The sequence below is a fragment of the Pandoraea sp. B-6 genome (genome assembly GCF_000282835.1).
Taxonomy (GTDB): Bacteria; Pseudomonadota; Gammaproteobacteria; order Burkholderiales; family Burkholderiaceae; genus Pandoraea; species Pandoraea cepalis.
Window position 1 is genome coordinate 22,578 of sequence record NZ_KB290560.1, and the last position, 56,470, is coordinate 79,047.

The 56,470-nt window shown below is 60.7% G+C and carries 55 protein-coding genes (1 of these 55 running past the window's edge); 21 read left to right on the forward strand and 34 right to left on the reverse strand.

All coding sequences use genetic code 11. The features are described from left to right. Positions 1–38: 38 nt before the first annotated feature. A complete protein-coding gene (locus tag A985_RS0121785; protein WP_017235497.1) occupies positions 39–863 on the reverse strand; it encodes a taurine ABC transporter ATP-binding protein in 825 nt (274 codons plus the stop codon). Positions 864–942: 79 nt separating this feature from the next. Then, positions 943–2,001: a taurine ABC transporter substrate-binding protein gene (gene tauA, locus A985_RS0121790; RefSeq protein WP_017235498.1), complete on the reverse strand. Its 1,059-nt coding sequence runs from the start codon at positions 1,999–2,001 to the stop codon at positions 943–945. 297 nt (positions 2,002–2,298) lie between these two features. On the opposite strand from tauA, the gene A985_RS0121795 reads away from it, so the two are divergent. After that, positions 2,299–3,834: a PLP-dependent aminotransferase family protein gene (locus tag A985_RS0121795; RefSeq protein ID WP_026132278.1), complete on the forward strand. Its 1,536-nt coding sequence runs from the start codon at positions 2,299–2,301 to the stop codon at positions 3,832–3,834. A gap of 87 nt (positions 3,835–3,921) precedes the next feature. Next, positions 3,922–4,854, forward strand: coding sequence for an aromatic amino acid DMT transporter YddG (yddG, locus tag A985_RS0121800; protein ID WP_017235500.1), 933 nt, complete (start codon positions 3,922–3,924; stop codon positions 4,852–4,854). A gap of 77 nt (positions 4,855–4,931) precedes the next feature. Here yddG and mdcH read toward each other — a convergent pair whose 3' ends face one another. From mdcH to mdcA, 9 genes are all read right to left on the reverse strand, one after another. Beyond that, positions 4,932–5,870: a malonate decarboxylase subunit epsilon gene (mdcH, locus tag A985_RS0121805; RefSeq protein ID WP_017235501.1), complete on the reverse strand. Its 939-nt coding sequence runs from the start codon at positions 5,868–5,870 to the stop codon at positions 4,932–4,934. Further along, on the reverse strand, positions 5,867–6,526 hold the full coding sequence (locus tag A985_RS0121810) for a malonate decarboxylase holo-ACP synthase (RefSeq protein WP_039830665.1): 660 nt from the start codon (positions 6,524–6,526) through the stop codon (positions 5,867–5,869). Before A985_RS0121810 ends, mdcH begins: the two co-directional genes overlap by 4 nt. Next, positions 6,523–7,287 carry a malonate transporter subunit MadM gene (madM, locus tag A985_RS0121815; protein WP_026132280.1) on the reverse strand — a complete coding sequence of 255 codons (765 nt, stop codon included), beginning with the start codon at positions 7,285–7,287 and terminating at the stop codon, positions 6,523–6,525. The genes A985_RS0121810 and madM overlap by 4 nt, the downstream gene beginning before the upstream one ends. A 13-nt stretch (positions 7,288–7,300) precedes the next feature. After that, positions 7,301–7,696 (reverse strand): malonate transporter subunit MadL, encoded by a 396-nt coding sequence (gene madL / locus A985_RS0121820; RefSeq protein ID WP_017235504.1) that lies wholly within the window; start codon positions 7,694–7,696, stop codon positions 7,301–7,303. Positions 7,697–7,875: 179 nt separating this feature from the next. Continuing rightward, the gene (gene mdcE / locus A985_RS0121825) at positions 7,876–8,697 is read right to left on the reverse strand and encodes a biotin-independent malonate decarboxylase subunit gamma (protein ID WP_017235505.1); all 822 of its coding nucleotides are present in this window, start codon (positions 8,695–8,697) and stop codon (positions 7,876–7,878) included. Further along, on the reverse strand, positions 8,694–9,551 hold the full coding sequence (locus tag A985_RS0121830; RefSeq protein ID WP_017235506.1) for a biotin-independent malonate decarboxylase subunit beta: 858 nt from the start codon (positions 9,549–9,551) through the stop codon (positions 8,694–8,696). The genes mdcE and A985_RS0121830 overlap by 4 nt, the downstream gene beginning before the upstream one ends. A gap of 12 nt (positions 9,552–9,563) precedes the next feature. Further along, positions 9,564–9,866: a malonate decarboxylase subunit delta gene (locus A985_RS0121835; RefSeq protein WP_017235507.1), complete on the reverse strand. Its 303-nt coding sequence runs from the start codon at positions 9,864–9,866 to the stop codon at positions 9,564–9,566. 11 nt (positions 9,867–9,877) lie between these two features. After that, the gene (locus A985_RS0121840; RefSeq protein WP_017235508.1) at positions 9,878–10,786 is read right to left on the reverse strand and encodes a triphosphoribosyl-dephospho-CoA synthase; all 909 of its coding nucleotides are present in this window, start codon (positions 10,784–10,786) and stop codon (positions 9,878–9,880) included. Continuing rightward, positions 10,786–12,447 (reverse strand): malonate decarboxylase subunit alpha, encoded by a 1,662-nt coding sequence (gene mdcA, locus A985_RS0121845; protein WP_017235509.1) that lies wholly within the window; start codon positions 12,445–12,447, stop codon positions 10,786–10,788. Before mdcA ends, A985_RS0121840 begins: the two co-directional genes overlap by 1 nt. Before the next feature lie 150 nt (positions 12,448–12,597). Between mdcA and A985_RS0121850 the strand changes: the two genes are divergently transcribed. Continuing rightward, a complete protein-coding gene (locus tag A985_RS0121850) occupies positions 12,598–13,500 on the forward strand; it encodes a LysR substrate-binding domain-containing protein (protein WP_017235510.1) in 903 nt (300 codons plus the stop codon). Positions 13,501–13,686: 186 nt separating this feature from the next. Here the strand turns inward: A985_RS0121850 and A985_RS0121855 are convergent, their stop codons facing one another. Both A985_RS0121855 and A985_RS0121860 read right to left on the reverse strand, forming a co-directional pair. Then, positions 13,687–15,252, reverse strand: a complete 1,566-nt coding sequence (locus A985_RS0121855) for a sulfatase-like hydrolase/transferase (RefSeq protein WP_017235511.1) — start codon at positions 15,250–15,252, stop codon at positions 13,687–13,689. 34 nt (positions 15,253–15,286) lie between these two features. Continuing rightward, positions 15,287–16,627 carry an MFS transporter gene (locus A985_RS0121860; RefSeq protein ID WP_017235512.1) on the reverse strand — a complete coding sequence of 447 codons (1,341 nt, stop codon included), beginning with the start codon at positions 16,625–16,627 and terminating at the stop codon, positions 15,287–15,289. A 189-nt stretch (positions 16,628–16,816) separates the two neighbouring features. On the opposite strand from A985_RS0121860, the gene A985_RS0121865 reads away from it, so the two are divergent. Beyond that, positions 16,817–17,800 carry a LysR substrate-binding domain-containing protein gene (locus tag A985_RS0121865; protein WP_017235513.1) on the forward strand — a complete coding sequence of 328 codons (984 nt, stop codon included), beginning with the start codon at positions 16,817–16,819 and terminating at the stop codon, positions 17,798–17,800. A gap of 319 nt (positions 17,801–18,119) precedes the next feature. Here the strand turns inward: A985_RS0121865 and A985_RS0121870 are convergent, their stop codons facing one another. From A985_RS0121870 to A985_RS0121885, 4 genes are all read right to left on the reverse strand, one after another. Continuing rightward, complete coding sequence (locus A985_RS0121870) at positions 18,120–19,757, reverse strand: AAA family ATPase (protein WP_083902404.1); 1,638 nt, start codon at positions 19,755–19,757, stop codon at positions 18,120–18,122. Positions 19,758–20,103: 346 nt separating this feature from the next. Next, complete coding sequence (locus A985_RS0121875; protein WP_017235515.1) at positions 20,104–20,940, reverse strand: hypothetical protein; 837 nt, start codon at positions 20,938–20,940, stop codon at positions 20,104–20,106. Between the two features lie 408 nt (positions 20,941–21,348). Continuing rightward, the gene (locus tag A985_RS27245) at positions 21,349–22,206 is read right to left on the reverse strand and encodes an HNH endonuclease (protein WP_017235516.1); all 858 of its coding nucleotides are present in this window, start codon (positions 22,204–22,206) and stop codon (positions 21,349–21,351) included. Beyond that, entirely contained in the window at positions 22,207–23,544 is a 1,338-nt protein-coding gene (locus tag A985_RS0121885) for an AAA family ATPase (protein ID WP_017235517.1), read from the reverse strand. A gap of 439 nt (positions 23,545–23,983) precedes the next feature. On the opposite strand from A985_RS0121885, the gene A985_RS0121890 reads away from it, so the two are divergent. Beyond that, a complete protein-coding gene (locus A985_RS0121890; protein ID WP_026132282.1) occupies positions 23,984–24,412 on the forward strand; it encodes a GFA family protein in 429 nt (142 codons plus the stop codon). A gap of 77 nt (positions 24,413–24,489) precedes the next feature. Here the strand turns inward: A985_RS0121890 and A985_RS0121895 are convergent, their stop codons facing one another. After that, positions 24,490–26,202, reverse strand: coding sequence for a SulP family inorganic anion transporter (locus tag A985_RS0121895; protein ID WP_026132283.1), 1,713 nt, complete (start codon positions 26,200–26,202; stop codon positions 24,490–24,492). Positions 26,203–26,488: 286 nt separating this feature from the next. On the opposite strand from A985_RS0121895, the gene A985_RS0121900 reads away from it, so the two are divergent. Together A985_RS0121900 and A985_RS0121905 are read left to right on the forward strand one after the other, a co-directional pair. Beyond that, positions 26,489–27,094: a TetR/AcrR family transcriptional regulator gene (locus A985_RS0121900; protein ID WP_017235520.1), complete on the forward strand. Its 606-nt coding sequence runs from the start codon at positions 26,489–26,491 to the stop codon at positions 27,092–27,094. Positions 27,095–27,270: 176 nt separating this feature from the next. Further along, entirely contained in the window at positions 27,271–28,161 is an 891-nt protein-coding gene (locus A985_RS0121905) for an alpha/beta fold hydrolase (RefSeq protein WP_017235521.1), read from the forward strand. A gap of 117 nt (positions 28,162–28,278) precedes the next feature. Here A985_RS0121905 and A985_RS0121910 read toward each other — a convergent pair whose 3' ends face one another. From A985_RS0121910 to A985_RS0121920, 3 genes are all read right to left on the reverse strand, one after another. Continuing rightward, positions 28,279–28,797, reverse strand: a complete 519-nt coding sequence (locus tag A985_RS0121910) for an SRPBCC domain-containing protein (RefSeq protein WP_017235522.1) — start codon at positions 28,795–28,797, stop codon at positions 28,279–28,281. Further along, positions 28,787–29,131 carry a helix-turn-helix transcriptional regulator gene (locus A985_RS0121915; RefSeq protein ID WP_017235523.1) on the reverse strand — a complete coding sequence of 115 codons (345 nt, stop codon included), beginning with the start codon at positions 29,129–29,131 and terminating at the stop codon, positions 28,787–28,789. Before A985_RS0121915 ends, A985_RS0121910 begins: the two co-directional genes overlap by 11 nt. Positions 29,132–29,703: 572 nt before the next feature. Next, positions 29,704–30,336, reverse strand: a complete 633-nt coding sequence (locus A985_RS0121920; RefSeq protein WP_017235524.1) for a TetR/AcrR family transcriptional regulator — start codon at positions 30,334–30,336, stop codon at positions 29,704–29,706. Positions 30,337–30,484: 148 nt separating this feature from the next. Between A985_RS0121920 and A985_RS0121925 the strand changes: the two genes are divergently transcribed. Both A985_RS0121925 and A985_RS0121930 read left to right on the forward strand, forming a co-directional pair. After that, a complete protein-coding gene (locus A985_RS0121925; protein ID WP_017235525.1) occupies positions 30,485–31,378 on the forward strand; it encodes an NAD(P)/FAD-dependent oxidoreductase in 894 nt (297 codons plus the stop codon). 96 nt (positions 31,379–31,474) lie between these two features. Continuing rightward, complete coding sequence (locus tag A985_RS0121930) at positions 31,475–32,338, forward strand: class I SAM-dependent methyltransferase (protein ID WP_017235526.1); 864 nt, start codon at positions 31,475–31,477, stop codon at positions 32,336–32,338. Between the two features lie 245 nt (positions 32,339–32,583). Here the strand turns inward: A985_RS0121930 and A985_RS0121935 are convergent, their stop codons facing one another. Together A985_RS0121935 and A985_RS27805 are read right to left on the reverse strand one after the other, a co-directional pair. Next, positions 32,584–33,624 (reverse strand): MAE_28990/MAE_18760 family HEPN-like nuclease, encoded by a 1,041-nt coding sequence (locus A985_RS0121935; RefSeq protein WP_017235527.1) that lies wholly within the window; start codon positions 33,622–33,624, stop codon positions 32,584–32,586. A gap of 4 nt (positions 33,625–33,628) precedes the next feature. Next, the gene (locus A985_RS27805; RefSeq protein WP_198288733.1) at positions 33,629–34,825 is read right to left on the reverse strand and encodes a DUF262 domain-containing protein; all 1,197 of its coding nucleotides are present in this window, start codon (positions 34,823–34,825) and stop codon (positions 33,629–33,631) included. 442 nt (positions 34,826–35,267) lie between these two features. Between A985_RS27805 and A985_RS0121950 the strand changes: the two genes are divergently transcribed. Together A985_RS0121950 and A985_RS26610 are read left to right on the forward strand one after the other, a co-directional pair. Further along, the gene (locus tag A985_RS0121950) at positions 35,268–35,870 is read left to right on the forward strand and encodes an O-methyltransferase (RefSeq protein WP_017235530.1); all 603 of its coding nucleotides are present in this window, start codon (positions 35,268–35,270) and stop codon (positions 35,868–35,870) included. Continuing rightward, positions 35,867–36,562 (forward strand): GntR family transcriptional regulator, encoded by a 696-nt coding sequence (locus A985_RS26610; RefSeq protein ID WP_017235531.1) that lies wholly within the window; start codon positions 35,867–35,869, stop codon positions 36,560–36,562. Before A985_RS0121950 ends, A985_RS26610 begins: the two co-directional genes overlap by 4 nt. 145 nt (positions 36,563–36,707) lie before the next feature. Here A985_RS26610 and A985_RS0121960 read toward each other — a convergent pair whose 3' ends face one another. Both A985_RS0121960 and A985_RS0121965 read right to left on the reverse strand, forming a co-directional pair. Continuing rightward, positions 36,708–37,145 carry a GNAT family N-acetyltransferase gene (locus A985_RS0121960; RefSeq protein ID WP_017235532.1) on the reverse strand — a complete coding sequence of 146 codons (438 nt, stop codon included), beginning with the start codon at positions 37,143–37,145 and terminating at the stop codon, positions 36,708–36,710. Positions 37,146–37,197: 52 nt separating this feature from the next. Then, complete coding sequence (locus tag A985_RS0121965; protein WP_017235533.1) at positions 37,198–38,082, reverse strand: LysR family transcriptional regulator; 885 nt, start codon at positions 38,080–38,082, stop codon at positions 37,198–37,200. Positions 38,083–38,218: 136 nt separating this feature from the next. Here A985_RS0121965 and argC point away from each other — a divergent pair, with 136 nt between their 5' ends. Further along, on the forward strand, positions 38,219–39,148 hold the full coding sequence (gene argC, locus A985_RS0121970; protein WP_017235534.1) for an N-acetyl-gamma-glutamyl-phosphate reductase: 930 nt from the start codon (positions 38,219–38,221) through the stop codon (positions 39,146–39,148). Between the two features lie 576 nt (positions 39,149–39,724). On the opposite strand, the gene A985_RS0121975 is transcribed toward argC, so the two are convergent. Together A985_RS0121975 and A985_RS0121980 are read right to left on the reverse strand one after the other, a co-directional pair. Further along, positions 39,725–40,204, reverse strand: a complete 480-nt coding sequence (locus A985_RS0121975; protein WP_026132284.1) for a nuclear transport factor 2 family protein — start codon at positions 40,202–40,204, stop codon at positions 39,725–39,727. 126 nt (positions 40,205–40,330) lie between these two features. Further along, positions 40,331–40,579, reverse strand: a complete 249-nt coding sequence (locus A985_RS0121980; protein WP_017235536.1) for a hypothetical protein — start codon at positions 40,577–40,579, stop codon at positions 40,331–40,333. Positions 40,580–40,759: 180 nt separating this feature from the next. Between A985_RS0121980 and A985_RS0121985 the strand changes: the two genes are divergently transcribed. Continuing rightward, the gene (locus A985_RS0121985) at positions 40,760–41,347 is read left to right on the forward strand and encodes a TetR/AcrR family transcriptional regulator (protein WP_026132285.1); all 588 of its coding nucleotides are present in this window, start codon (positions 40,760–40,762) and stop codon (positions 41,345–41,347) included. A gap of 378 nt (positions 41,348–41,725) precedes the next feature. Here A985_RS0121985 and A985_RS0121995 read toward each other — a convergent pair whose 3' ends face one another. Continuing rightward, complete coding sequence (locus A985_RS0121995) at positions 41,726–42,214, reverse strand: hypothetical protein (protein ID WP_017235539.1); 489 nt, start codon at positions 42,212–42,214, stop codon at positions 41,726–41,728. Positions 42,215–42,576: 362 nt separating this feature from the next. Between A985_RS0121995 and A985_RS0122000 the strand changes: the two genes are divergently transcribed. Next, positions 42,577–43,146 (forward strand): YdeI family protein, encoded by a 570-nt coding sequence (locus A985_RS0122000; protein ID WP_017235540.1) that lies wholly within the window; start codon positions 42,577–42,579, stop codon positions 43,144–43,146. A gap of 166 nt (positions 43,147–43,312) precedes the next feature. Here the strand turns inward: A985_RS0122000 and A985_RS0122005 are convergent, their stop codons facing one another. The 5 genes from A985_RS0122005 to A985_RS0122025 all read right to left on the reverse strand — a co-directional run bounded on the left by A985_RS0122005 (position 43,313) and on the right by A985_RS0122025 (position 48,249). Next, on the reverse strand, positions 43,313–44,686 hold the full coding sequence (locus tag A985_RS0122005; RefSeq protein ID WP_017235541.1) for an MFS transporter: 1,374 nt from the start codon (positions 44,684–44,686) through the stop codon (positions 43,313–43,315). A 206-nt stretch (positions 44,687–44,892) separates the two neighbouring features. Beyond that, positions 44,893–45,513: a pyridoxamine 5'-phosphate oxidase family protein gene (locus A985_RS0122010; protein ID WP_017235542.1), complete on the reverse strand. Its 621-nt coding sequence runs from the start codon at positions 45,511–45,513 to the stop codon at positions 44,893–44,895. Further along, on the reverse strand, positions 45,503–46,894 hold the full coding sequence (locus A985_RS0122015; RefSeq protein ID WP_017235543.1) for an adenylosuccinate synthetase: 1,392 nt from the start codon (positions 46,892–46,894) through the stop codon (positions 45,503–45,505). The genes A985_RS0122010 and A985_RS0122015 overlap by 11 nt, the downstream gene beginning before the upstream one ends. Next, entirely contained in the window at positions 46,891–47,355 is a 465-nt protein-coding gene (locus A985_RS0122020) for a RidA family protein (RefSeq protein ID WP_017235544.1), read from the reverse strand. The genes A985_RS0122015 and A985_RS0122020 overlap by 4 nt, the downstream gene beginning before the upstream one ends. A gap of 120 nt (positions 47,356–47,475) precedes the next feature. Continuing rightward, on the reverse strand, positions 47,476–48,249 hold the full coding sequence (locus tag A985_RS0122025) for a helix-turn-helix domain-containing protein (protein WP_017235545.1): 774 nt from the start codon (positions 48,247–48,249) through the stop codon (positions 47,476–47,478). A 125-nt stretch (positions 48,250–48,374) separates the two neighbouring features. Between A985_RS0122025 and A985_RS0122030 the strand changes: the two genes are divergently transcribed. The 3 genes from A985_RS0122030 to A985_RS26615 all read left to right on the forward strand — a co-directional run bounded on the left by A985_RS0122030 (position 48,375) and on the right by A985_RS26615 (position 51,584). Beyond that, positions 48,375–49,232, forward strand: coding sequence for an alpha/beta hydrolase (locus A985_RS0122030; protein ID WP_017235546.1), 858 nt, complete (start codon positions 48,375–48,377; stop codon positions 49,230–49,232). Positions 49,233–49,432: 200 nt separating this feature from the next. Then, the gene (locus A985_RS0122035; protein ID WP_026132286.1) at positions 49,433–51,028 is read left to right on the forward strand and encodes an MDR family MFS transporter; all 1,596 of its coding nucleotides are present in this window, start codon (positions 49,433–49,435) and stop codon (positions 51,026–51,028) included. A 4-nt stretch (positions 51,029–51,032) separates the two neighbouring features. Further along, on the forward strand, positions 51,033–51,584 hold the full coding sequence (locus A985_RS26615) for a MarR family winged helix-turn-helix transcriptional regulator (protein WP_017235548.1): 552 nt from the start codon (positions 51,033–51,035) through the stop codon (positions 51,582–51,584). A gap of 188 nt (positions 51,585–51,772) precedes the next feature. Here the strand turns inward: A985_RS26615 and A985_RS0122045 are convergent, their stop codons facing one another. Continuing rightward, positions 51,773–53,044, reverse strand: a complete 1,272-nt coding sequence (locus tag A985_RS0122045; protein WP_017235549.1) for an amino acid deaminase — start codon at positions 53,042–53,044, stop codon at positions 51,773–51,775. A 165-nt stretch (positions 53,045–53,209) separates the two neighbouring features. On the opposite strand from A985_RS0122045, the gene A985_RS0122050 reads away from it, so the two are divergent. The 4 genes from A985_RS0122050 to A985_RS0122065 form a co-directional block, all read left to right on the forward strand. After that, on the forward strand, positions 53,210–54,091 hold the full coding sequence (locus tag A985_RS0122050; protein ID WP_017235550.1) for a MurR/RpiR family transcriptional regulator: 882 nt from the start codon (positions 53,210–53,212) through the stop codon (positions 54,089–54,091). 1 nt (position 54,092) lies between these two features. After that, positions 54,093–55,583 carry an amidohydrolase family protein gene (locus tag A985_RS0122055; protein ID WP_017235551.1) on the forward strand — a complete coding sequence of 497 codons (1,491 nt, stop codon included), beginning with the start codon at positions 54,093–54,095 and terminating at the stop codon, positions 55,581–55,583. Positions 55,584–55,622: 39 nt separating this feature from the next. Further along, entirely contained in the window at positions 55,623–56,015 is a 393-nt protein-coding gene (locus A985_RS0122060; protein WP_198288736.1) for a RidA family protein, read from the forward strand. Between the two features lie 157 nt (positions 56,016–56,172). After that, positions 56,173–56,470: the 5' portion of a hypothetical protein gene (locus A985_RS0122065; RefSeq protein WP_157211553.1), read on the forward strand. Its footprint extends 167 nt past the window's final position; 298 of the gene's 465 nt are visible here — the first part of the coding sequence; its start codon is at positions 56,173–56,175; the stop codon falls past the right edge of the window.

Here is a 56,470-nt window from a genome sequence, read left to right on the forward strand (position 1 = left end):
GACGGGTTTGGTCATCATGGTGTTCTCTCCTGCAGCAATCAGGCTGCGACCGCATTGGCATTCGACGTCGCCGTCTGGCCCGCACGTTCGTCGCCGTAGATGATGCTGAGCACGGTCTCGCGCATGGCGATGAAATCCGGGCTCGACTTGATGGTGCGCGCGTCACGGCATTCGAGATAGCGCTGGTTGAAGTCAAGCTCATACGTGTGCGTGATGCGTCCGGGGCGCGGCGACATCACGATCAGGCGACTGGCGAGAAACAGGGCTTCTTCGACGCTGTGCGTGATGAAGAAGATCATCTTGCCGGTCTCGCGCCACACGTCGAGCAGCAGTTCCTGGATGGTTTCACGCGTGAGCGCGTCGAGTGCGGCCATCGGCTCGTCCATGAGCAGCATCGACGGATTGCACGTGAGCGCGCGTGCAATGCCCACCCGCTGCTGCATGCCGCCGGAGAGTTGGTAAATCATGTGATTGTGGAAGTCCTGCAGCCCGACCAGCGCGAGATTGCGCGCGGCAATGGCGCGTCGTTCCGTCTTCGGCACGCCTTGAAGCTTCAGCCCGAACTCGGTGTTCTCCATCACGTTGAGCCACGGCAGCAGCGCGTGCTTCTGGAACACCACGCCGCGATCGGCGCCAGGGCCTTCGATCGGGGCATCGCCGAGCAGCAATTCGCCGGACGTGGGCGCGATGAAGCCAGCCATCAGACTGAGCAGCGTGGTCTTGCCGCAACCCGAGGCGCCGAGCGCCACTACGAAATCGCCGGGTGCGATGGTCAGATCGACGTGAGCGAGCGCCTGCACCTGCTCGCCGGGACGCCGGCCGGGATAGACGACGCTGACGTCGTTGACGATGAGTTGTTCCATGAAGCCCTTCTCCTGTCGATCGAGCGATCGGGGAGGGGCGGTCGCGCCTGAACTTTCGGCGCGACCGCCCCGGTACGGCTTACTTCAGTTTAAGTGCGGCGTCGACGTAGCGCGACGTGACATACGGCGTGTAGTCGGCCTTGACGGCATCGATCTTCTGCTGACCCTTCAGGAACTCGGCCGTGTCCTTGAGGGCCTTGGCGGCGCGGCTGTCCTTGCCACCGCCCAGCCATTCAGCCGATGCCTGCTGCTGGGCCGACGGGAAGGCATAGAGTGAGAGCGCGCCGGGAACGTCTTCCGGCTTGCCGCCGATCATCTTCACGATGGCCTTGACCTGTGGCGAGGTGGCGGTCCAGGCGGCCTGATGATCTCGGTACGCCGCGTCGGCGTCGGCGATCACCTTGACGAACTTCGCCATGAAATCAGCGTTCGCCTCACCCCATTTGCGGTCGACGGCGATGCCGTCAAACGTCGGCTTGCCCTGCTTCGACAGTTCTCCCGAGGTGATCAGCACGTGACCGCTCTTCTTGATCTGCGCGAGCGCCGGATCCCAGACATAGGCCGCATCGATGTCGCCACGCTCCCACGCCGCCACGATCTGGTTCGGCTGCATGTTGAGCACCTTCACCTCGGTCGGCTTGATGCCCCATTGTTGCAAGGCAAACATGGTGTGGTAGTGCGTGGTCGAGACGAACGGCACCCCGATCTTCTTGCCCTTCAGGTCGGCGGGCGACTTGATGTTCGAGGCGTTGCGCACGACCATTGCCTCGGCCTGGTTGATGTCGTCGAGAATCCAGAACAGTTGCAGGTCCAGCCCCTGCGAGACGGCGGCGGCCATTGGGCTGGAGCCGAGCACGCCGATCTTGATGTCGCCCGAGGCGAGGGCCGTGGCGACCTTGGCGCCCGACTCGAACTGACGCCAGTGGATCTTGTAGCCGGTGGCCTTCTCGAATTCGCCGCCGGTAATGGCGACCAGCCACGGATCGACGATTTGCTGGTACGCAATCGTCACCTCTTTTTCCTGCGCCTGCGCCGTCGAGGGCAGCGTAAGCCCGAGCGTCAGCGCAGCGGGGAGTGCAGCTGCCGCCAGTGCCGTGGCGGCGAACACCCGTCGCAGCCGGTTCGGAAGTCCATTCATGGTTCACCTCTAATCGGAAAGTTTTCGGTAGAACACTCGGGTTTGACGCACACGCTGTTAAGAATCGGCGCCAAGTGATTGCATCATTGCCGCCAGCCTTTTTGTTCGTTAGAGCCAGTTGGCCGCATTTGATGATGCCAACTGGTCCAGTGGACCCGAAATCGGCTTGCAAGCCGCATGAATGCTGGAATCGGGCGTGATTTCGCGCGACTGCGGATAAACCCCAACTCGGAATGGATGTCACCGTCACTTGAGTAATAATTGACGTTCTGGAAGGGTGAGTCGAGAGGGGGCACGATGTCGAGCCGGATTTCCGCGGCGATGTGGAACCAGTTGTTTCAGATGTCGGCGCACGCCGGCATGAGTTTGCAGAGCCAGATTCGCCAGATGCTGGTGTCGGCGATTCTCGACGAGCGGCTGATGCGCGGCGCTGCGGTGCCGTCGTCGCGCGAGTTGGCCGAAGGGCTTGGCGTGGCGCGCAACACGGTGGTGCTCGCCTATCAGCAACTGGTCGACGAGGGCTACCTGATTGCGCGGGAGCGGCGCGGGTATTTCGTCAACGGCGATATTCTGGCGCCCCGCGTCGGGTCGCAGGTCACGCCGGCGCGCGATGCGCCGGCGTTGGCGGCTGGCACCATCGCGCCACGGGATCCGGCGACACCGGACTGGGAGGGGCGCTACGTGGTGCGTCCTTCGGGGCAACGCAACATCGTGAAGCCCATCGATTGGCAGAAGTATCAGTACCCCTTTATTTACGGCCAGTTCGATCCGACCATGTTCCCGACGGCGGATTGGCGCGAGTGTTGCCACAAGGCGCTCACCGTCATGGAGATCCGCGACTGGGCACCGGACATGATCGCGCGCGATGACGAGACACTGATCCAGCAGATCCGCACGCGCGTGCTGCCGCGACGCGGCGTGTGGGCCGACGCCGACGAGATCGTGCTCACCAATGGGGCGCAACAGGCGCTGTATCTACTGGCCGATTTGCTGGTCGGGGCGCACACGACGGTGGGGATCGAAGACCCGGGCTACCCGGACGCGCGCAACATCTTCGCGATACGCACGCCAAAGCTCGTGGGCTTGCCCGTGGACGAGTCGGGTCTGCCGGTCGACGATCGCTTGTCGCAGTGCGATTACGTGTACGTCACGCCATCGCACCAGTGCCCCACGACGACCACGATGCCGCTGGCGAATCGCGAGGCGTTGCTGCGTCGGGCGGAAGCCGAAGACTTCGTGGTGATCGAGGACGACTACGAGAGCGAAAACAGCTATTCGGACATTCCGATCCCGGCGCTCAAGAGCCTGGATCGCAGCGACCGTGTGATCTATATCGGGAGCTTGTCCAAGTCGTTCGCCCCTGGGCTGCGCCTGGGGTATATCGTGGCGCCGGCGGCGCTGGTGGCGGAGTTGCGGGCGTTGCGCCGCTTGATGATTCGCCATCCGTCGGCGTTCATTCAACGCTCGTTTTCGATGTTCCTGGCACTGGGCCATCACGACGCCTTGCTGCGTCGTCTGGCGGATACCTATGCGAAGCGCGCCGAGGTGCTGAGCGCGGCGCTTGCCGCGCATATGCCGGAGGTGTCGTTCGTGCAGGTGAAGGGCGGGGCGTCGTGCTGGGTGCAAGGGCCGCCGACGCTGAACGCGAACGTACTGGCGGCGCGGGCGAAGGTGCGCGGCATTCTCATCGAGACGGGCGACATTTTCTTCATGGGCGATACGCCGCCGCTCAACCGGTTCCGGCTGGGCTTTTCGTCGATACGGCTTGAGCACATCGAGTCGGGCATCATTGCGCTGGCCGAGGTCCTGCGCGAGACGATGGCGCAGGGGTAGGTCGCGTGCGGCCGGCAGTCAGCGGGCGTTGCTGGCTTATGATGCGTCGGCAGGCGACATCGTTGAACATGGAGGCAGGCAGGGAGCATGGATAGCAAGTGCAAGAACCGGGCGACGCTCATTGGATTGGCGGCCGTGGTGTTGTGGAGTTCGATCGTCGGACTGATTCGCGGCGTGAGCGAGAGCTTCGGGCCGACTGGCGGCGCGGCGATGATGTACACCGTGGCCTCGGTGTTTCTGCTGTTCTCCGTCGGTTTCCCGCAGCTCAAGACATTCCCGAAGCGATATCTGTATATGGGAAGCCTGCTGTTCGTAGCCTATGAACTTTGCCTGTCACTGTCGATCGGCTACGCGAACAGCGCGCAGCAGGCGATCGAAGTCGGCATGGTCAACTATCTCTGGCCGACGTTCACGCTGATCTCGGCCATCGTCTTCAACAAGCAGCGCGCGAATTTTTGGGTGATTCCGGGGTTCTTCCTGTCGATGCTCGGCATTTGCTGGGTATTGGGCGGCGATCATGGCCTCGACGTCGCCGAGATGGCAGCCAACGTGCTTGCCAACCCGCTGAGTTACGGCCTGGCGTTCGCGGGCGCGGTGATCTGGGCGGCGTATTGCACGGTGACGACGCGCTATGCCGAGGGCAAAAACGGCGTGACGTTCTTCTTCATGCTGGTTGCGGCGGCGCTGTGGGCCAAGTATCTGTTGGCGGGCGGTGGACAGATGCAATTGCGTGTGAGTGGCATCGTCTACCTGGTGCTGGCCGCATGTGCGATGGGCTTCGGCTATGCCGCCTGGAACGTCGGCATTCTGCGCGGCAACGTGACGGTGCTGGCCGGGGCGTCGTATTTCATTCCGGTGTTCTCCGCTGCAATATCGGCGATGTTGCTGCAAGCGCCGCTGTCCTTCGCGTTCTGGCAAGGCGCGGCGATGGTGTGCGGCGGCTCGATACTTTGCTGGACGGCAACGCGATCGCGACGGTCACCCGGCGTGACGTCGAAGGCGGTTGATGTGCGGGAGTGAGACGTCGCCAAGGGCACGTGTCGAACAACGATGCGTGTGCCCCGATGGCTGGGAATGCCAGAGAGCACGGTCCGCGATCAAGCGCGATCCGTACCCCGGTATCGAAGGAGGCGCGTGACGATGGAACTCACCCTTTCATTGGCACTGTCGATGGCGCCGTCATTCCCGAATATCGGCCGCGTCAACCGGGTCAGAACGCCGCCCGTCGGCATTTCCACGGCGAGCCGTGCCCCGCGCTCATATGCGTGACGCGCGGTGTCATGCCAATTCACCTGACGGGCCATGTTCCAGGCGAGATCGTCTGCAATGTCGTCGGGACGAAAAAGCGCCCGCGCCCGGGTGCAACTGACGTAGGTCATCGTTGGCCGTTGGAAGCGCACTTTCGCGGTGGCTTGCGCCAACGTGCTCGCCTGGGCCGTGAGCAACGCGCAATGCGACGGCACCGTCATTGCCAGTCGAGCCGCCTGTGCGGCACCGGCTTTCGTCGCCAGCGCTTGCACACGATCCAGCGCGGCATCGTTGCCCGCCACCACGATCTGTTGCTCGGCATTCAGATTCGCGACGTAAGCGGGCGAGTCGTCGGTGTGAACTGCCTCCACAATGTCAGCCACCGCTGCTGCGGACAATCCGGTAATCACCGTCATGCCATAGCCGCGCGGATAGGCCGTCTCCATCAAGCGGCCTCGCAGGTGCACGAGACCCAGCGCATCCCTGAAATCCAGCGCCCCTGCCGCGACGGCTGCAGTCCAGGCACCGATCGAGTGGCCGGCCACAAGGTGCGGTGTGGCCCCTTGTGCGGCGAGCGCTCTTGTCATGGCGACCCCCGCGATCAGCAGACTCAACTGCACGGCGGTGGTCGAGCGAAGCGAATCTGTACTGCAAAGCGTCATCGGATCGATGCCAGTGGCATCGTGCGCTTCGGCCAACGTTGATTGGACCTCGGGCGTGTCGGGCAATGCGCCCAGCATGCCAGGGCGCTGCCCCCCCTGACCGGGATAGGTGAACAAGATGCTCACGTCGTGTCTCCGACGTCGCCCCACGGATCCGCAACCAGTGTCGGACCTTGGTCGGTTTTCACGAGTATGCGAGGCGGCGAGCGCAGCCATTCGCGAAGCGAGAACCCGCCGCGCCCGGTATCGATCTGGACGTCGATCCTGCAAGTTCTGTCGCGCGCAATCCATGCGAGCGCGTCGCATTGCGCGTCGGATGGCGGAAACGGTAAGCGAATGAGGACATCGAGATCGCTTTGTGGATGCAGGGCCGGCAAGCCGGTGGCCAGCGCAAAGCCGACGCCGCCGGTCGGTCCCCAATGCAATCCCAAGGCATTGAGGGCCGGGGCGAGATCACGAAGTGCTCTGAGGCACTGCAACGGTGTTGTGGGCTCGATCCTGACGACGCGATCGAGCAGCGATTCCGGCGAGACGATGCGGCGCACCGATCGGCGCGGCACGTGCGCCGCGATGCGCTGGTCGCGGGACGTCCCACGCAACCCGACCGGTACGAGGTCGGGTTGCGCGAGCGGCGCCCTGCGCACGACGGCAGGCGTACCGCTTGCCAGTGCGTCAGCCACCCACCCCGGCACCGCCATCCCCTCCGGTAGCGCAACACCGTCACACCAGAGAAGATCGTGGGGCCGTAGCGATGGCCGTTGCGCAGCGCGGTCCAATGTCATTGCACAAGGGCCTTCGTCGCTAGAAACAGGACCGACGGTCCGAGCAGACATCCCAGGCCGGTATGGAACGTCGCGACGAGCGCGCCGTAGGGCACGAGTCGGCGATCCGTTGCAGCGAGTCCCGCCGACACACCGCTGACGGTCCCTGCCAGTCCTCCGAACACCATGGCGGCGCGGGGGTTGTCCAGCGCCAGCAGGCGGGCGGCAAACGGCGTGCCGACCATGACGATGATGGCCTTGATGAGCCCAGCGGCAATCGACAGGGCCATCACGTCGGAACTGGCACCGATCGCGGCGCCCGTCACCGGGCCGACGATGTAGGTCACGGCACCTGCGCCGATGGTGGTCATGCTCACGGCGTCGGTGTAGCCGAACGCATGGGCGAGCGACGCCCCGACGATGAAGGGCAGTACCGTGCCGAGCAGCAGGGACACAACGCCAATCAGACCGGCCTTGCGGGCTTCCGAGACCTGTACCTCGAACGCGGTGGCAACGATCGCGAAGTCGCGCAGCATCGCGCCGCCCATCAGTCCGATACCGCTGAACAGCGAGACGTCCGCAAGTCCTTTTTGTCCGCCCGAGGCGGCGCCGCCCCAATAGGCCAACACAAGGCCGATCATGATGGCGATGGCCGAACCGTGTACGCGCCCGAATGTGAGCCGTCGGGACACCCACATGGAAAGCCCCATGATGATGCCCACGAGGGCGAAGGCGGTGACCAATCCGTTGTGGTGCAATATTTTCTCGAACATGGATAGCATGACTGATCCTCTCTCAAGCGTTCTGTGCCGTCTCGGACAGCGGCGGAAGCGGCTGCGCGTTGCCCGTTCGGTTGATCAGCGCAATGGCGACGCCGCAGACCAGCACGGCACCCACGGCGGCAAGCAGCGCGACGGGACCGCCTCGCAAGGCGGTGACAACGTCTTGCTGAGCGGCCATGGCGACCACGACAGGGATATACATTGCGCCCCAGAAAGAAACACCGGCTTCGGTTGCAGCGGGCATGAGGCCGCGCCGATGCAGATAAAGCCGAGCGAAGATCAATAGCAGCATGGCAATACCGACGCCGCCGACATTGGCTTTCACACCGATGGCCTGGCCGAGCAGGTCGCCAAGGAAGATGCCGGCGAGATGGCAAATCGCGAGCAGGGTCGTACCGTAAATAATCACAAGCTGTCTCCTGGTTGAAGCAATGACGAACTGTCTTTTCTGGTGTTATGGCAAGCGTCGAGTCGTCGGATTCAGGGGTGAAACGGGAATCGGATATCTGGGCCGACAATCGCTCTCCAGGCGCGCGGCGGTGAGTTTTGTGGATGGCCCGGCGCTCTCGCCGGGCGGTCGGGCGCGAACTACCAAAGTGCCTTCAGTCGTTCGCGTACCGTCGATGAGGCCTGTCGGGAAGGCGCGCCGAGTCGGCTGGAAAGACCGCGCGACGGATCTCTCTGGATGTCCGCGAGCGCTTGCGCCAGCACGCGCCGCACTTCACCGACGTCTTCCGGATCGGGCTGTTGGGCGGAACCGACCTTCAGCAGGCGCCACAGCAGCCCAAGCGACGCAAAGTTGGCGATGTCGTACGCCATCGGGGGAACGGCTTCGGCCAGCGCTTCGAGTTCGTCGACCGAACGCTGCGTAATGCGCGCGGCGGCCGCTTTCCCCATCGCGTGAACCATCACGCCCGCGTCGTCGAGCGCGACCAGACGATTCGCCTGATACCCATGCGCGAGAAACGCGCCGGACATCGCTCGCCCGACGATGAGCCCGATCACCGGGTGTCCGGCCACACGCGCCGCGGCATAGGCATCGGCCGCCGCCGCAAGCGCGAGATGAATGCCATAGGCTTCCTCGCGGCGTCCGTAAGCCTGGCTCGCCACGTCGACGATGGCGACGATGGCGGCTTTGCTCTCGCGGTCCCGGTCGCGTGCGATCACGTCCCGCACGGCGCGCGCCAGTTGCCATCCCTCGATCAATCCGACTTCGCCGTGTCGTGCGCGGGGAAAGCGATTGTTCTCGTCCGGAATCACGGCGATGTAGCGAGCGGGGGACTCGGCGAGCGAGGCATCCACGACCTGCAACGTGCTGCCGTAGTCATCGGTCTCGGTGCGGTGCGCAGCGTCGCACGTCAAAGCGTGCATCCACACGGCACCTCGTGAGGAACGGTCGGAACGGCTCATGAGGGGTCTCCTGCGCGGGCGGCGGCGTAAAGCGCGCGCACGTCTTCGGGCGAAGGCTGATTCGTCACATCGACGTGCATCAGCCGCTCAAGGTAGTACTCGATTTGTTCGCTGCGCTGCGGCTTCGGGGTGTCGGCCCGCAGCCATGCGAGCACCTGCGCGCGAATCGCTGCGGTGTCGTCGTCGAGGCAGGCGTCGACAAGGCCTGTCGCCTGGCGCTGTTCCCCGCCCGTCAGACCCCAGATGAACGGTCGATCGCGCGAGTCGTATTCCTCGACACCGGCCTCCTGCTCGATGACGGACGGCCCATTCAACCCAAGCCGTGCTTCGCGTGTGACCAGCAGATAGCTGCACATGCCGGCGGCGATGCTCATGCCGCCAAAGCAGCCGACCACCCCGGCGGAGATGCCGATGACGGGCCCGAACGTTCTGAGTTCGTGGATGGCCGCGTGGATTTCCGCGATGGCGGCGAGGCCGAGATTAGCTTCCTGCAGACGCACGCCGCCCGTCTCGAAGACGATGACCGCGCGTGTCGGTATGCCTCGGCGGTTGTCTTCGACGGCAAGCTCGAGGGCCCCGGCGATTTTCGCGCCGGAGACTTCCCCCATGCTTCCGCCCTGGAAGGCGCCCTCGATGGCGAGAACGACTGCCGGTTGCGAATCGAGCGTGCCACGGGCGACGACCACACCGTCGTCCGCTTGCGCAACGATGCCTTGCCGGGGAAGCCAGGGCGAGGACAATCGTTCGAACGGATCCAGAAGCTCGCGGAACGTGCCGGGGTCGAGCAGGGCGAGGGCGCGACGGCGCGCGTCGCGTTCGATGAAGCTGTCTCGTTGTATCGGAGTATTCGTCATCTCGACGGGCCCTTATTGGGGAGATTCGAGGGCTTCGCGCGCTTGCTCGAGGCGAAGGCGAACGACGGCCGGCGTAGCGCCGAAATCGTTGATTTCCACGTGCAGCGCGGGCCAGGCGTGCGATGCGAAGATTCGCTCGAGCTGCGCGTGCCAGATCGCGGACAGGCCATTGACGGAGGTCGTGAGTTCGACGTGGATCTGCCCCGGCTCGCCCGGAGACAGCAGGACTTCCAGGTCGCCCGACCCGACGACGCCGACGCAGGCTCGGCCCGCACTGGGTGCGCCGCCGGAGAAATGAAATTGAAGCGTTTCCATGGATGTGCTTCCTAAAGACTCAGAAACGGTGATTCGTTAAGCCGCGACGACGACCCCTTTGCGGAAAGCCGGTCGAGGAACAGGGCGGCGGCCAGCATGTCGGCGGCACCGCCTGGCGAGATGTGTCGGGCCAGCATGTCGGATTCGAGTTGTCGAAACTTGCGTCGACCGTCGGCCGTCGACAGGCCGCCGGCCGCGCGAACGGCGCTCGCGCCGGCCTGCATCGCGTGCAGCGCATCGGGGCCACCCCGAGCGAGGACGCACGTGTCGTCGAGCGTGGCCATGACCGCGAGTAGGGCGTCGATACGGGCATGGTCCTCGCGCATGCCTGCCGCGCGGGCTCGCCTGAGTGCGGGCAGCGCGATTTTCGTCACGTGCGGAAAGCCTGCCCATGCCTGACCTCGCGCACCGCCCACGCCATAGTCGAGGCACGCGCACTCGCCTTTATGTCCGGTGGCACATGGCGCAAAGCGGTCGGGCAGGCGCGCGAGCGTTGCGGCGCGACGCGCGACGGCATGGGCGCTCAGTGCGTTGGGCGCTTGCGCTGCGGCCGTGATCAGAAGGCCCAGTGCCCAGATGGCACCGCGGTGGGTGTTCACGCCGCCGGTCGCCGCGAGCATTGCCGTTTCCCCCAGGCGCCCGAGACGGCCGATCTGCTCGCGCAGGCGCATTGGGTTTTCGATCAACACACCGGCCTTGGCCATGGCCTCGAACGTCGGCCGCAAGACATTGGCCGACTGCACCATCAAGCCCCATGTGAGGTCGTGATGTGCGCCGCATCCGCGAACATCGACGAGGCCCGGCTTGGGAGAGAGCGTCACTTCGTCGATCAGCGCGGACTCGACGAGCGTGGCGAGTTTCGTTGCGATCGCGATCGGCTGGGACGGCGACTCGATCCGTCGAATGAGGGTCTTGTCCATTACCAGCTCCGAAAGCGCGCGGGCGGGTCGTAGAGTCCCCCCGACCATTCCACCAGCTCGCCGATGCTCTTCGCGGCGAGCAACTCGCGGCTCGCATCCGTGCGACGAATGTCCAGATCTTCCGGCAAGGCGATGAGGCCGTCGCTGCGCATCTTCGCTGTCTTGGCCGGGTCATGCTTCAGCCCAATCGCGGTGACGCCGGCCACCGCCGAGATCATGGCGCGGCGCTCTTCCAGCGAGCGTGCCTTGTAGAGGTAGGCAATGCCATCTTCAGTGAGCAGGTGGGTCACGTCGTCGCCATAGATCATCACGGGGGCGAGTGGCATGCCGCTTTGTTTGGCGACAGCAACGGCGTCCAGCGTTTCGACGAACGTCGGCTTGCCGCCTTCCTGGAATGTCTCCACCATCTGAACGACTAGTTTCTTGCCGCGTTCGAGCAGGGTGTCCGGCTGCGTCATGTCGAGCCAGGCCGGCGTGGCGTGACGGCGCCCGCGCGGGTCGTGCCCCATGTTCGGTGCGCCACCGAAGCCGGCCAACCGACCACGCGTCACCGTGGACGAGTGTCCGTCGCCGTCGACTTGCAGCGTGGCACCGATAAACAGATCGACCGCGTACTGACCGGCCAGTTGACAGAGCATGCGATTGGAGCGCAGCGAGCCGTCGCGACCGGTGAAGAAAACATCGGGACGCGCAGCCACATAGCGCTCCATGCCAAGCTCGGTGCCGAAGCAATGCACGCTTTCGACCCATCCCGATTCGATGGCGGGGATCAGGGTCGGGTGGGGATTGAGCGTCCAGTTCCGGCAAATCTTGCCTTTGAGCCCGAGGCGCTCGCCGTAGGTCGGCAGAATGAGTTCGATGGCCGCGGTGTTGAAGCCGATGCCGTGGTTGAGCGACTGAACGTTGTGACGCTCGTAGATGCCGCGAATGGCCATCATCGCCATCAGGACGTGCACGGGCTTGACCAGCCGGGGATCGCGCGTGAACAGCGGCTCGATGAAGAACGGCTTGTCGGCCACGACGACGAAATCGACCCACGACGCCGGAATGTCGACGCGCGGCAGGTCGGTCACGTCGTCGACGATCTCGTTGACCTGAACGATCACGATGCCGTCGGAGAATGCCGCGGGTTCCACGAGCGCCGGTGTGTCTTCGGTGCTGGGGCCTGTGTAGATGTTGCCGGCGCGGTCGGCCTTGAAGCCCGCCACGAGGGCGACGTTCGGGATCAAGTCCACGACAAGCCGCGCGTAAAGCTCGATGTAGGTGTGGATCGCGCCGACCTCCAACTGTCCGTCGGCGAGCAACTGACTGATGCGCAGGCTCTGCGGCCCGGCAAAGGAGAAATCCAGCTTCCGGGCGATGCCGACTTCAAAGAGGTCGAGGTGTTCTGCGCGACCCACGCTGGGCATGATCATGTGCAGGTCGTGCACGATGCCCGGATCGACTTGCACCAGTGAGCGCGAGAGGAAATCCGCCTGCTTCTGATTGTTGCCTTCGAGCACCACGCGGTCGCCAGGTGCGATCAGTGCTTGCAGGGCCGCCACGATGTCGCCGGTCTCGATTACCTTGCCATGGGCGATCCTGCGGGCGGCCGCGAGGCGGCGCGCCTTTTCGTCGCGCCGGCGACGCCATTTCGCCGGGATTGTGGGCATCTCTTGCATGTCGGAGGCTCCAGCCATTGAGTCGTCAGTAGCCTCTAAGCTATGCGTCAAAACCTCTCGTTTCAATCAACTTATGTGTTGGTTCATTAGCTTTAGGGTAATAATTGGGAGGTTCGAAGCAAACGTACCTGAACGAAATGAGGCGCGAGCATGGCAATTGACGACGGCATCACCCTGAAGAAGCTGGAAGTGTTTCAGGCGTTCATGGCGCTGGGGAATATGGCCCGGGTATCGGAAGTGCTCGGGCAGAGTACGGTGAGCGTGCACCGTGCGCTCCACTCGCTGGAGGCTGGGCTCCGGTGTCCGTTGTTCAAGAAGGATGGTCGAAAGCTGATTCCGTTGGCGACGGCGTATGTGTTCTCCGAGCATGCGGCGCGGATGCTGAGCGAGTGCGAGACTGGCGTGCAGCGCACGCGCGAGGCGGCCGGATTCACGTCGACGCGACTCAAGATCGGCGGGCTGTACTCGATGACGGTCGGGACGATTCCGCGATTGCTGGTCGGGTTGAAAATGCGCCGACCCGCTTTGGATATCGATCTTACGCTGGGGTCCAATCGCGATCTGATGTCCAAGCTGGACGACGGTCTGTTGGACGCGATTGTCATTGCCCTCGGCGCACCACCGAAGAGTCCGGACCTATTGGTCGTCCCGATGTTCGAGGACGACATTCTCTTCGCGGCGCCGTTGGGCTCGCCGTATGCGAAAGAGACGGCCATCGACCTCAGGGCCGTGCGGCATGAGAAGTTCGTGTCGCTCGGCGACGAATTCGCGACGTATCACGATTTCAAATCGGCCTTTGATCTCGCGGGATTTGCGCCGGACATTGCGATGCAGGTGGGCGATATCTTTTCGCTGATCAATCTCGTGAGCGGCGGCATCGGGTACGCGTTGCTGCCGCGACGCGTTGCGGATTTCAGTCCGAAGGTGCAGTTGATTCCGCTCACGCAACGCTATGCGCGCAGCCAGAATATCGTGTTGGTGCTTCCGCGAAACCGTGAGCGCGATCCGAATCTGCTCGCCCTGAGCGCGGAGTGTCGCATGCTCAGGGCGTAGGTGTCAGGATGCCGCTCGATGTATTGGTGCGGCTGAAGGCATTCGATCATGCCGTACTGGATCAACGATGCGCCGCCGCACACCGCAAGCGCCTCCGGTCGCCGGACGAACCCGATGCGCTCGATGGGCCCTACGAATGCATTCTGTGCGTCTATTGGTCGAGCGACTGTCTGTCGTTTCGGTTGCTCACCACACCCCGTAGAACACCCCGGCCTTCTTGTACTGATGCGTGCCGCGTTCGACGTCGTCGTGCGTCACGGTGGTGCGATTGCGCAGGCCGAGGGACCAGGTCAGCAGGCGCTCGCGCATGGCCTGTCGCACGTTGTCAAACGCCGGGTCGGTACCGAGGTCGACGAATTCGTCGGGATCGTTGCGCAGGTCAAAAAGCTGCGGCGCGAATCCGTCCCAGTGAATGTATTTCCACGCGTCGGTGCGCACCATCCAGCCACGGCATGCGTCGGGGCGGCGGCCCAGGATCTGGCGTGCCTGCCGATAGGCGTAGTCAAGCTCGGAGAAGACGGCATCTCGCCAGGGCGTTTGCGCTGCGTCGTTTCGCGTCAGCGCAAGCAGCGAGCGACCTTCGACGCGGTGATCGGGAACAGGCATGCCGAGCGCGTCCAGCACTGTCGGCACGGTGTCGATGGCCTCGACGAAGCGTGCGTCGCTGTGGCCGCGCGTGGCGTCGGCCTCGGGGGACGGATCGTAGACGATATACGGCACGCGCTGCACGGTGTCGTAGAACAATTCCTTCTCGCCTAGCCAGTGGTCGCCGAGGAAGTCGCCGTGGTCGGCGGTGAAGACGATGAGTGTGTCCTTCCACCGTCCGAGCCTGTCCAGGGTTTCCCACAGTCGTCCGAGATGATCGTCGAGCTGGCTTATCAGACCCTGATAAGCGGGCCGAACCTTGGCGATGACCTCGTCGCGCATGAAATTGGCACATTCCTCCTGCTGGAAGTAGGCGCTCGTCACCGGATGTGGCGCCTCGCGCTCACGCTCGGCGCGCCGCACGGGCAGGCATTGTTCGAGGGTGTATTTGTTGTGGTACGGCGCTGGGGCCATATACGGCCAGTGTGGCTTGACATACGACAGGTGCATCGCCCATGGAGCATCGCCCTGGCGCTCGATGAAACGGATGGCCTGGTCGGTGGTATAGGCCGTTTCGGAGTCGGCTTCGCGCACACGCGCGGGCAGGTGCGCATTGCGCATGTGCCAGCCGCTGACGATGCGGCCCTGTGCATCTTCGGCCGAGATCACAAAGTCCGACCACGGATCGTCGCTTGCGTAGCCTTGTTGGCGAAGGTATTCCGCGTAGCCGCCGGCGGGTTCTGCGTGATGTCCGTCGTAGCGGTCGACCAGCGTGAAATGGCCCTCGCGCAGCAGCGCGCCGAGCGCATTGCCGCCATCCAGATGCAGGCGCTTCAGACCGTGGTTGTCCGGCATCATGTGCGTCTTGCCGACCAGCGCCAGCTTCATGTCGCGCGCGGAAAGATATTCCCCTAACGTGATTTCGTCGATCGACAATGGCACGCGGTTCCACGTCGCGCCGTGACTGGCGACGTATCGCCCTGTGTAGAACGACATTCGCGACGGACCACACACCCCCGACTGTACGAACGCGCGCTCGAACTTCACACCGCGTCGGGCGAGACCGTCGATGTTGGGCGTGGCCAGATACGGATGCCCGTAGCACGACAGGTGGTCCGCCCGCAGTTGGTCACACATCACGAAAAGCACGTTGCGGATCGACGACATCGTAGGTGTCCGAATTGAATTTAAGAGATGACGTTCAGCGCGACGTCGTGCCATTGCTGGTGCCGAATGGCACACCGGTTGTACGGCGTGCCAGGTCGGGCATCGGCCACAACGCGACGAGACCGACAACCATGGCCGTTGTCACGAAGTAGGCCGGCATCATCTTGTCGCCGGTTGCGCTGATGAGCCAGGTGACGAGAAACGGCGAGAAGCCGCCGAACAGCGTGGTGGCCAAGTTGTAGGAAATCGAAAGACCGGTGGCCCGTACCTGTGCGGGGAACAATTCGGCAAGCGCCGTCGACGCCGGGCCCAGTGCGGCTGCCATCAGCACCGCGAACACGACCTCCACCTCAAGCAGTCGCGGCAAGCTCGGCCCAGCGACGAGCCAAAGGAACAGGGGATAGATGGTCAGCACGTACAGCGCCATTGAGGCGCCCATCACCGGTTTGCGCCCGACGTGGTCAGACAGCAGCCCAAACAGCGGAATCAGGATCATGCGCAGCGTGCCGGTGACCATCAGCACGATGAACGGTGCGGACACTGGCAGCTTCAGTTGGGTCACCGCGTAGACTGGCAGGTACACATTCAGCACGTATTGAGCAACAGAGCTCGCCACGACCAGCCCGAATGCGATCCACAGTGCGGCCTGGTGCTCGCGCCAGACCGTCGTGAGTGTCGAGGCGGCCTTGCCGACCGTGGCGGCGCGTGCGCCTTCGTCGGCGTCTTCATACGCCGGCACCACTTCGTGCAGCCGGGTGCGGATGTAGAACCCGACGGGACCGATCAGCATGCCGAACAGGAACGGCACACGCCAACCCCACGCATCGAGTGTGCTCTGGCTCAGCCCGCGCGTGACCAGGGCGCCCATCAGCGCGGCCGTCACGGCAGCGACGAATTGGCCGAAATTTTGCCAGCTTCCGTAGAAGCCGCGCCGGTGAGGCGGCGCGTATTCGATCAGCATCGCCGTGGCACTGCCGAACTCGCCCCCGGCCGACAGGCCCTGCAGCAGTCGCGCCAGCACCACGATGATCGGCGCGGCGATGCCGATCGTCGCGTATCCGGGAGTGAGCGCCATCATGGCCGAGGACACCGTCATCAGCAGGATCACCAGCGACAGCGCAGCCTTGCGCCCGGCACGGTCGGCGTAGATGCCCAGCAGGATGCCGCCGATCGGCCGCATCAGGAACGCGCTGCCGAAGGTTGCCGTGGTCAGCAGCATCGATACGGTCGGGTTCGACGACGGGAAGAACTGCCGCGCGATGATCACCGACAGGAAGCCGAAGACGATGAAGTCGTACCACTCGAATGCGTTACCGATGGTGGCGGCGACGATCGCCCGGCGGTTGGCGCGGGGCAGGGCGGGCGTGGTTGGCATGGCGAAATCCTCCTGGCGGCGGCCGGGCTCCGGGGCGGGCGGCTGCCATGTCTCGTGTTTGTGTTGTTGTGGCCGCCACTAGGGCGCTCAGGGCCGTCCGTGTGGCAAGCCATCACGATTGTGTGGATTTACTTCGTTACCGTCCAATGAGATATTGCCTCCAAATCATAAATTCAAGGTTATGAATCGATGGCTTCCGCAACCTCCGGCGCATCGCCTGGTGCGTCGCTCGAACGTAGTGCGATTGATGGGTATTTTTCGCGCCAGTTGAAACTGCGGCACCTGCAGTTGCTCGTGGCACTCGCCGATCGCCAGACGGTCGGCAAGGTCGCCGAGGCACTGCACGTGACGCAGCCGGCCGTCTCGAAGATGCTCAACGAGATGGAAAAAGGGATCGGTGTGCCGCTGTTCGAGCGTGATGGACGCCGTATCCGGCCCACGACCTACGGCGAGTGCCTGATCCGCCACGCGCGCGAACTATTGCTGCACGCCCAGCGTGCCAGTGAGGAGTTGCACGCGATGACCAGCGGTGTTGGTGGCCGCGTCGAGGTGGGCGTGCTGTCGGTGGCCGCGCCGATCCTGATACCGGCGGCCGTGGCGCTGTTTAAGCAGCGTTCGCCGACGGCTACGGTGTGCCTGCACGAAGGCACGCTGGATCAACTCTTGCCGGCGCTGCGCGTGGGTCAACTCGATATGATCGTTGGGCGACTCGCGCGGGGACTGTCCGCGCCGGAATTCACCAGCGAGCCGTTGTTCGACGACCCGACGGTCATCGTGGTGGCGCGCACGCACCCGCTGGCATCTCGCAAGCGCATCAAGTGGGCCGACTTGGCAGGGTTGGCGTGGATCGTGCCGAGTGCCGGTGCGCCCATGTACCGGCATCTGCTGTCGGTACTGGAGGCGCACGGCGTGGGTACGCCGATCAACACCATCGAGTCGGTGGTGATCGACGCCAACGTGGGCATGCTGCAGTCGTATCCGGTGCTGGGTCTGCTGCCGCGCTCGCTGGCGCGGCATCACGAGGAGGGTGGTGTGCTGAAGATTCTGCCATTGAGCCTCGGTGCCGCGCTCGGCCCGGTCAGCACCACATGGCGCGCCGATGCCGACGACACGCCAGCCACCGCGCTGTTTCGTGCCTGCCTTAGCGAAGCGGCAAAGGTGGCGCGGATTTAAGGTGGCCGTGTGTTGTAGCGACCGTGAGGGAGCTGGAGACGGTCTCGATCCAGATGGTGGATGCAGGTTGCAGGGTTGCATCGACTAGCGGAGAAACCTGAATTTCCCCGCAGCAGTGGTGGGAACGACAGGTTGAATCCTCAGAGAGAATCTGGCGCCCGGGCGTCCGACTGACGGCGTCCACGAATGAGGCTTCCTGGCCGGTAACGGTTGTCAGTCCGTCGGCGGTTTTCGACCCACAGGCGTCATTCGCACAAGCTCGTTGAGTGGCCGTTTGTCGAACTCGCTGCAATCGCAAGCGATCGGATGACTTCGTGCGTTACGCCAACTTTTCAGCGAGATTTCCAAGGCGGGCTTTTAGCGTTGTCCGAAGGTTTGCGTCTGCTCCGATTAGGGTGAGCGCGGCTCTTTCATAATCTGAACGCCCATTGAAATGCAACGCTTTTGCCAGGGCGTGAAGCACCCCTGATTCCCTGATAGGATATCGAGACACGACTGCATCGACGTCTTCAGCAGCAATCAACTGGTTGATACGATCTAATTCCGCCGGATACGGCGACGCAATGGTGACTGCGACTTCGCCGGCGCTTCCATCTACCATCGACTGCCGTTCGGGCAACGCAAGCAGCAACTTGTCCCGCATTTGACGTTCTGCGATCCGGCTGGCAAGGTGTTCGACCGTCCCTTTCATCTTAAGCGCCGCTAAAGCTGCCGCTTTCGCTTCGGCCAGTATCTGGTCCGCGGGCAAGCCGAAAATCTGCGCTTGCTTGGCGGCGAGCGCTTCTAAAGCATCTGCAGAATAGTAAAGGCTTTCAACGGCGAAAATCGGCAATGCGTAGATGCCATTGGATTCTAATTCTGCCACCCGGTCCGCTCCCATTCCGTCGTGGTCAACGAGTCCGAAAGCTTGCGCGCGATGCAGTGACTCCACTGCACGCAACCCTTCTACTGCACGCATGACCTCGCGGCAGCTTTCGCGTGACCGAACTGACACTGACGGGAAAAGAAGGGAATACAAAGGTTGATCCAGGCTTGTCGACGTTCCCTCTATAAACAGGATGTTCCGACGCGAGCCGATTAGGTCAACGCGCAACCATTCAGGAATTTGACCAGGATCGTTCAAGACATCGACTTCCCATGCGGCGATATCCCCCCCTTGCCACGTACTACCGCGAACAAGGATTACCCTCGCTGAGGGCGAACTGCCGGGGAGATCGAGCTCGTGTGTACACACTACAAAGCCACATTCTGGCCGTTCGGAAATGAGGGCCTTAAGCAGAGGGACGACGATGGATGGGTGTAGGTGGAGCTCGGGTTCGTCGATAAGGAAAATGGCGTCATCCGGAGCAGCGACTACCTCAGCGGCGAACACAAGTGCGGCTCGCTCGCCATCAGACATCCGAGCGTAACTATAAGTGGCGCCTGACTGCTTTGCTCGAAGCTCGCCTCCGTCGATCAACATGCTGATGGACAAATTTGCCTGAGCCAAAAGAGCGTTTATGCGGTCGAGTGGCGAGTTGTTGGACTGAAGCCGAGCGACTGCTGCCGAGTTCGCACCATCAATCTTTATCTCGTTCGCTGCGTCAATCTTGTACTGAGTCTCCGCCGCCTGTAGATCGTGAATTGCCTTTTCATTCCTGGAAGTCCCAGAAATCGATCGCCACCGCGTATCAGGTGAGGCATCCCAACTGCGAAGGTTCTGCTCAAGGTTCCGGCGCGACGCGGGTGTCAGAGATAGACTTTCGTTGTCGAAATAACTTGGGCGGGAACCTGGCATGTAAATAACCCCGGGGCCGAACTGCCCGGACAGGCGGTTTACTAGCGCAGATTTTCCCGTACCGTTACGCCCCAGAATGAAGACTGGACGCCCCACCTCGACTGGGACGGTAACAGCCGTTCCCTGCCCCGAGGGAATTTGAATAGCGGCAAGTTGCTTGTTCGACTGACCTGACTCCATGAAACAAACCCCTTTGCATGCAGATGATTGGCTCTCACCGCAACGGATCACGGTGTCTTCTTTTGCTAGCAATCATATGCGAACTACCTCAAAGCATTGCAACGATCCATCTCGCATATTTTCAAACGGTTCCTTCGTCAAGGAGCGGTCAGTCGATGCGGCGCCCACGAACGTCTCAAACTGGCCGATCACTGCCCGACGCGATCGGCTGAATCCGACCCACTTCTGCCGTTCGACGATGCGCCGGGTAAACGACAGCTTTCGGATGAAGAGTGCTCAAACGTCTGTATCTCTCGCAGCCCAGCGATCGCAGTTGGCCAGCACGGTCGTGAGCGGCAATCTCGGGTCAGTCGTCCGGCTTGGGTGCGCCGCCAGTTGCAGATGCTCCCCGGTCCTGATCGACCTGGATCTGGCTCACAGCGAGAACCAGTTCGTGCGCCTTCTTGAGGTGTTCCTCCGTCTCCGCCCGGGCTGACGCGGCCGCCATTATCATCCTGGCAAATTTAGCATGCGTCGCCTGGCGAATCGCGTTGAACTTACCTACCCGGTGGCCTACGAGCTGCGTTAGTTCGTTTTCGCTGAAAAGATTTTTGAGCAGAAAGAGGACAGACCCGTCCTCGAACCACGGTTTGAGATTCTTGTGTTTGAACCCCTGGGAGTACAGAAAGCTGATACGTCCGAGGAGTGCTCGGTAGCTAAAGAAAAACGCCCAGATCGACTCACCGACAAATGGGCGATAATTCTCCGCGTGTTCGGTCCGAGAAATAGCGTCCGTGACTGTCTTGTCCGTCAGTTCGAAAAGGGTTCCTCTCCGGATTCCCTCCGCATATTCCGAGGGTTCAAGAATGTCCCATCGTGCAGATACAACGGCTGGCGTAATCGAACTCGCTAGAAGAAACGCTTCCCAAAGTCCGGACAAAGCATCCAAGCGTCGCTGGTGGAACGGTTGGGCGTAGTCACTCAGCGACTTGTGAGCAAGCGTCAGCATCGATGCCTGCTGAGCCAGTTGAGCCTTTAGCTCTTCCAGCTTTCCTGAATTCTCTGCCTTGACTGATTCAAGTCGAGCGTTGTACTCATGCTCAATTGCCCCCTTGATTTTTGCAGTTATCCAGTCGCGAAAAGCATATCCAGTCACGCTTACCAAGGCAGCTGACGATACCGTGGTGATGACGAAGTCTGCCATGGTGTTCCTTTCCCGGTTGGAATTTGATTTTTGAATCCGATGGGGTAGCGAACCGCTGCGATAAGCAATCCCGCGGTAGTTTGCCGGCGTAGCTGCGCTGCTGCGAAGAATTCGGACAAATACCGTGGCATTGTGTTTTCCCCGATCCTCAATGCAGTTGGTCTGTAGACTGACAAACGTTACTTCATCGCACTGGCTGGGACAGTTCGCGAGCCCCGTACCGGACACTCAACTTCCCGCAGAATGGACGCGGATTATTGCCGTGAGCGACCGTGCACGCCCGTACCGTACCGCCTATGAAGACGGACAGGGAGGCGCTCGAAGCATTCATAAACGCCTTGAGATACATCACGGCATTAACGTTTGAAGGTCAAAACCCTCAAGTCCGCCACTCAACAAGTTCCCCCGTCACGACTGAGTAAATCCTAAAGCGCAAAACCACTCGCTGTCGCGAAGCGCTTCGAGGAGCGCGATTTGCCACGAGTTGCTGCGTTTGTCGCGCTCGGCGGTCAAGCGTCGATTCAACGCGTCCCACACTTCATTCGGCTTCATCGGATAAGGATCGGTGAATGTCAGTGTCAGAGTACTTAGCTCTTCACCAGCCAGGCTGCCGAATCTCTGCGCGAGCTTGTATTCGCGGAAATGATTCGCGGCTCGACGAGATTGGAAATCATCCCAATTTTGCGGAGCACGAACAAAATATTTGACGCTAACGGGGTCTGTCTTTAGCAACTCAGCAAAAAGCCATTGCTCCTCTGATAGCTGCTTCGCGTCATAGTAAGGATGAAAGCTCTGTGCGTCGTTCGCGGCAGCGGCCGATTTCCCTGTATTGCAGTCACGGCAGGAAGGAACCAAGTTTTCCGGGAGCACGGAAAACGATGGAAATTTCGACTTTGGAAGGAAATGGTCGATCGTAAATACTTGTCCGATGCCGCACGTCGGACATCTGCCATTCGGTGCAGACAACCGAAGTTCGTCGTAAATTTTGCGAGCGGGCTTCAACCGAGGAATCATTTCGCGATCGTACAGGTTTTTCAGTTCCGCCTTAGTGACTTCACCGGTTATTACATCCTTATCCTGCGCGGTGGTCGGCTGCACCGTGTGCAATACACCCGTGCTGGCTTGATCGTCATAGTACTTCGCCTGCGCATCCATGTACCCCGCGATGTCGGAGAGCCGCTTTTGAAGCGAAACGTCGGTAACGCTACCGGTGCAAGTTTGAAAAACAAAATTTTTTGGGTAGACGGGTTTTTTTATTGCTCGCATCTATTGACCCCGTGCGGCGAGAAGTGCTCGGAGGACTGCCTGGCCCTCAAGCCCGATTTGATTTTCGTAGTGTTTTAGAATTTGTTCAAAATCGCCAACTTGCTCAACTGCTTTTGCAAGCAAGTCATGAAAGCCCGATTTTCTGACCGCGAGGCCGAAGATCTCTCTAGTTAACGACCCTACATTTTCCCCAAACGTTTCCATTTCTGGGCGCTCGGCCTTGGTGGAGTCGCGAAAGCGGTTAATCTTCCAGACGCACGAGCGGGGTACTTCTTGCAGAACGACTGGAGAGTGGGTGGCGATCAATGCGACAGCATTTCGCGCCGTGAGCAGTTCCGAAAGCGCGCGGGTGAACGCCGAAAGAAGAGGCGGGGGAAGATGACTCTCGGGTTCGTCCAACAGGACGAGACTTTTCTCTTCGATGGTCTCCACTAGCTTAGTCACCGTCAACAAGACGATCTTGTGACCCGAACTCATATTTCTGAAAACTTGCTCGGCGTATCGATTAATCTCGGTTTTATCATGGGTGTCGTCGGCCAGCATAGAGAGGCTCATCTCGGCGAAATTCTCATCAAACTCTAATACCTTGATCGCGTTTTTCCACTGTTCGCGCTTAATGTCCATGCTTAGACATACACCAAGGCTCTTCAGGAAATCATCGACGAGCTCATCGGGGTCTTTAAAAACGTGATGGTTGGGCGAGTTTGCGGATCTCTTCTTCAGCCCAATGTACACGTACCCGACACCTTGGGACTTGTCTCGCTGATCCGGTAAGGGGTTGAATCGATCAAATGCGCTAAAGGCGACGGACGTGACGCTGCTGAAATAGCTAGGTGGCATCGGTACCTTGGGTAGCCACGACTCAGAAGCGATCTCGAAGCGACCAAGGGTATCAGCATGTTCCTGATGAACTATCGCCTCGACAATCGAGTTCAAGAGCGTCGTTTTACCTACCCCATTCCGTCCGATAACGACGTGTATATTCGTCGGCGGCAACGAGTTAGGCGTAACTTCAAAGGCGAGCTGCATCTCACCGTCGTCGCTGCCCATCGGGGCCGTATAGTAGAAGCGATACGATGTAAGAACGGCCCCGCCACTCAAGATGCGACGGAACTGACCGTCAATTGCCGTACGGCTTACGCTGCGCAGTAGCGAGGTAGAGAACACAGATTCCTGCGCCGCTAACTGCTCTCGCACGGGATCAGCGACCACGTCACGCATGCATCTCAAATACTCATTGCGCAGAGTCGCAGGCACCGTCATTAAGCGCTGGTAATACTCCGGCTCTTGCCCGAGAGAGAAGTAGTTCTCCGGCATCTCGACTAAAGAAGAAGGCATTGACTCGCGAGAGCGGACGTATCCTTGCCCCGTATAGCCGATTTTGACAGCACCCAAGGAAAGCCCAACGCCAGAGTCAGTGTAAAGCGTGACAGAGAAGAGCGTCTTATGTGAGTAATCGTCCCAGTTGTCTGACCTCAATACCACTGAGTTTGCGAGCAGCGCGCCCGGCGGAACAGCGTCTAAATATATTTGAAGTGGCATTCCGATCCCCAGTAAGAGTCCGAATTTTAAATCGCATCCTAAGTTTTTGACATCTTCTTCTTGATGGGGAGCGTCACTCTGTGGGCTAACACCCGGTCAAACAGCAGAACCAGCCGAAAGCGGCCGTTCGGTCATACAACGCAAGTCGTCCGCTCATGGCCGGCAGGGGACAGCCCGCCTTGCTCAAAGGCAGCATTCGACTATATATACTTCCGACGCACAACTCGGAGCCAATATGACCGAACCAAATTCCCTGCGGTGCCTGTGTGGCGCCGTCAATATCCAGTTAAACGGCCAACCGGAAGCAAGAGCGAACTGTCATTGCCAGTCCTGCCGAGATTTCTATGGGACTTCAATGTTGTCGGCAACTGCATGGCTACCCGAGCAAGTCGCGGTTGTCAGCGGTAGCCTCTCGAAATTTGCACACCCGACAAAGCAACTGTCGCGCGCATTCTGCCCCCATTGCGGCGAAACAGTGTTTGGCACGAACCGCCTCGGCATGTTAGTCATTCCCAACAGCGTTGTTGCTCGGGCGGCGGGCGGTGAGTTGCCCGAACCAATGCGGGCGACGATGCATCTGTTCTATCGGCATAGGATCATCGACGTGGATGACAAACTGCCGAAGTACCTCGATGGATGGGACGGACCGACTTACGTTGGTTAGTCTGGCTGAGTACGTCGACACACAAACGAGCGAAGGACTACTCAAGGTTGAATCCACAAACTTCTCCGCCGTTATCGTCAGCCCTTCTGGTCCATTTCACCCGCAATCGACTGCACGCATTTATCGACGCTCAACTCCCATAGCGCGCTACGCGGCAGCGTCTCGTCGGAGGCTCGCTCAAGCACCGCAAGCGCGCGCGGTTTGAGCCGCACCAGGAGCAGCCGCTGTCCACGCGACGTCAATTCGGCGGAGAAGATGCGCAGTGCTTCGATCACTGAACTATCGACATCGGGTGTTTCCTCGAGACTCAGCATTACCGTCTGCACCGGCGTCGACTGCCCCCGCAGCATTAAACGCACCTTACTGAGCACGCGTTCGGCATTGGCAAAGAAGAGGGGTACCTCTGGCCGCACGATCGTGATGCCGGGGATGGGGGTTGCATCCGTGTGCGCGGAGACGTCGACGAAATCGTGGCTATCTCTCAGGCGCCCGAGCACCGAGACCGCCGGCTCAGACAAGTTGCGCAGTGTTAGCAGAAGGCTCACCCCGATGGCGACCAGCAAGCCGTGAAGTATGCCAAACACGAGCACAGCCAGCAGCGCCGCTATTACGACCAGTCTGTCGCGTTGCCACGTCCAGTATGGCTTGAACACGTCCGGGTGCAGTGAGTGACTGACGGCATAAATGACGATCGCAGCAAGCACCGGTTCGGGCGTGCGAGACAACTGCGGTAACAGCATCAGCACGATCAGCGCAATGACCGCTGCGGCAAATATCCCCGCGAAGCGGGTCTGCGCGCCGGCGGCTTCGTTGGCGGAAGTCGCCGAGTAGCCTGCACCCACCGGCATCCCGTGCAGTAATCCGGAGACAAGATTTGCGCAGCCGAGCGCCATGAGGTCCCGGTTAGCCGACACGACATCGCCATGCTTTAGCGCGAAGCTGCGGATCGACCCGTACGATTCCGCATACAGAATCAGCATCAGCGCAAACGCGAGTTCCGCCGTTTGCAGCCACTGTGAGCGGTCGAACCGTGGCAGGCCGACCGTCATATCGTGAAAATCGATCGCGCCAACGGTGCCAATGCCATGTGCATGCCAGTCGATCCGGTACCCCAACGCGATGCCGAGCACAATCACCGCCAGCGTCGCCGGCATGCGGGCACTTCGGCCCAGCCCGAAAAGGATGGCAAGCGCAGCCGCCCCCAGCGCCGCGCTATAGAAATTCCAACTTGGCGCTTGATGCGCGAGATCGAAAGCGATTCGCAGCGTATCGGTGTAATGCGAGTGCACGCCGAGTATGGCCGGCAATTGCTTGATGGCAATCGTCAGCGCCAGGCCGAACGCAAAACCGCGCAAGACCGGCTTCGAGACAAAGTCCGACATGGCGCCCAAACGCGACGCGCCGGCCAGCAGAAAAAGAATGCCAGTCGCCGCGACGAGGGCGGCGGCGTAGGCGAGCTGCGCACCGATGCCCCCGTCGCCGGCCCCCACCGTGGCGGCAAGCACGGCTGCGGATGAGGATGTTCCCGATACGATCGCGAATCGGCTACTGCCCGTTAGCCCATAGACGACAAGCCCGGTGAGCAGCGCAATCAGGCCCGCCTGCGGTGGCAGTCCAGCGATACCCGCGTAGGCAATGGCCTCAGGCAGCAAGAGTCCTGCTATTGAAACGCCGGCCAGTACGTCACGCCCAATACGAACCCGTCGCGGGGGAGGTGGCTCGACCGAACTCGTATAGGTGGATGGCTTCTGAAGCTGTACGGCGGCGGCATGGCCGGTATCGATAGTCATATCGAGGGGCGTTATCGAATATACGGCGGTTGATAACCGTCAAGGCGTCACACGCTGACGGGCCATTATCGCCGGATTTGTTCGGAACGAGATTCCTCGAGTTCGTTATGGCACTCGCAAGTTGAGTCTTGCCGGCGGCATGCGTCCGTTGTCCCGGCGAATTCGACGCGATAGGCGCTCCGCATGCCCATCCTGCCAGGCCTCGAGATAGCCTGTCTGCCGGCCGATTGACAACGTGAGAAAGAGAATTTAGGATGTGATCGTTTCCTAAATAAGCGCGATAAAGATGATCCAGGCTGTTGCAAGCCGGCCCCGGGGGCGGCCTAGAGAATTCGACGAAGAGCGAGTGCTTAGTCGCGCCATCGCGCTATTCAGTGCTTCGGGATATTCGGCCACAGGAATTAGCGATCTCCAGCAGGCTACCGGCCTGACGGCCGGCAGCCTTTACAAGGCGTATCTGGACAAGGAAGGGATCTTTGCCAAAGCGCTCGAGCGTTATATCGCCCGGCGCGAGGCGGAGGTCAGCGCCATGATAAAAGGCGCGGAGAACGCACGCGCCAGCATCGCATCGCTGCTTGGCCTATATGCCCGGCTTAGCCAAGGAAAGGAGGGCAAACTCGGCTGTCTGCTGGTGGCGGGCATCGCCGAGCTGCCTCAATTCTCTCGGGTCGGCGATGCGTTGCGGGGCCAGCTTGCGCAGCGTCGAGATCTATTGGCCAGACTGGTGGCCCAAGGGCAGGCCGACGGCTCGATCACTACCGCAAGCGATCCCGCGACCGTGGCAGATGTGTTGCTTGCACTGTTGCAGGGCATGCGCGTGCTCGGAAAAGCCGGTGCATTTAGCGACGATGCGGACGCATTTGTTGCCCTAGCACTCAAAGTCCTGGAGTGACCATGAACCGCCAAATTTTTTGCGCTCGTGCCGGTCGGACTCACCTCCAGTCGCGGCTTACCGCGTAGCGACGGCAGCGCCGACCCTTCCATCTGTTCATACACCGGCAGCGTATGCGGCGTGGTCGCACTGACTGCGATGACCGTCGCGCTGCGCTATTCGAAAAGGACTCCGTCATGATACATGGCGTACTGCCGGCCGCCCCCGCCGGTTTTGAACATCGATTTGCTACCGTGAATGGTCTGCGTTTCCACTATGTCGACGGTGGCGCGCCGGCAGAACGTACCGTCGTCCTCATCGCCGGCTTTCCCGAGAGTTGGTACGCGTGGCGTAAGGTCATGCCGTTGCTTGGCAACGACTTTCGTGTCGTCGCCATCGACTTGCCGGGCCAAGGCGATAGTGATCGACCGCTCGACGGCTATGACACGCAAACCGTCGCACAACGTGTGCACGACCTTGTGAATCATCTCGGCATCAAGCGATACAGTATCGCCGCGCACGACGTCGGCGCATGGGTTGCGTTTCCATACGCGCACCTATTCAGCGAGGAAGTCGAGGCGCTGGCGCTAATGGATGCGGGCATCCCAGGCATCACCCTGCCGGACATGCTGCCGTCGTCTTCCAAGCTGTCGTGGAAGACCTGGCATTTCTCCTTTCACGCGGTCCCAGATCTTCCGGAGATTCTGCTTGGCGGTCGGGAAAGAGCCTATCTCGAATGGTTCTTCTGGAGCAAGGCGGCCAATCCGGCATGTTACGGCGAGGACGAAATTGCCGAGTATCTGAGGACCTACTGCGCGCCTGGCGGAATGCGCGCGGGGCTCGCATTCTATCGCGCCGCGGCCCTCTCGGCCGAACAGAACCGCGCGCTTTCGCACGAACGGAAGCTCAAGATGCCGGTACTCGGCCTCAGTGCAGACCAGGGGTCGATCCCGGATATGTCGGCTGCACTCCGCCCATTCGCAGATGAGGTGAGCGGGGAGACCATCGTGAATTGCGGACACTTTCAGCCAGAGGAACAGCCTGAGGCCGTAGCGCACGCCTTGGCGAGGTTTTTTGCTTCAGTTTGAATGACGGATGATCTGCCGCTCGTCGGCAATGGGTGGCGTTGATCGCCATGTCGACGTCTGGCCAAGCGCGGAAAGTGATGGATTTCTCCGCTGCTGGCCAGGGGCTTGCGGTAGTCCTTATGCACGCGCTTCTGACGGTACGATGGTGAGCAGCAGCTCGTCGAGTCGTTCGAGAGTGGCAGCCAGACCGTCTTTCAATCCCATCTCGATAGCTTTTTGCACATCTGCCGGCGAGTTGTAGAGCACAACGGTGGTCACAAGGGTCCGTTCCTTCGCATCGGCGAAAGCGACGTCCCAGCGTGCCCTCGGCAGGCTCGGATTCACGACGCCCGATTCATCACAAAAACCGTCGAGCGCTACGTAGCCATCGATCGGATTGATTGCCTGGTAGTCCAGACGGTTCCAGAATGATTCCCCGTCAGGCGTCGTCATGGCGTAGTGCCAATAGCCGCCTTCCTTGAACTCCATGTGCTTTGTCCGGGTGGTGAGCGGCTTGGGCGCGAACCATTGATCGAGCAATTCGCGCTTTGTATGGCAATCCCACACCAGTTGGCGTCCTGCTGCGAATTCCCGCTTCACCGTGATGCTGTTTTTTTCCATATCGACGACGAAATCAAATCGAAGGTCAGCTTTCATTGTCTTGTCCTTGGAGTTTTTCTAACAGGTTGTCGAGGTTGTCGTACCTGCTTGCCCAGATCGCGCGCTGCTCGGCAAACCACCGTTCGGCGGCCGCCAGATTCTGGCGATCGAGCATGCACGTGCGAGTTCTGCCGGTCTTGCTCGAGTGAATCAACCCGGTGTCTTCCAGTACCCGCACATGCTTCATGAACGACGGCAGAGCCATGTCGAAGGGTTCTGCCAACTCGCTCACCGTCGCGGGCCCCACGCCGAGCCGTTGAATAACTGCCCTGCGCGTAGGGTCTGCCAGTGCGTGAAAGACCGAGTTCAGCGCAATTCCATAGTTATCCATTTGGCTAACTATACGCGAGCTTATCGGGAGGTGCAATAGCGAGTCTTGGGGGCATGTTGGGCGCGCGTTCGCGGTGTCGGGCGACCTCGCCTACGATGCGCAGGTCGTTGGCTGCTGTCTTTTGGGGAAAGCCGGCGCATATTCGCCGACGTCTTGACGCGGCTCGCGCATGAAGACCCGTTGATAAGGAAACGATAAGCACACGCCAAGTCACGCGACTGCACCGGTGCCAACTGATTGAAACAATCAAGCGATCAGAATGCGTTGTCGAATGGCCGATGGCGGACGCAAAGTCGTCGTTTGACTTGTTGCCGACAGGAGCCACGTCCGATGCGCTTCCTGGCCGATTGCGTCCTATCACAAGCATCTGCTTGCGACCCTTCTCTGTCGTTCCGCTCAGGCCGCAGTAGCGACCGCTATCGTGTGTAAAGAGGGCTCTGCCCGCCTGCTTGCCTGCCCGCGCGCGGCTTTTCGCTAATGCAATGAGCCTAGCCCATCAGGCTCGTCAACGCATCATAAATAGATTGCTCGGGGCGAACGGCGTGTTCTTCATCGACCGCGATAGCGCACCCTCAGATGCCACCGTGCGCGGCGATAAACATGGCGACGGCCGACCGGCAATAGGATTCGATTTCGTTGTCGTCCTCTGCTCTCGCCTCATCGAAGCGTGCGATCAGCAGGAGATCGGCCCCTTTGAAAAGCGCGGCAAACAAGCGGGCGGACAGGTGCGCATCGGGTACGTTCAGCATCCCCTTCTCGTGCAACTGACGCAACACGGCCTCGATGTGGGCGATGACATGGGCAGGCCCGGCCTCGTAGTGGAGCTTGCTTAACGCCTTTTGATTCGTCTTGTCGGCCAAGACCATGGCCTCGACACTGCGGACGTCCGGGCTCAACAGCGTGCGAAGCAGGGATGATCCCATCGCCATGAGCTGATCTTCGGCTGAACCGTCGACGCCGTCAGAAAGGGCCTGCGGTGCAAACTCATCGCAGCGGGCCACCATGGCCGCGCTGAACAGCGCCTCCTTGTTCTCGAAGTGCCGATAGATGCTGAGCTTGGATATCTTCGCCCGCTGCGCGACCTTGTCCATGGTCGTCGCTTGAAAACCCAATTCCACAAAGAGTTCGCAGGCCGCGTCGACGATCGTTTGACGAAGTGCCTCGTTGGCGGGCCGGCCGCGCCGGCTCTGGCTATTTTCGGTCACGATAATTATGGTACTTGACAGTATTGAAATATGTTAATACGATACCGTATAGTATCGCAATGTGCAAGCCAAGGGCAGGTTTCAACCGGTTGTCCAGATCAGGCGTCCCCGGGGCCCACCCCTTATTCACAACACGGAGCCCATCACCATGAATGACGTCATCATCATAGGCGGCAGCTTTGCCGGCCTCGCCGCCGCCCTGCAGCTTGGCCGTGCCCGCCGCAAGGTCACCGTTCTCGATACCGGCCGGCCGCGTAACCGCTTTGCCGGCCACTCACATGGCCTGCTCGGCCACGATCACAAACCGCCGCTGGACATCCTGGTCGAGGCGCGGCAGCAACTGGTGCGCTATCCAACGATCAGCCTCATCAATGCCCGGGCCGAAAGCGTGTCTGGGGCCATCGACGATTTCTGTGTCGTCACTGACGATCACGAAAGCTTGAGGGCGCGCCGCCTGATCCTGAGCTATGGCGTCGCCGACCAGATGCCTGATGTTCCGGGCTTTGCCGAAAGCTGGGGCACGTCCATCGTGCCCTGCCCCTATTGCGACGGCTTTGAAGTCGCCGGCCAGCATTGGGGCCTCGTCTGGTCCAGCCCGCAGTCGTACCAATCTGCCAAGCTGTTCCGCGATTGGACTGACAAGTTGACTGTCCTCACCGATGGTCATGACATCGCGCCCGATATCGAGGCCGATCTGACGCGCCGCAACATACCTCTCGTCGATGGACGGATCGTCGAGATCGCCCACCAGAAGGGCCATATCACCACCGTCAATCTCGATACTGGTCGCAATGTCTCGGTCGACGTCCTCTTCGCCCATCCGCGCAATAAGCCGTCCGCAAGCCTGCATACATCTCTGGGCCTCGTCACGGTCGATACGCCCACCGGCATCGTACTCAAGGTCGACGAGCGCCGCCAAACCAGCATGCCCGGCATCTACGCCGCTGGCGACCTCGCCACGCCCTTCTTGCCATCGATCACCCAGGCATCCTCGCAGGGCGCATTGGCGGGCATCTTCGCCCAGCAGTCGATGGTGGTTTGAGAGCACGGATTCCCTTCTCCCATTGCGTCGTCGCCTTCGAAAAGGTTGGCGTAGATCGGCGCAGTGAAGAGCGGATCGTCGAGTCAAGGAGACGACATGGCAAAGCAAAGTGCTGATCAGGTGGGTGACTGGAATGGTCAAAGCGGTGAGCGCTGGGTCGCCAACCAGGCCCGGCTCGACGCTCTGGTGGCGGTGTTTGGCCAGGCTGCGATAGAAGCCGCCGCGCCCGCGACGGGTGAGCGCGCGCTGGACATCGGTTGCGGCGCGGGCGCATCGAGTCTGGCTCTGGCCGCCCGCGTTGGCGCGGGGGGGCAAGTGCTGGGCGTGGACATATCCGAGCCGCTGATCGAGCGAGCGCGCGCGCTTGCGCGCCACGATACGCCGGCCCTGTTTCAGGTGGCCGACGCCAGCAGCGCAGAGCTGCCCGAAGGCGCGTTCGACATCCTGTTCTCGCGTTTCGGCGTGATGTTCTTCGACGATCCGACAGCGGCGTTCGCCCACATGCGACGCGCACTCCGGCCTGGCGGGCGGGTCGCTTTTGTCTGCTGGCGCGGGGCGGCCGAGAACGACTGGATGCGCCTACCGGTGGGCGCGCTCAAGGGCATTCTCCCGCCGAGCGCGCTGCCCGATCCCGAAGCGCCCGGCCCGTTTTCGTTCGGCGACCGAGCGCGCGTGGCGCGCATCCTGACGGCGGCCGGCTTCACCGATATCGCTATCATGCCCTTCGACGCGTCCGTCCCATTCGGTGAGGGCGAAACGCGGGACGCTGCGATCGACGTCGCGGTGAAGATGACGCTCGAGGTCGGCCCGCTGTCGCGTGTGCTCGCTGATCAGCCCGACGACCTCCGCGCCCGCGCCGCGGCCGCAGTTCGTGCCGCCTTCGAGAGCCTCCCCGGTGAGCGGTCGGTGATGATCAACGGCGCGGCGTGGGTCGTCAATGCACGCAATCCCGCACGTTGACAGGTTACGTCGACCATTGTGTCAGAACCGGCAATTCCTCGTGTCTCGGGGAGGGTCTACCTTGAGCGCCGAACGACCGAAACGCGGCGCTGATTAGCCATTGAGGGCAAAAAGAGTAGTGGCGCTTGATGGCCGCTTGCCGTCGCTCATGACGGTCGGTTTCCGACCCATCTCTGTCATTCCGCCCTGCCTGAACTAGACGACCGCTTCAACGGTACATGTGGTCGTTCACGTCTTGTCGTTATTCAAAGGGTCGTCGCATAGAGCTTCGACGCTTCGGCTACCTTTTTACTTAAGCATGCACCGAACTCCGTGCCAGGGGCAAGTTGGACCTCAGCTGAATCAGTCTGGCCTACACGCAGACTCACGACGGTCACCGGCTCGATGGTTTTTTTTCCAACATATAGCTGCTGGCCAATAGAAATCTTCGAGGTGCCTGTCGCGCGAACGCCAACTATATTATTCGAGAAACGGCGAACCACATCCCCGATTTCCAGCGTGACACCAGAGGAGACTCCATTTTTAATTAAACTGCTCCGCAACAGGTTTGCCAGAGTTTTCGTAACCAATGTTGAAAACAATACATAATTCCTAAGAGCATCGAGGTTGGCTATTTCTGATACGTCGCCATGAGCCGCATCATTCCGATCCCTGACAAATTTATTTAGGTAGGATTCTGCGGTGTGCTCCCCCAATAGCTTTTTGAAGCAAAAATCAATAACCTCTGATGAATTTTTTACAAACGAATAAGCATCATCAAAGCCGATCTTCTTGAAAACACGATTTAGCGTATCCGGCCGATAATTGTCAGAATCCGTCAAAAAAGCGTCAGACAAAAGTGCATAGGGAGCGCCACGCAACCCATCGACCAAACCGGAAGCAATCGAAATTTCGGAAATCTTCCCATATATAGGTTGTGTAGCACTCCATTTCATGAGGACGTGCCCCACTCCCACTCTATGGCTAGTCCTCACGTCATCAGAGAGCTTTGCGTAATTCGGAAAGATTTTCGGCAGATAGCCCGCATACTCCTCCACAAGCTCAATTATGCATTGCTCGAATACCGCATAAATGCGAGTTATGGTCGCGCAATGATCGAAAAGCCGCCATGTTAGGTTATCCGGCGCGTCACTCCGCAATATTTTTAACGCACCTTCATCGATCGCTATCGGCCCTTGCCCTACAGCAGCCGAAAAAATAGTCTGCCGCAGGCGATCATGCCACTCAATAACGGCTGACAAGTCGTTTAACGTGCTGTCATGGCGCGAAAGAATCGACTCAAACATTTAGTCAATTTCCTTCCACGATCGTGGCAAGCAGTCTACGGAAGGCTGCAATACGTTTTTCCACTGCTTCGCGGGTGTTGCCTTGACCAGTGAACGTACCGGCTGGCTCTTCTTCAACAAGCCGCTTCGCGCCCGCTACAATCTGAGCGCGCGCATTGGCCAGAACCATCTTGTGCTCAAGGCGCTCGCTTAAAGCTACCATTAACGCGTCCGCATAGGCAATATGTGGCTTTGGTGCCCAGTGGCCAGCTTTAACATTCCACGGCCTAAACAAATTGCCGCCAAAAATCGTCTGCGCAATTTCAATCGTATCGACAAACAAATCGCGCAAAAATTGAATATCATCCGATTCAAAATGGCGACTACGAACCATATATTCATCGAGAAAGCGTTGCATGCCACCCCGATAACGCTCTGCGTGTCGAAGTGCTAGACAGCGCAGCACAAACTCAACGTCACGCATTTTGCTGAAATGGGGGTTTGATAGTAGTTTTTGTGGCGGATTGCTATCCTCCTCTTTTTCATATCGAACAAGACCCCAAGCATCACGCATCGCGGGATGGCGTGACAACTCGATCAATAGATCGTCGAAATCGTTATGATAGATGCAATGACGTACCTCTTGATTTTCAAGCTCGACACCGCCCGTATTAAGACGCTCAAATACTTGCTGACGAAGTAGCAATTCCTCATCTCGAGTGTTGGCTGATTCTTTCAGTAGTACGATATACGAAATAGATCGCCGATCAAGCCCGCGTCGGACTTCAGATGGAAGTCGATCATAGATTAATCCGTTCAACTCCGGCCACTGCTCCAAACCTTTTAATTTAAATCTGTTTTCATAAAAATCAGCAACAGCAGATATTCTTTGCTGCCCGTCCATAACCTCATATCGCGCAAGGTCTGACTCATAAAGAAAGCAGGGTGGAACAGGGATATTCATTATGAAAGATTCAATCAGCTTTGACTTTCGCTTATCATCCCATCGCTGTCGTCGCTGATAAAATGGCTGTAGCTTGAGCCACCCCTCCCTTTGTATTGCTTGAACGAAATTCGGTAGTTGTTCACGGTTAGTTTCCGTGACAATTCGAAGTTCTCGCTTTGCATATTTTTGATTTATCTCTTCGGCAGACGACTCTTGCCGAGACTCTGCTGGCATTTCGCGCCACATTTTTTGTTCTGTTGGCGATAACTGTTGCATGATTACGCGGTCTCAAGGAGAAATGGCAGCCGAAACGGTAACATATTGATAGGCTAGCTGACGAGTGGCTACAGCCCCGCAGCGTAGCGTTCGAACGTGCACTACCGGGAGCTTGAACGTCCCGTATTAAGGAAGTGACAGCCATTCAAGCGTCGGATCGGCGCACTGGCGAACGGCGGCTCATGGCCGGTAACGGTCGTCAGTCCGCTGGTTGTTTCCAAGCCATCTCAGCCGTCCGGGCCTTCTGCGCCAAGGCCTCCTTCCCCAGCATGGGTGCCCCATCGGTAGCGTTGGCTTTCGCGAGAAAGGATGCCCTGATTTGCGTCCGCCTCACCGAAATCGGGTTAGGGCAGTCGAGTGGCGTTGCCGGACCGATAGCCGTTTGCGTCGTCACTGATGTGCTGTATCATGAAACACGAAACATGAAAAATGGAGTCAACAGATGATTTTCCTTGACGGTGCGTCGTCAGGCATCCTGTCGGAACTCGAGTCCCTCGGCATTGAGAACGATCTACGGATGGCCGAACGCAGCCAGAAGATGTTGAATCTGGAAAGGCCCACAGCGGAGCTGCTCCACATGCTCGTGACCGGCGCACGGCGACGTCAGATTCTTGAAATTGGAACTTCCAATGGCTACAGCGCAATATGGCTGGCCAGCGCGTTGCGTGAAACAGGGGGCCGTCCGTTGCTGACCATCGAGCATTCTCCCCACAAGGCGGCTCAGGCCAAAACCAACCTGAGGGCGAGTGGTCTGCAGGACTGGGTGCAGGTCATCGAAGGAGACGCGACCAGCGTGTGCGCCGCCTTGGCCGGGCCGTTCGATTGCGTCTTTTTCGATGCCGACCGTGTGAGCGCGTCGAAGCAACTGAAGCATCTGCTTCCCAAGTTGACGGATGATGCGCTGTTACTTGCAGACAATGCCCTTTCTCACCCCGATGAAATCGCGGGATACATGGATAGCGTTGAAGCCTTACAGGAGTTCGACACCGTGACGGTGCCGGTCGGCAAGGGACTTCACATTGCCCGCAGGCGCCGTCAATCATGAGCAGAAACAAGCTGGAGCGCACAACGTTCGCCCGCGACGCCTATACCGCCATTCGGGAGATGTTGCTTGAAGAACGGCGGTTTCTCGCGGGTGAAAAGATTAGCGTGGAGTCGTTGTCACGTGATCTAGCCGTGAGTCGCTCCCCAGTGTGGGGGGCTATTTCCCGTCTTGAAGCGGAAGGGCTGCTTCATGTCGTACCGCGCCAGGGCGTTTTTGTCATCGCCTTTGACGCAGATAAGATCATTGCCAATTTCGAGGCGCGCGAGGCACTCGAAGGAATGGCTGCGCGCCTGGCGGCAAGGCGCATGACGTCCGAAGACCGGGAGATCATGGCAGAGGCGCTTGCTCGCCAGGCTCGAAGCATAGAGGCTGAAGATCTTGTCGCCTATCGAACTTCCAATCTCGACTTCCACCACAGGCTTCTCGTAGCCGCGCAAAACGCGACGATCGAGACGACGCTCAAGTCGCTATACGCACAGACGCAGGCGATGTGCAATGGCCGGGATTCGTCGGCGACAACTTGGGATCAACTTCGCCGAAATCTGGCAGAACATCAGCGCGTTCTCGACATGCTCACCAATCGCGACGAGGTAGCGGCGGAGCAAGCGGCCCGACTGCATGTCCAACAGTTACTGAAAGCGATCCTTACTCGCGAGAGCCAGACCGCTGTGATATCCAAAGTATCCACATGACGGTTACTCAGTCCTGTCGATAAAGGACGGGATCAGCGAAGACCCCCTCAGGACGTTCGCGCATGCCGGAGAACGCCTGTTCAAGGGCCAATATCGGACCTTCGCTTGCCGATCCCTCCCGACCGCACTTGGCCGGTAACCGTCGTCATTGCGGTTTGCGAACGTAGTAGATATCCCACTCCGTTTCTGTCGTCTTTGTGAATCCGTGCCGTTGATAGAAGCGGTTCGAGTCGCTATCGCGGAGTGCGCCCACGGCGACCGCCATCGATTGCGCGTCGGCAGCGCGCAGGAGCTCGGCAATGACGGCCGACCCCAGGCCCTTTCCCTGGTGTTCTGGAATGACATACAGATGTTCAATCACCAGATGGTCGTCAGTCAGCCGCGTTTGCATGAACCCGACTGTGACGCCATCGACCACGATGAACTTGCACAACGCCGGGTTGAAGGATGAAACGAAGCGATCCCTCGCTCGTTGCGGGTCGAAGCGTCCGATGCGAACCAAGCTCTCTTTCATCGCGTCGATGCGCATTTGAACCAGCGATTCGACGTCGCTGTGCGTTGTGCTTTCGAACGTTACATTCATCCGTCATGCCTCGTTAATGGGGGGGCGATGTGAGGCGCATGCAGCGCAATGCCTATGCCATTCGCAGATCGCGCAACACATCAAGTACGTGTTGCGTGGAGCGCTCGATGTGCCCCGCGCGATGGGCAATGCCGAGCCGACGCCACAACGCCGGCCGCAATGGGCGCATGACAACGCGCTTGTCGGGCAATGGCGCAGTCGCCTCATGGGGTAACAGCGCGGCGCCGTATCCTGCCGCGACCAGACTCTTGATCGCGTCGTTGTAGTTAAGCTCGATGCGTGGCACCGGTTGATGCCCCCCGGTCGCGAACCACTCCGCCGTCAGTTGTGAAAGACGCGTTGTCGCATCGTTGAGAATGAGCGGTTGGCCAGCGAGCCATGCGGGCGTGACGCGGGCAGGGCACTGCCAATGTGCCGGCACAAAAGCCATCACGGGGTCGCGCCTCCAAGGCGTGATCACGAGTCCAGCCTCGGGCGGCTGAGGCAGCGCAACGAGCCCAACGTCCAGCGTTCCATCCACCAGTCCGGACAACGTCTCCCGCGACGTGAGCACTGCAACCTGAATGTCGATGGCGGGATGGTGCTGGCGCAGCACCTCAAGCGCTTGCGGTAACAGGTGTGCGATCGCGCCCGTCGAAGCGCCGATCCGCGCGCGCCCTTCGAGTCCTTGCACCTGGCGTTGAATGTCCGCTAGCGCCTGCTCCGCATCGGCCAGCAATCGACGTGCGCGCTCCACCAGCACCTCGCCTATCGCCGACGGCCTGACATGTCCGCGCTTTCGCGACAGCAGTGGCGCCCCAATGCGGTCTTCCAGTTCCGCGATGTGGAGGCTGACCGTTGGCGGTGCCAAGTGCAATGCACGTGCCGCCTCGGCAAATGAGCCGCGGTCTGCGATGGCCACGAGGGTGCGCAAGCGGTCCAGGCTGATTTCTCGCATGTCGGCGTCCAGATTCAGGAAAAATGAATGATCACGTTGTGAAATTCAACTTTCCCTATTCTATCTGTCAACGGAATATAGGGACTCGTGCTCGTTTTTGCTGGTTACCATTCAAAGTCAACGGAGTATTTCACGTATGGGCTCTCCCGTTGTATTCATCGACGGCGATCAAGGCACCACCGGGTTGCTGATCCAGGAACGGCTTCGTCACCGGACCGACATCAGACTGATGACGCTTGATGCCGCGGAGCGCAAAGATTTGCGGCGTCGCGCGGAATTCATCAACGCCTGCGACATCGCGATTCTCTGTTTGCCTGATGCCGCGGCACGCGAGGCCGTGGCCGCGATTGTCAATCCTGCGGTTCGAGTCATCGATGCCAGCTCCGCGCACCGCACGCAGCCGGACTGGGTCTACGGATTCCCGGAGATGGCGCCGGGGCAGGCCGAACGTATTGCCAACGCCCGCCGCGTCACCAACCCCGGTTGTTATCCGACTGGTGCGCTTGGCTTGCTGGGGCCGTTGGTGCAGGCCGGGCTTATCGCGCGCGATTACCCGATCAGCATTCATGCAGTCTCGGGGTACTCCGGTCGGGGACGGGCAGGCGTGGAGGAGTATGAGGGGGCGGGAGCCGTCAACGCGCCGTCATACCAGGTCTATGGCCTGAAACTCGCGCACAAACACGCGCCGGAAATCCAGAAGCACGCGGGGCTAGCGCAGCGTCCCATTTTCGTCCCGGCATACGGAGCGTTCCGTCAGGGCATCGTGCTGACGGTGCCCCTGGCGGTGCGGTTGCTGGCGCCCGGCGTGGACGGCGCCGCGCTACACACCGCCCTCGCTCGCCACTATGCTGAGGCGGGTCACGTGCGGGTCTTGCCGCTGCATGAATCGAACGCCGTGGAACACCTGGATCCGCAAGTGCTGAACGGTACGAACGACATGCAATTAAGCGTGTTTCATAACGTGGACGACGGACAAGTCCTGCTGGCAGCCGTTTTCGACAACCTTGGCAAAGGCGCGTCTGGCGCTGCGGTTCAGAACCTGGACCTGATGCTTGCGTCGCAGTAGTTGTCGCGGGCTTGAGATGGCGTTCGGCCACCAACGGATCTGCCAACGACGGTTGGCGCATCGGTTTGTGGCCGTCGAACGATTCGTTCCGGCCGGTATGGGTTATCGGTCCGCAGGCTGTGTCCGACCCTTCTCGATCATCCCCTCAATTCGAGTTGAGAGAGCGAAATGGGTCTATGAGCGGTCATCCGGCCCCGTATCCTGTGTCTTGCCACTCGCACGGCCTGCGCCAACAAGCCATCCCGCTGCCGAAGACTAGTTTTTGCGGAAGCTCTTCCCGCCAGGAATCTCTGTTTCCAATGCGAACAGGATGCCGTTCAGCCCGTGCGGTATCCACACGAGGACGCCCAGAGGATTCCAGAAACACGGGCTGCAAGGATTGCTGCCCACATTGAGTGGGTAGCAATCGTTTGAGGGAGGACCAGGCGAGAAGGACAGCGAGACGACCTGGAACTCCCAAGCTGGGGCGGGGTTGCTCCCTCATTGCGAGCTCGGCAGGCCGTCTCAGAAACTGCCCCACCTTCGCCTTTGCTTCCCTGAGTGCTTCCAATCGAAGCGATGCAATCAGCCTAGCTATTAGAGGCCGAGATCCGACAAGCCGGGATGATCATCCGGACGGCGGCCGAGCGGCCAATGGAATTTCCGCTCTTCTTCCTTGATTGGCAAATCATTAATGCAAGCGTAGCGATTCACCATCAGACCGTCCTCGCGGAACTCCCAGTTCTCATTGCCATAGGACCGGAACCAGTTGCCGGAGTCGTCACGCCATTCGTAGGCGTAACGCACGGCAATCCTGTTACCCGTGAACGCCCACAGTTCCTTGATGAGACGGTACTCCAACTCCTTCGACCATTTACGCTCAAGAAACCCTCGGGCTTCGTCGCGGCCGTTTGCGAATTCAGCACGGTTGCGCCAGCGAGTATCCAGGCTGTACGCGAGGGACACTTTGGCAGCGTCGCGGGTGTTCCAGCCATCTTCGGCCAGGCGCACTTTCTCGATGGCGGATTCGCGTGTGAAAGGAGGAAGCGGCGGACGGAGTTCAGTGTTAGTGGACATGGTATTACCTCAGTGGTTGGCGGATGAAGACCCGATACCGGGCCGAAGGGCGGATAAGAGCAGTGCTGCGTGTTCTTGAACGATTAGTCTGGCGATTAGCCCGTGTGCATGGCGGACTTCGCTCGGTTACGCCGCGAAGATGATGTAACCGCCCGAGTGCGTCATGATGTGCGCCCAACGCACGGCCGCGTACAGGCTCTCGGCGCAAGCAAAGTCGCTGCCGTCAATCGCGACGACCCACTGGTCTTCTTTGAGGCGAAGCGCGAGCCGTTGGTTGTCGACCAGATCGCTGTACCAGCGCCACGTGGCCAGGTTCGACCTATCCGCCTGCAGAGCTTGATGAAGGGCAGCGACTTGGCAATCTGAGTGGCGCATGACCGTCTCCTCGAAGTACCGATCTTTCAATGATGTAGACAGGTCTGTATATATATTGATGTAGACAGATCTGTCTGTCAAGGAATTTCCGCGCGTCACTACACCGCGTCACGGCACCTTTGCAGAGACAGGTCTGTCTGCGATACTGGAGGCATCGATTGGGTAAAAAAGGGGGCCGAAATGTCACAACCTTCCGCACGCGACCGGATATTGGAAACTGCGGCGTGCCTGTTCTATCAGGACGGGTTCCGTGCCACAGGCATCGACAAGATCATTGCCGAGTCAGGCGTCGCAAAAATGTCGCTTTACCGCCATTTCGCCTCCAAGAACGAACTTATTGCGGCGTTTCTGGACCGTCGTCATGAGTTCTGGATGCGCTGGTTTGTCGAAGAGGTGGAGGCTCGTTTTGCTCAGCGTGCCGGGTTGTCCGTCATCGCAGAAGCCTTGGGCGAATGGTTCGCGCAGGAAGACTTCCGTGGTTGCGCGTTTATCAATGTGGTCGCCGAAGCCGGATCGACGGGAGACCCTGGGCACCTTCAGCAGGCCGTATCCCATAAGCACTCGTTGGAGCAGTACATCTCTGAACTCGCTGGCCGCCTCGGGCTGCAGTCACCTGCTACCGTCGCCGCAGATGTGATGATCTGCGTAGAAGGCATGATTGTGCGCTACCAGATGACACATGATTCCACGGTGATTGATTCGGGCAAGCGCGTACTGGCGAGAATCGAGGACGGCGCCTCAACAAGGCGCAGGTCCAAAGCTGCCTGACGGGGTCATTTTTGCGTGGACATCAACACACTGGAACAGTAGCGCGAACTCTCGCTCCACCTCATCGGTTAGCGCACACCAGTCATAGCTGGACTGCTGCCAGTGATGCGGCAACAACGCGGTGATCTGACGGATTTTTTCGTACCACTGGTGTCTAGAGATTCACGGCCCGAAATAGCCGAGCAGATCAGAGGAACCATTATCTCTAGATTTCTTTGGTACGAAATTTCCCGGGCAGGTCACAGAGCACGTCAATAACCTCCCACGCGTTCGATGCCAGCGAGTAAACGGATACTCGGTCTCCGCTATCGAAGAAAAGGCGAATGGCCGTAGTGAGTTGCCTTCGAGCGGCGGCAATCTTCGTTAAGTACATGCCATCTATTCCTGCGCGTGCAGCTTGTGGAAAAGCTCGGCCATCGCCTGCCTGTACATCTCGGAGTCCTTTTCGGCGTCGTCGGGATGGGCGTGCTGCACCATATAGCCCGCCATCATGTGCGTAATTGCGTTCGCCTCGGTCCTGACCCACTCTGCGAGTTCGACGACGGGCGCATAGTCGGCCGCATTATTAGTCTCGGGCCACGGCCAGCCGTGATGCATAAACCATCGGTGCATCAATTCGTTCCGACGCTCTATCAGGGTATTTAGCCGATCCTCCAGATCCGTGGCAATCTGGCCTCTATCGGAGAGCGCCTTGACCACGTTCGAGGATGCAGTTTTGTATTTTTTCTCATCGATCATGCCGCCGGACGCCTCGCGATAAACCTCGTCCGTGATCATCTTGAAGCCTTCGTGGATCGACACGAAAGTCACTTCGAACATCTGCATCGCGATTACCGCGCGTCCGATCGCCGCGTAGGCCTGCTCCATTTTCCGCTCTCCCGGTGGTGAACCAGCGCAGGAATTGTACAGGCGAGCGAATTCGACCGCGCATTCGCGGATAGCCGACGACAAGTGGATCGAATGACCGAAACGCGTCGAGTTTCAGCCGTACGTCTTCGTTAAACGAGCGTCGCTTCATGGCCGATACCTGCCCGATGGCAACGGCGGATGTTGGCGGGACGCCCGATCAACGAGATGTTAAGTCGGGAAGACCTCCATCTTCCCTCGGGCAAGTCCACACTGGATTGTCGCTAAGTCGGGTATTCCAAAATCCGCAAAAATCGGTAGTCTGTGAGGCTTCGGCGAATCATGGATCCTCGCTGCACGAAAGCAATCATCCGGATCTCTCCATGACTGAACCTCGTTTCACATTCCTTGACCAGCACGAATGGGAAAACTGGTTGACTCAGAACGGCGGTACGTCGACCGGGATATGGCTACGCCTTGCCAAGAGGGGTACCGGGCTGCAGACATTGACGTATGAGCAGGCGCTGGAAAGTGCCCTTTGTCATGGCTGGATCGACGGTCAAAAGCAGACGGAAAGTGATGAATACTGGTTGCAACGCTTCACGCGACGCTCCGCAAAAAGTATCTGGTCCCGGCTCAACAAAGAGCGGGCTGAAACGCTGATCGCCGCAGGCAGAATGCTGCCTTCTGGCATGCGGGAAATCGAGAAAGCCAAAGCGGACGGCCGCTGGGAGGCTGCCTATACCTCGCCCAGTAACTCGGTCGTGCCGGACGACCTGCAGGTCGCACTGGATGCCAATCCCAAGGCCAGCGAGTTCTTTGCAACGCTGAGCGGCCGAAACCGCTACGCGATCCTGTTTCGGATACAGAACGCCAAAACGCCCGCGACGCGGGGGCGCAGGATCGAGGCGTTCATCGGCATGCTGAATCGCGGTGAAACCATTCATCCCTAAGCCGGGCAATTCAACATTCAAAGCAAGTCGCCGGACGATGCCGCGCGCAGGGTGGGCGACCCGCTGCGCGCGCCTTGTGCTGTGCGTCGAGGCCCCGACGCTGCCATTTGGTCGTGCGGAGATGGGGCGAAGCGTTACGCTCCGCAACCACGCGCGAGCGAGCAGATCAGGTCGAGACCGTCTCCAGTTGAATGCCCTTCGTTTCAACGCCGAAGAACCAAACACATGCGGCGGCAATGCCGAAACAAACCGCCCCGAACAGAAATACGGCGTCGCTCGTTGACCACGTGACGATCGCTCCCACGAGGGTCGGGCCCAACAACGCGCCAATTCGACCGCAGAACGAGGCGTATCCACACCCCGTGGCGCGCGCCCGCGAAGGAAACAATTCCGGTGTATAGGCATAGAGGACCGCCCACATACCAAATGCGAAGAATTGCATGCTCGCCCCTGCCACATAACTCGACCACTGGTCGGCCCCGGCCTGCAACACCTGGCCGAAAACATAGGTGGCGAGCGCGCCGCCAACGAGGGTGCCGACGCACGTCAACTTTCGCCCTAGACGTTCTACCGACCACGCCGCGACGAGGAAGCCGGGAATGCCGCCGAGCGAGATACAGACCGTGAACAGAACGGACTGCGTGACGGCGACCCCGCTCGCCTGCTGCAGCGCGCCAAGCCATGTATTCAAACCGTAGAATCCGAGAAGCGCGAAGAACCAGAGCGTACCGACGACCAGCGCGCGAACGCGGTAGTTCGCCGACCAGATGACTCGCATGCCGCGTTCTTCGAGCAGACTCAACGAGGCGATCGGTGGAACGTGGGGCAGGACATTCAGGTGAAGTCGGCGCATGACCGACTGCTCCACGCGCGCCACAACCGCATCAGCTTCGGCATACCGTCCCTGCGATTCGAGCCAACGAGGTGACTCCGGTACATAGCGGCGAATGACAAACAGGAACAGCGCGGGCACGGCCTCCAGGGCGAACAAGACGCGCCAACCGTGGTGCGCCAGCACGTAGTAGGAAAGCAGTCCGGCGCTGATGAAAGCGATAGGCCAATTACCGTCCATCAACGCCAGATACTTACCTCGCTTGTCGGTGGGAATGAACTCCGACAGCAAGGTTTGCGCGAGCGGTAACTCCATTCCCATGCCGATCCCGAGCAGTAACCGGTACGCACTCAACTCGACCGGTCCCGATGCGACGGCACAGAGCACGCTGCCCAATCCCCAGACCACCATACTGATCTGAAACACCGGCTTTCGTCCGAAGCGGTCGGCAGCAATGCCCGAGCAGATTGCGCCGATCGCCATGCCGACGAAGCTCGAACTTCCGATCATCCCGGCCTGCACATTGGTAAGTGCGAAGTCGGCCTTGATCGATCCGAGCACGAACGTCATGGTGGCCAGATCGATATTGTCGAAGAAGAATGCCAGCGCTATGACGAGAAACAACCAACGGTGATACCCGCAGATGGGCAGCCGCTCCAGGCGTTGGGCCGCCGTTACACGACCGACTTCAATCGATTGCATTTTCATTCAACCTCCTCCGTTTTGACCGATCTCGTGGAATGTGTCAGTACCGGAGATCGGTACTGACATCCATCAATGTGGGCCGCCAAAACTAGTGAGGCGCGCGGGAAAATGTCGCATGCAATCGGAGTTACGCCAAGATGATGCTGCGGGATCACGCGGCACGCTTGCAACGCAAGCGACGGCGCGCGTCTCCACACTGCCCAACGCGATTATTTCGTGCGACTGAAGCGATGAGGATCGAACGCTCCTTCCGGGAGGCCCGACACGCACGCCCCTCGCTCGAATGGATAGCGAAGATAAGGTGCTTGAGGCTGGCCCGGCGGCGAATACTGGCCGTCTGCGAGAATGCGCTTCTTCGCGCTGAGGTTCTCGATCTGACATCGAATGGCCACGATCTGATTCGCGGCCCCCGGTTCGATGGCGGTGTAGTCGTTTTCCGGGCGAAACTTGCCCAATGCCTGGTTCTGATGTGCAATCACGTCCTGTGTTTCCATGCGGGTGAAAGCTTTGCATCGCGCGATGACGCTGTAGTACTCAAGACTGGTGTTCTGCCCTTTGGGCGCTTTGAGCAATGCGACGGGGCGATCGATCACGATAACAATGTGCGGATCTTCCTGGATCAGTTTGGAAAATTTTCCGAATCGCGAGCAGTGAATCAGGAAGGCGTCGCCTGTAAACGTAAAGCTTTGTGGCACCACGTAGGGAAACGGCTTGTCGTTCACGGCCACGCGACAGATCAGCTCGTCGCGCAAAAACGCTTCGATGGCAGGCCAATCGGTCCACGTCAGATCCGTTCGGCGCATTGTGTTATCAAGATACTCAGGCGTCATGATCCATGTCTCCTGTTGAAATGATGAGTTGTTGTTCTCGCCCGGGCCCTACCCCGATGCCCGCGACGCGACACGCCGTTGCCTCCTGGACCGCCAGGACAAATTTTTGCAATGACAACGGAAGCAAAGAGAAGGCAAGCGGGGTATCCGGGAGGGCGTCGAAGGCGGGGAAGTGGCGGATTGTCGGAATCCACCGACCCTCCCGTGCCTCGTCGACCAGGACGGGAATCCGACCGTCGCGTGTCTTTGAGAACAGCGACAGGCAATCGCACTTGTTCAGATACAGTTCGTCCACGCCATGACGCTCGACGACCGCAGCCAGCTCGGCAAGGTCGAGCCGCCCGAGACGGCGCGGCCGTCCGCTGCCGGTGCCGTATTCTCCCGTCAACAGGCGAAGGGCGACGCCGACCGCAAACTCGTCCTCCGACGCCAGCATTTCGTGAGCGTCGAAACGGTCTTGTTCCTCACGCCAACCAATACCGCGCAGCTCGGCGTCTGCGCAATAGCGGGCTGACTGGTCTCCTCCGAATTCGGAGCGAAACGGCCCCGCGCCGACGCGCGAAGCAATGGCCTTCGCGACACCGATCGTCTTGCGGTGATATTGACTGGGAAGATCGCCACCGACGAAGGCAAATGCCGGCGCCGTATGACTGGCGGTGACATAAGGCTGTTGTCCGCCGGTGACGTCGAGCATTACGGACTGGGCACCTTCGAACAGAACGCGGGCCCCGCCCTTGACCCTGCGCGTAAGCCATCGCGAGTCCGCGACGACGATTGTGCTCTGTAGGTCTTGCCATGCCGCGCGCATGCCTGTGATTGCGACGGCTGTCGCGGCTAAGGCTTCCGACGAGTTGTCGTGTAAAGCCGCGTAACGCGCCATCTGCTCGAACGCGCCCGCTTCGTCGGCGACCAGATCGCGAATCTGTACCACGGTGCGTATGCCGCGCTGCCAACGGAGCGACAAGTCTGCATAGCATGGACCAATGCCGTTGCCGGTCGTGCCAATGCCAGCCCCGTGTCCGGCATCGAGATCGAGATGCACGGGCTGAATGACCGTGCAGTGTTCACTCAAGTACAGCCGCGTTGCCAACTGACAGCCGGCGTTTCGGAGCGTGGTGATTTCGTCGGAAAGTTTCGTTAGATTGACGACGCATCCGGAGCCGATGTAGAGCAGCTTTCCCGAATGAAATACGCCTGAAGGCACCTGGGCGAGTCGAGCGCTTGCGCGTGGAGTCTGCACCGTGTGGCCTGCGTTCGCACCACCATTGAAGCGGGCGACGATGTCGTAATCGGCCGCAAGCATGTCGACGATCTTGGCTTTTCCCTCATCGCCGTATTGGAGGCCGACAAGAACATCGGCATACCCCGAGCCGGCGCTCATGAGGCGAGGGCGAACGTGGCTTCCACCTCGACGGGCGCATTGAACGGCAGACTTGCCACGCCGATGGCGATACGGGCATGCGCTCCCGCCTCGCCGAAGAGCTGCGTCAGTAGTTCTGATGCCGCGTTCACGATAAACGGCGCGTCGGCAAATCCTTCGGATGTCGCGACGAATCCGCCTACCCGCAACACGCTCTCGACGCGATCGAGGCGTCCGTCGGTGGCAACGTGGGCCCAACCAAGAAGATTCATCACGCAAAGCCTCGCCGCACTTCGTGCGTCATCGGTCGAAACGTTGGATGGCACTTTGCCCACCCAAACGGGCACGCCATTTCGCACCGGCAATTGCCCAGAGACGATGAGCGTGTTGCCATGCAATTTGAAGGGCTTGAAAGGGGCCGGTGCCACCGTAAGGCTCGGCAATGCCAGCCCCGCTGCGGTGATGCGGTCGTAGATGTTCATGAGATCTCCAGAATGGCGCCGCGGCTGCGGCTGCCTGTCAATTCTGGATGATCCGGCAGGTGGGGAATGTAGCGGCGACGCAGACGTATATCGCGATTGCGCCAATCGACATCAGGCGACTCAGGGCTTGAAAAATTCCGTCGGCGTGCAACCGAGCGCCTTGCGGAACATCGCGCTGAAAGCGCTTGTACTGTCATAGCCGAGCGACGAGGCAATGTCCGTCACGGAATGTTGCGCGCTCAGCATCTGCACGGCCACGAGCAATCGGGCTTGTTGCCGCCAGCGCGTAAAGGTCATGCCGGTCTGTTCCGGAAACAGCCGGATGATGGTGCGCTCGCTGGCGCCCACGACTCTGCTCCACGCCGCGACGGATGTCTCTTCCGAGGGATTCGAAAGAATCCACCGGCAAATGCGGGCGATGCGCTCGTCCGACGGCATGGGAAGGTGCAGCGGCTCGGTGCTCAGCGGTCGAATCTCATGAAACAGCAGATCTACGACGGCCGCATCCCGGCTATTGGGCGCATAGTCGACAGGCATCCGGGTGACGGCGTCGATGAGTTCGCGCAGCAGCGGCGACACCGACACCACGCAGCAATCGCTTGAGCGAAGCGGGGCGCGGTCGGCATCGAAATAAAGCGTGCGCATTTCGATGGCGCCGACCGCCTGCATGCAATGCCTGACGCTCGGCGGTACCCAGACAGCGCGCAGCGACGGCACGACCCAGTTGCCTTTCGCGGTGGTGACGACAATGGCACCCGTGCTTGCATAGATCAGCTGTCCACGGATGTGTTCGTGATAATCGATGAAGAAGCGATCCGGCAGGTCGCGAGCCATGCCACCCACCGGCCGCGCGATCCGCTGGTAATCGTCTCGATCCTCACTTTTTCCGAACATGGCGTAACCTCGTCATAGCTTGACACTTGTCCGCGCGCCGCGGCGTCGTGTGTCTCTTAGATTCGGAATTTGCGCCGTAACGATGCGGCGCGAGATCGACTTCCATTCCGATAAGTGAGGCTAGCATGCCGGTTTACCGTTCATTTGATCAAGAGGCGTTGGATCGTCAGTACAACGTTCGCGCGGGCATTCCCGATCATCTCGAAATTTTTTCTCGTTGGGCCCGCACTGGCGAAGCCTTCCGTCGCGCCAAGACGTTCAGGGGGGATGTCGCGTACGGCAGCGAGGCGAAGCAGACCTACGACCTGTTTCCCGCGCCGGGGCAAGGCCGGCCAACGCTCGTGTTTATTCATGGCGGCTACTGGCAATCGCTGGATAAATCCGATTTCAGCGCGCTGGCCGGTCTATATCAGGCCAACGACATCAACTTTGTGGTCGTGAACTATCGCTTGGCGCCGGAGGTACGGATGGCGGAAATCGTCGACGACAATCGCCAGGCAGTGCTGCACCTGTACCGAAATGCCGCGAGCCTCGGCATCGATCGCGACGCAATTTATGTTTGCGGCAGCTCGGCGGGCGGTCATTTGACGGCTGCATTGGCAGGCACTGACTGGGCGTCGTTCGATGCCCCCCCCAATTTGATCAAGGGGGCGTGTGCGATCAGCGGTCTTTACGACCTTGAGCCGATACGCCTGTGCTATCTGAACAAGGCGATTCAGCTCGATGAAGATGACGTGGTCGCCTTTAGCCCGATCCATCATCTCCCTAAAGTACCGCTGGCGTACATTCTCAGTGTGGGCGGAGACGAGTCGGATGAATTTCATCGACTTCAGGCACAGTACCAAACGATACTGAACGACCACGGTCTGGACGTACGGATCGTGCGCCAGCGTGACGGCCATCATTTCGATGCCGTTGACCGAGTGGGCGAAGCGGGGAGCGATCTTTCGAGCGCGATTCTCACCATGATCAACGCCCGATAATTGCCTGTGGCATTGCGTGTCCGGCCATGCGTCGCGATCCTTCGTGATCGACGGACTGTGGTCGGTTACCGCCGCTGGCGAATGGTCGCTCCTGGCACCCTATTGCGCCGGGCGCGATTGTCACCGGTTGCCTTAAGCGGACCCATCGGCCCGCCGACGTGTTAAAATCCTTGACTGATCAAACATTGATCCGTCAAAAAATGGCTCCCAGTCCCAATACCCCGCATTCGGCGGGGCAGGTATTGCCGTTCCGGCAATCGATCGTGGCGATGCTCGGCCTGTGTTTCTGTACGATGATGGTGGCGCTTGACCAGACAGTGGTCGGTACCGCGCTGCCGACCATCGTCTCTGAACTCAAGGGTTTCGAGTACTACGCCTGGGTCGCAACCTCGTATCTCCTCACCTCCGTCATCACCGTGCCGATCTTCGGACGTCTCGGCGACTTCTACGGACGCAAGCCCTTCGTCGTTGCGGCCATCATCATCTTCACCGCCGCATCGGTCCTGTGCGGCGCCTCGAACAGCATGTTGTTCCTCGTCATTGCGCGCGCTCTGCAAGGTATCGGCGGCGGCATGCTCGTCGGCACCGCATTCGCCTGCATCCCCGAGCTGTTCCCCGATCCCCACGTGCGTCTGCGCTGGCAGGTCATGCTCAGCTCCGCCTTCGGGATCGCCAATGCCATCGGGCCCTCGCTCGGCGGTTTCCTCACCGAAGCCTATGGCTGGCGATCGGTTTTCTACGTCAACCTCCCCGTGGGTCTGCTCGGTCTGTGGTTTGTCGGCCGTCACCTGCCGCATATGCGCGCCGGCGGGCACGGCAAGGCGAGCCTCGACTGGCTCGGCGCCGTCCTGATCACCGCCACGCTCGGTAGCCTGCAAATGCTCGTCGAATGGCTGCCCGCCGATGGCCTCTCGCGCGGCGTGCTCATGTTGCTCGTCGTGTTGGCGATCTCGTCGTATGCGCTTTACCAGTGGGAGCGGCGCACGTCGCATCCGATCGTGCCGTTCGAAATGTTCCGCGACAAGAAACTTGCGCCGCTCTTCGTGCTGTCAGCCTTCGCCGGCTTCACCATGTTCGGGGTGCTGTTCTACGCGCCATTGCTGCTCCAGGGCGGCTTCGGCCTCTCGCCGAGGGAAACGGGTCTGCTGATCACGCCGATGGTCGTGTGCATCACCGTCGGCAGCATCGTGAACGGCCGGCTCATCACGCGCCTGCCAAATCCGAACGTGATGCTCTACGGCGGCTTCTTTCTGCTCGCGCTCGCGTGCGCCGGCGTGATCACCACGCATCGCGGCACGCCGCATGCCCTGATCGCCACCTACATGCTGTTCGCCGGACTGGGCCTCGGTTTCGTCATGCCGAACCTCACCGTCTTCGCCCAGGAAGTTGCCGGGCCCGCGCACTTGGGCATCGCCACCGCGCTCATGCAATCGCTGCGCATGATCGGCGGGATGCTCGGCACGGCCATCGTCGGTACGCTCGTGAACCACAGCTACACCGGCCGCGTGACGGATGCCCTCGCCGCCAACGGCGGTACGCATTGGGTGCCGCAACTTGCCGATCCGCAGATCCTCGTCAATGCGCAATCGCAAAGCGATTTCCTGAGCGCGCTCGCACCCCTGGGGCAGAATGGCGCGCTCTTCATCGAATCGGCTCGCACGTCGCTCGTTGCCGCCATCCACAACGGGCAAATGATGTCGCTCGCGGCAGCGCTCGCCGGTCTGTGGTTCGTCAAGCGCGTGCCGCTCATTCGTCTGACGCGCGGCGCCAAGCCGCAGCCGCCCGTCGGGGAGTGACGCGATGCCCACACCGCAAAGACGCAACGTTATCCAGCAACTCGGCCAGACCTATCGGGCGATGATGCTTGCCTTCGACGCTCAGGTCGGACACCCGCTGCCGCGCTGGCGAATCATTCTCGCGCTGGCCGAGCGGGGTACCTGTTCTCAGAAGTTTCTCGCGGAACATTGTCGTCTCGATCCGGCGTCGCTCACGCGTCAGTTGAAGGCGATGGAAGCGCTCGGCTGGATCTCGCGCGCGACCGATCCGCACGACAACCGTCTTACGAACGTCACGCTTACCGTCGCCGGCATGGCCGTGTACGACGAGGCGACGCCACGCCGTCAGGCCTTCTTCGACGACGCGCTCGAAGGCATGACGCCCGCCGAGATCGCAACGCTGGAAAGCGCGCTCGGCCATCTGGAAGCGCAGTTCAAGTCGGTGGCGTCGCGAGCGAAAGCGACCGATACGGACGCGAAGTCAAGTGGCGACGCGACGCGACCCGCGCACGTCGAGACACCGACGTCGGCGTTAGCCACGTCACCCGGCAAACGCGCGTCGCGCAGTCGAGCGTAAGCGCCTCGTCGCGACGCGCCGTTGCTCACATCGCGACCGTATTTGACGTAAAAAAGCCGCCCATCGTGAGCTGCATCCCAACGGTTGGATTCGCGTCCAACCTCGCGGGGCAGTTCACATCGGGCGGCTTTGTCGTTGTAGCGCGCTACAGCGGCTGGAGCGATACGCGTTACGTTGTCGATGCGCGATCAGAAGAACGTCTGCACGATGTCGACGACGTTGTAATCGCTGTCGATCACCGGCAAATGACGCCATTTGTCGAACGTGAGGCACGGATGCGAGATGTCGAACGCGATCATGTCGCCCACGCGGATGTTGTCGCCCGGGGCGATGCGCAGATACGCGTGCTGATCCATCATGCCCGTGACTTCCCAGTGCGCCGGCGTCGCCGTCGGCGTCTTGCTCTCGCCCGGACGGAACTGCAGCGCCGGTTCCGGCATGCCGGCATCGAACGCCGCGTCGCGCTTGCCGAGCGCGATGATCGCGCGCTCCGGCTCGGGAATCGACTGCACATACGCCCAGAGTTGCAGCGCCGGTTGCAGTTGCGAGCGCATCTGCTTCGCGATCGGATTGCGCGTGGCAATTTGTGCCTGCGCGGCCTTGTAGATGCCGACGTCGTGCGTGAGATAGCAGCCCGGGCGCAACACGACGTCGAGCGGCGCGCCCACGTCCTTGTGCGCGAACTCGTCCGCGACGACGTCGTACCACGCCGAACCTGCACCCGAGAGTACCGCCGGCGTGCGCTCGATACGACCCGCCGCCACCAGTTCGCGCGTGATGCCCACCGCGCGTTGCAGGAACGCCCGAATGTCCGCTTCGGTGCTCAGCACCCCCTCGTAGACTTCTACACCCGCGAGCTTGACCGCGTCGTGATACTGCGCCAGAGCGTCGAGCACGGCCTGCTGCTGCGCGGCGTCGCGCACCCCGGTACGGCCGCCGGTCACGCCCAGTTCGATGAGCACCTGGATCGACTGACCGCGCGCACGGAAGAACTTGCCCAGATGCTCCACCGCGGCGGCGGAGTCCACCAGACAGAAGAATTCGAAATCGGGATCCGTCAGCAAATCGGCGATCAGCGCCATGTTGCGCTTGCCGACGAGCTGGTTCGCCATGAGCACGCGTCGCACACCGTGGTGATACGCGGCGTGGGTCTGCTGCGCCGTGGCGAGCGTGATGCCCCACGCGCCCCCCTCGAGTTGGCGGCGGAACAGCTTGGGCGCCATCGTCGTCTTGCCGTGCGGGGCGAGTTTCACGTCGTACTCATGCACGAAGCGCTGCATCCACGCGAGGTTGTGACGGATCTTTTCCTCGTAGAGCACCGCCGTCGGCAGGCTCAGATCTTCGTCCAGCAGATTCCATCCCAATCCGGCCGTCGCGGACGGGGCGAGCGGGACTTCCATCGCCCCCAGACCCTTGTTGAGGGTATCGATCATGCCGTGCTGATAGTTTGTATCATTCATTGGGAATCATCTCCGTGACGATGCGGATAGGGCCGCTGGATGCCTCCTATAATAGCTTTTAATTCCCTGTGTTTGACAATTTTGTTATAAAGTACCAAAAAAGTTGCCAAACCTATCAGCAAGGCACCCCGGCACGGCGTCGTGGGGGCCACATGGACCCGAGAGATGCCCGAAACCTTCGATATCGTGACGCGCGTTGCCGAGCGCACCGACGCGCTGAGCCAGGCGGAACGCAAGGTCGCGCAGGTGGTGCTGGACGATGTCGCCGGCGCGGCAGCGGTGTCGATCAACGTGCTGGCCGAGCGCGCGGGCGTGAGCGAGGCGAGCGTGACGCGTTTCGCCAAGGCGATGGGCTGCCGCGACGTGCGCGATCTCAAGCTGCGTCTGGCGCAAGCCGCCGTCGTCGGACAGCGCTTTTTCGGCGCGAACGCGGCGAGCGGGCCGGACGGCTCGACGGAAACCATCGACCGCATTGCCGACGATATCCAGACGACGTTGCAGTTGCATCGCAGCCTCATCAAGCCGGACACCGCGCGTCGCGCGGCGGCCCGGTTGCTGTCGGCGCGCATGGTGTACGCGTTCGGAATGGGGGGCGGCTCGTCGCTGATGGCCGATGAAGCGCGTTACCGGCTTGTCCGGCTCGGACGCCCGGTCGCGACCTATCAGGACGCCGTGCTCGCCCGCATGGTTGCCAGCACGCTCGGGCGCGACGACGTGGTGCTCGCCTTCTCGGTGAGCGGCCACACGCCGGAGCTGGTCTCGGCCTGCGAGATCGCCCGCGAGTACGGCGCGCAGGTGGTGGCGGTCACGGCGACCGGCTCGCCGCTCGCGGCGCTGGCCGACGAGGTGCTGCCGATCCGTGCACTGGAAACGGATTTCATTTTTAAGCCGTCGTCGTCGCGTTACGCGATGCTGCTGGCGATGGACGTGCTGGCCACGGAACTGGCGTTGCTCGCCAAGCCGCAGAGCCAGGCGCTGTTGCGGCGGATCAAGTACGTGCTCGATACGCATCGGGGCGGCGGCGATCGCCAGCCCCTCGGAGACTGACATGACTGACTGCCTCGCGAACCGAACGGTCGACACCCTTATCACCAACGTGCGTCTGGCGGACGGCTCCGGCGCGCCCATGACCAACGAGCGCTTCGACGTCGCGCTGCGCGACGGCCGTATCCATACGATCGCCCCGGCCGGTGCGCTCGCCGGCTGGCACGCCGCGCAACAGATTCGCGGCGACGGCCAGGTGTTGAGCCCGGGCTTCATCGACGTACATACGCACGACGACACGAACGTCGTGCGCACGCCCGACATGACGCCGAAGCTCTCGCAGGGCGTGACGACGGTCGTCGTCGGCAACTGCGGCATCAGCGCGGCGCCGGTCACGCTCAGGGGCGATCCGCCCGATCCGATGAACCTGCTGGGCGACGCCGACGCATTCCAGTATCCGACCTTCGCCGCCTACGTTACCGCGCTCGAAGCCGCGCAGCCCGCGATCAACGTGGCGGCGCTCATCGGTCACACCGCGCTGCGCAGCAACCATATGGATCGCCTCGACCGGCCCGCGACCGAGGCCGAAATCGAAGGCATGCGCGCCCAATTGCGCGAAGCACTCGAGCATGGCGCATTGGGGTTGTCGACGGGGCTGGCCTACGCGAACGCGAATGCCGCGCCGACGGAGGAAGTGCTCGCGCTCGCCGAGCCGCTCGCCGCGGCGGGCGGTCTCTATGCGACGCACCTGCGCACGGAGTTCGCCGAGATTCTCGAAGCGCTTGATGAAGCCTTCCGCATCGGCCGTCATGCCCGCGTGCCGGTCGTCGTCTCGCACCTGAAGTGCGCGGGCGTCGACAACTGGGGACGCAGCAAGGAGATTCTCGACGCGCTCGACCAGGCGCAGCGCTTCCAGCCGGTCGGCTGCGACTGCTATCCGTACACGGCCAGTTCGTCGACGCTCGACCTCAAACAGGTGACGGACGACTTCGACATTCTGGTGACGTGGTCGCAACCGTACCCGGAGCAGGGCGGCAAGCTGCTCGCGACGATCGCGGTCGAGTGGGGCGTCGACCTGATGGAGGCCGCGAAGCGTCTGCAACCGGCGGGCGCGGTGTATCACTGCATGGAGGAAGACGACGTGCGGCGCATTCTGCGGCACCCGGCAACGGTCGTCGGCTCCGACGGGCTGCCGAACGATCCGTTGCCGCATCCGCGTCTGTGGGGCGCCTTCCCGCGTGTGCTCGGTCGCTACAGCCGCGAGCAGCAACTGTTCCCACTGGCCGAGGCCGTTCACAAGATGACGGGGCTCTCCGCCGAGCGCTTCGGTCTGACGGACCGGGGGCTGGTACGCGAGGGGTATTGGGCCGACCTGGTGCTGTTCGATCCGGCCACCGTGGCCGATGCCGCGACCTTCACCGATCCCATGCAGCCTGCGTACGGTATTGCGGCGGTGTGGGTCAACGGCGTGCTGGCTTGGCAGGATCGCGCGCCTACGCAGAATGCGCGCGCAGGCCGCTTCGTGCGTCGCGGCACACCGCAGCCGGTGCTTTGAATGAGTGGAAATGAAACCGTTTAGTCGAAAGGAGCAATGATGAGCATCAAACGATATGGCGTGGAAGGCGGGCAGGGCACAGGCGGGCAGCGCATGCCGTTCGCACGCGCGACCGAAGCTGACGGCTTTCTGTTCGTCTCGGGTCAGACCCCGATGAAAGATGGCGAAGTGATCGACGGGGGCATCGTTGCCCAGTCGCATCAGGCCATCCGGAACATGCTGGCGATTCTCACCGAAGCCGGTTACGGACCCGAGCATGTAATGCGCATTGGCGTGTGGCTCGACGACCCGCGCGACTTCGCGTCGTTCAACAAGGTGTTCAAGGAGTACTTCGGCGATCATCCGCCCGCGCGCGCCTGCGTGGTGTCGAGCATGGTGATCGACTGCAAGGTGGAAGTGGACTGCGTGGCATACAAGAAGCCAGCCGCATAAAGCCCGAAGGGCAGAGGGATCGAAGGCCCGCGGCATGCGGGCTGTGCATTGACGAACACTTCAGTACCCGTTTCACAAAGTTTGCGGTTTGGCTTCGATGGCGGGTGTCGTCGCGAGCGCGCAGTCTTCAATCTCCTAACCCAAGAGGAGGTGGACTGTGACACTAGGATCAATTTCCGGGATCGCGCCGACGATGCAAGCACCGCAGACGGACGTCGAGGCCGTCGATGAGCAACGCGTCACGATCGATTTTCCGGCGTCGCCCGATGACGTCCGTTTGCGCTCTCAAAGCACTAGCTCGTGCCGCCTCAGCATGGCGGGGTGTACCAGCGGGATGTCGGGGCTGGTAACGCTGGTACTGGGATTGGCGGGACTCGCGACCGCGGCCTACGTCTGCGTTGAGACCGATAAGCAGGCCGGTAGCGCCGTTGCCAATAGCGAGATTCAACGGCTGG

Coding starts and splice junctions, on each gene's coding strand:
- A985_RS0122015 (WP_017235543.1), bottom strand. CDS start 46,894: ATGAGCGCCGGCTCGGGGTATGCCGATGTTCTTGTCGGCCTCCAATAC.
- A985_RS0121830 (WP_017235506.1), bottom strand. CDS start 9,551: ATGACGAATACTCCGATACAACGAGACAGCTTCATCGAACGCGACGCG.
- A985_RS0121840 (WP_017235508.1), bottom strand. CDS start 10,786: ATGGACAAGACCCTCATTCGACGGATCGAGTCGCCGTCCCAGCCGATC.
- A985_RS0121960 (WP_017235532.1), bottom strand. CDS start 37,145: ATGAATGTAACGTTCGAAAGCACAACGCACAGCGACGTCGAATCGCTG.
- A985_RS0122030 (WP_017235546.1), top strand. CDS start 48,375: ATGCCGGTTTACCGTTCATTTGATCAAGAGGCGTTGGATCGTCAGTAC.
- A985_RS27805 (WP_198288733.1), bottom strand. CDS start 34,825: ATGCAACAGTTATCGCCAACAGAACAAAAAATGTGGCGCGAAATGCCA.
- A985_RS27245 (WP_017235516.1), bottom strand. CDS start 22,206: ATGCGAGCAATAAAAAAACCCGTCTACCCAAAAAATTTTGTTTTTCAA.
- A985_RS26615 (WP_017235548.1), top strand. CDS start 51,033: ATGCCCACACCGCAAAGACGCAACGTTATCCAGCAACTCGGCCAGACC.
- A985_RS0121995 (WP_017235539.1), bottom strand. CDS start 42,214: ATGGAGCAGGCCTACGCGGCGATCGGACGCGCGGTAATCGCGATGCAG.
- madM (WP_026132280.1), bottom strand. CDS start 7,287: ATGCTATCCATGTTCGAGAAAATATTGCACCACAACGGATTGGTCACC.
- A985_RS0121850 (WP_017235510.1), top strand. CDS start 12,598: ATGGCAATTGACGACGGCATCACCCTGAAGAAGCTGGAAGTGTTTCAG.
- A985_RS0121915 (WP_017235523.1), bottom strand. CDS start 29,131: ATGGATAACTATGGAATTGCGCTGAACTCGGTCTTTCACGCACTGGCA.
- A985_RS0121860 (WP_017235512.1), bottom strand. CDS start 16,627: ATGCCAACCACGCCCGCCCTGCCCCGCGCCAACCGCCGGGCGATCGTC.
- A985_RS0122010 (WP_017235542.1), bottom strand. CDS start 45,513: ATGACGCCTGAGTATCTTGATAACACAATGCGCCGAACGGATCTGACG.
- mdcA (WP_017235509.1), bottom strand. CDS start 12,447: ATGCAAGAGATGCCCACAATCCCGGCGAAATGGCGTCGCCGGCGCGAC.
- A985_RS0121835 (WP_017235507.1), bottom strand. CDS start 9,866: ATGGAAACGCTTCAATTTCATTTCTCCGGCGGCGCACCCAGTGCGGGC.
- mdcE (WP_017235505.1), bottom strand. CDS start 8,697: ATGAGCCGTTCCGACCGTTCCTCACGAGGTGCCGTGTGGATGCACGCT.
- A985_RS0121875 (WP_017235515.1), bottom strand. CDS start 20,940: ATGGCAGACTTCGTCATCACCACGGTATCGTCAGCTGCCTTGGTAAGC.
- A985_RS0121795 (WP_026132278.1), top strand. CDS start 2,299: ATGTCGAGCCGGATTTCCGCGGCGATGTGGAACCAGTTGTTTCAGATG.
- yddG (WP_017235500.1), top strand. CDS start 3,922: ATGGATAGCAAGTGCAAGAACCGGGCGACGCTCATTGGATTGGCGGCC.
- A985_RS0121900 (WP_017235520.1), top strand. CDS start 26,489: ATGATCCAGGCTGTTGCAAGCCGGCCCCGGGGGCGGCCTAGAGAATTC.
- A985_RS0121905 (WP_017235521.1), top strand. CDS start 27,271: ATGATACATGGCGTACTGCCGGCCGCCCCCGCCGGTTTTGAACATCGA.
- A985_RS0121865 (WP_017235513.1), top strand. CDS start 16,817: ATGGCTTCCGCAACCTCCGGCGCATCGCCTGGTGCGTCGCTCGAACGT.
- A985_RS0122000 (WP_017235540.1), top strand. CDS start 42,577: ATGACTGAACCTCGTTTCACATTCCTTGACCAGCACGAATGGGAAAAC.
- argC (WP_017235534.1), top strand. CDS start 38,219: ATGGGCTCTCCCGTTGTATTCATCGACGGCGATCAAGGCACCACCGGG.
- A985_RS0122060 (WP_198288736.1), top strand. CDS start 55,623: ATGAGCATCAAACGATATGGCGTGGAAGGCGGGCAGGGCACAGGCGGG.
- A985_RS0121975 (WP_026132284.1), bottom strand. CDS start 40,204: ATGTCCACTAACACTGAACTCCGTCCGCCGCTTCCTCCTTTCACACGC.
- A985_RS0121910 (WP_017235522.1), bottom strand. CDS start 28,797: ATGAAAGCTGACCTTCGATTTGATTTCGTCGTCGATATGGAAAAAAAC.
- A985_RS0122020 (WP_017235544.1), bottom strand. CDS start 47,355: ATGAACATCTACGACCGCATCACCGCAGCGGGGCTGGCATTGCCGAGC.
- A985_RS0121950 (WP_017235530.1), top strand. CDS start 35,268: ATGATTTTCCTTGACGGTGCGTCGTCAGGCATCCTGTCGGAACTCGAG.
- A985_RS0121890 (WP_026132282.1), top strand. CDS start 23,984: ATGACCGAACCAAATTCCCTGCGGTGCCTGTGTGGCGCCGTCAATATC.
- tauA (WP_017235498.1), bottom strand. CDS start 2,001: ATGAATGGACTTCCGAACCGGCTGCGACGGGTGTTCGCCGCCACGGCA.
- A985_RS0121985 (WP_026132285.1), top strand. CDS start 40,760: ATGTCACAACCTTCCGCACGCGACCGGATATTGGAAACTGCGGCGTGC.
- A985_RS0121980 (WP_017235536.1), bottom strand. CDS start 40,579: ATGCGCCACTCAGATTGCCAAGTCGCTGCCCTTCATCAAGCTCTGCAG.
- A985_RS0121935 (WP_017235527.1), bottom strand. CDS start 33,624: ATGTTTGAGTCGATTCTTTCGCGCCATGACAGCACGTTAAACGACTTG.
- A985_RS0121895 (WP_026132283.1), bottom strand. CDS start 26,202: ATGACTATCGATACCGGCCATGCCGCCGCCGTACAGCTTCAGAAGCCA.
- A985_RS0122005 (WP_017235541.1), bottom strand. CDS start 44,686: ATGAAAATGCAATCGATTGAAGTCGGTCGTGTAACGGCGGCCCAACGC.
- A985_RS0122025 (WP_017235545.1), bottom strand. CDS start 48,249: ATGTTCGGAAAAAGTGAGGATCGAGACGATTACCAGCGGATCGCGCGG.
- A985_RS0122055 (WP_017235551.1), top strand. CDS start 54,093: ATGACTGACTGCCTCGCGAACCGAACGGTCGACACCCTTATCACCAAC.
- A985_RS0121930 (WP_017235526.1), top strand. CDS start 31,475: ATGGCAAAGCAAAGTGCTGATCAGGTGGGTGACTGGAATGGTCAAAGC.
- A985_RS26610 (WP_017235531.1), top strand. CDS start 35,867: ATGAGCAGAAACAAGCTGGAGCGCACAACGTTCGCCCGCGACGCCTAT.
- A985_RS0121925 (WP_017235525.1), top strand. CDS start 30,485: ATGAATGACGTCATCATCATAGGCGGCAGCTTTGCCGGCCTCGCCGCC.
- A985_RS0121785 (WP_017235497.1), bottom strand. CDS start 863: ATGGAACAACTCATCGTCAACGACGTCAGCGTCGTCTATCCCGGCCGG.
- A985_RS0122050 (WP_017235550.1), top strand. CDS start 53,210: ATGCCCGAAACCTTCGATATCGTGACGCGCGTTGCCGAGCGCACCGAC.
- A985_RS0121855 (WP_017235511.1), bottom strand. CDS start 15,252: ATGTCGTCGATCCGCAACGTGCTTTTCGTGATGTGTGACCAACTGCGG.
- A985_RS0121885 (WP_017235517.1), bottom strand. CDS start 23,544: ATGCCTTCTTCTTTAGTCGAGATGCCGGAGAACTACTTCTCTCTCGGG.
- A985_RS0121810 (WP_039830665.1), bottom strand. CDS start 6,526: ATGACATTGGACCGCGCTGCGCAACGGCCATCGCTACGGCCCCACGAT.
- A985_RS0122035 (WP_026132286.1), top strand. CDS start 49,433: ATGGCTCCCAGTCCCAATACCCCGCATTCGGCGGGGCAGGTATTGCCG.
- A985_RS0121965 (WP_017235533.1), bottom strand. CDS start 38,082: ATGCGAGAAATCAGCCTGGACCGCTTGCGCACCCTCGTGGCCATCGCA.
- A985_RS0121870 (WP_083902404.1), bottom strand. CDS start 19,757: ATGGAGTCAGGTCAGTCGAACAAGCAACTTGCCGCTATTCAAATTCCC.
- A985_RS0122045 (WP_017235549.1), bottom strand. CDS start 53,044: ATGAATGATACAAACTATCAGCACGGCATGATCGATACCCTCAACAAG.